Origin of the sequence: Streptacidiphilus fuscans (assembly GCF_015690355.1) — a bacterium.
Taxonomy (GTDB): Bacteria; Actinomycetota; Actinomycetes; order Streptomycetales; family Streptomycetaceae; genus Streptacidiphilus; species Streptacidiphilus fuscans.
In genome coordinates, this window is the sequence record NZ_JADPRT010000003.1 from 629,535 (window position 1) to 687,205 (window position 57,671).

The window sequence follows — 57,671 nt, forward strand, 5'->3', positions numbered from 1 at the left end:
CCGGCGGGGCGCGATGCTGTTCGACGACTACCTGGTGACCCGCCTGGTCGAGACCGTCGTCCACGCCGACGACCTCGCGGACGCGCTCGGGATCGACGCTTTCCCGCACGACCGGCACGCGCTCGCGTCCGCCTGCCGCCTGCTCGCCGACGCGCTCGCCACGCGCGCGCCGGGCGGGGCGGTGGAGCTGCGGATCCCGCCGTTCGCCGTCGTCCAGTGCGTCGAGGGGCCGCGGCACACGCGCGGCACGCCGCCCAACGTCGTCGAGACCGCGCCGCTGCCGTGGATCCGCCTGGCGACGGGCCGGACCACCTGGGCGCAGGCGCTGGACGTGGCGGAACTCACGGCCAGCGGTGAGCGCAGCGATCTGTCCTCACTACTCCCCGTGATGGGCTGAGGGCGGTCTACGCGCGTCCGGAGCCCCTTACGCTGCCCTCCGAAATCGAATGGATCTTGCGTCGTCGGCCCGGCGTGTCCACCTGCCCTAGACTCGGTGACGTGCCACGTGGTGACGGACGACTCAGCCATGACCTCCTCCCCGGCGAGAAGGGCCCGCAGGACGCCTGCGGCGTCTTCGGAGTCTGGGCCCCCGGCGAAGAGGTATCCAAGCTCACTTACTTCGCTCTCTATGCCTTGCAGCACCGCGGACAGGAGTCCGCGGGCATCGCCGTGAGCAACGGCTCGCAGATCCTGGTCTACAAGGACATGGGCCTTGTCTCCCAGGTCTTCGACGAGACCTCGCTCAACTCCCTCCAGGGCCACATGGCGGTGGGCCACTGCCGCTACTCCACCACCGGTTCCTCGGTGTGGGAGAACGCCCAGCCGACCTTCCGTGCGACCGCGCACGGCAGCCTCGCGCTCGGTCACAACGGCAACCTGGTCAACACCGCCGAGCTGGCCAAGCTGGTCGCCGAGCTGCCCGGTGAGGAGCACGTCTCGCGCTCCGGCCGCCCGGTGGTCACCAACGACACCGACCTGCTCACCGCCCTCCTCGCGGGCCAGCCGGACCTCTCCATCGAGGAGACCGCCCGTCAGGTCCTGCCGAAGGTCAAGGGCGCGTTCTCGCTGGTCTTCATGGACGAGCAGACCCTCTACGCCGCCCGCGACCCGCAGGGCATCCGCCCGCTGGTGCTGGGCCGGCTGGAGCGCGGCTGGGTCGTCGCCTCCGAGACGGCCGCGCTCGACATCGTCGGCGCGTCCTTCATCCGTGAGGTCGAGCCCGGCGAGCTGATCGCCGTCGACGAGAACGGCCTGCGCACCTCGCGCTTCGCCGAGGCCGCGCCCAAGGGCTGCGTCTTCGAGTACGTCTACCTGGCCCGCCCGGACACCACCATCTCCGGCCGCAACGTCCACCTCTCCCGCGTGGAGATGGGCCGGACGCTGGCCAAGGAGGCCCCGGTCGAGGCCGACCTGGTGATAGCGACCCCCGAGTCCGGCACCCCGGCCGCCATCGGCTACGCCGAGCAGAGCGGCATCCCGTTCGGCTCCGGGCTGGTCAAGAACGCCTATGTGGGCCGGACCTTCATCCAGCCCAACCAGACCATCCGTCAGCTCGGCATCCGGCTCAAGCTGAACCCGCTGAAGGACGTCATCCGCGGCAAGCGGCTGGTCGTCGTGGACGACTCGATCGTCCGCGGCAACACCCAGCGCGCCCTGGTCCGGATGCTCCGCGAGGCGGGCGCGGCCGAGGTCCACATCCGGATCTCCTCGCCGCCGGTCAAGTGGCCCTGCTTCTACGGCATCGACTTCGCCACCCGGGCCGAGCTGATCGCCAACGGCCTGTCCGTGGACGAGATCGCCGCCTCGCTCGGCGCGGACTCGCTGGCGTACATCTCGATCGACGGCATGATCTCCGCGACCGACCAGCCGAAGGACCGGCTCTGCCGGGCCTGCTTCGACGGCGTCTACCCGGTCGAACTGCCCGACCCCGAGCTGCTCGGCAAGCACCTGCTGGAGGCGGAGATCTCCGCCGCCAAGCAGGCCCCGCCGACGCGCGGTGGCAACCGCTCGGACGTCGACGGCGTGCAGACGCTGATCGGCGGCCCCGGCGCGGCCGACGCGCTGCGGCGCCCGTAGTCGGCGACGGTGGGACGGGCGCAGGCGCCCGTCCCACCCCCAGGTTTTCCTATACGCAAGATCTGACCCGAAAGGGCCGTCCCGTGAGTGACCAGCAGTCCAGTGGTGCGACCTACGCCGCCGCAGGCGTCTCCATCGAGGCCGGGGACCTGGCCGTCGAGCTGATGAAGGAGTGGGTCGGCAAGACCACCCGCCCCGAGGTCGTCGGCGGCCTGGGCGGCTTCGCCGGGCTCTTCGACGCCAGCGCCTTCAAGCGCTACGAGCGCCCGCTGCTGGCCACCGCGACGGACGGCGTCGGCACCAAGGTCGCGCTGGCCGCGGCGATGGACAAGCACGACACCATCGGCCACGACCTCGTCGGCATGGTCGTCGACGACCTGGTCGTGTGTGGCGCCGAGCCGCTGTTCATGACCGACTACATCTGCGTCGGCAAGGTCCACCCGGAGCGGGTCGCGCAGATCGTCAAGGGCATCGCCGAGGGCTGCGTCCTGGCGGGCTGCTCGCTGGTCGGAGGCGAGACCGCGGAGCACCCGGGCCTGCTCGGCCCCAACGAGTACGACGTGGCCGGTGCGGGCACCGGCGTGGTCGAGGCCGACGCCCTGCTCGGCGCGCACCGGGTGCGCGCGGGCGACGTGGTCATCGCGATGGCGGCCTCCGGCCTGCACAGCAACGGCTACTCGCTGGTCCGCCACGTCCTGCTGAAGGAAGCCGGCTGGCAGCTGGACCGGGAGGTCCCGGAGTTCGGCCGGACGCTCGGCGAGGAGCTGCTGGAGCCGACGCGGATCTACTCCCTGGACTGCTTGGCGCTGGCGCGGGCGACCGAGATCCACGCCTTCTCCCACGTCACGGGCGGCGGCCTGGCGGCGAACCTGGCCCGCGTCATCCCCGAGGGCCTGCACGCGCGGCTGGACCGCGGCACGTGGACGCCGATGCCGGTCTTCCAGACGGTGGCCGAGGTCGGCAAGATGCAGACGCTGGAGATCGAGAAGACGCTCAACATGGGCATCGGCATGGTGGCGGTCGTGCCGCCGGAGTCCGTGGACGCCGTCATGGCGGTCCTGGAGGACCGTGACGTCGAGTCCTGGCTCCTGGGCGACATCGTGGCCCGCGAGGGCGAGTACGCGACGGCGGAGGGCGCGTCGCTGTACGGCGAGTACGCCTGACATTTGGCAGACGGGACGTTGCACACGTCCAGGGGCGCGGGGAACTGCGCGACAGCCACCATGGGTGGTGGGTCGCCGAGCGAGCAGGGCCATCCGTACAGGGTGGTTGCTCGCGCAGTTCCTCGCGCCCCTACGTCGTGCAACTAACGGCGGCAGCACACGTACCCCGTGCAGAAACGACGAAGTGCCGGTTCGGCATGGTGCGCCGAACCGGCTCCGTCGTTTGCTGCGGGACGTCAGGCCCGTTTGCGAGGGGGACTTTCGTCCACGTCCTCGTCTTCCTCGTCGCTGTAGTACGAGGCGTACGGATCGTCGTCGTCCTCGTCGTCGTCGAACGGCTCCGGATTGACCGTCTCGTTCGTCGACGCAACGCCCAGCTCATTGGCCAGGCGCGACGCGTCGAAACCGCCGCTGTTGTACTTCAGCTGGCGGGCGACCTTTGTCTGCTTGGCCTTGGCCCGGCCGCGCCCCATGGCTCGACCCCCTCAACGACGGAGCTCACGGCTCCGAGTCTTGTCACGCGTTCATGATTGGGAACGGCTCCTCGTTGAGATGAGAGAGCCGGTCCTTAGAGCAACAACGGTACCTGCTTCCAGCGCCGTACGGTACGCCGCCTGTGCGACGTGGCGCACGCCACCCCCGGTTGTGACCATATTGATGCAGGTCAGGGCCGCAAGAAGGGGCGAAGGACCGACCGTGGACAGCGCGTCCGCAGTGACCGATCCGACACGATTATCCCCCGTACGGGCAAGGGGTATCCCCCGGACGGGGGCGTCAGGTGAGAACGCCGTTCCCGTCCGGGGGTATCCGTCGCCGTGCTGCCGCCGTGCTGCCGACGTGCTGTCGGCGTGCCGGGCTCAGCGCGAGCGCGGCAGCAGGATCGTGCGGAGGCGGCCGACCTCGGCCATCCGGCGCTCGGCGAGGCGGTCCGCGGCGACCGCCGGCGGGACGCCCTCGGACTCGGCCAGGGCGAAGATCTCGAGGGTGGTGTCGAAGATCTTGGCGGCCTTGGTCTTGGCGCGGTCGAAGGAGAAGCCCTCGATCTCGTCCGCGACCTGGATCACGCCACCGGCGTTGACCAGGTAGTCGGGCGCGTAGAGGATCCCGCGGTCGGCGAGGTCCTTCTCGACGCCCGGGTGGGCGAGCTGGTTGTTGGCCGCACCGCAGACGATCGTCGCGGTCAGCGCGGGCACGGTCTCGTCGTTGAGAGCGCCGCCCAGCGCGCACGGGGCGTAGACGTCCAGGTTGGCGCGGATCAGCGACTCGGTGTCGGCGGCGACCTCGACGCCCGGGTGCGCGGCACGGACGCGATTGACCGCGTCCTCGCGCACGTCGGTCACGACGACCTGCGCGCCGTCGTTGACCAGGTGCTCGACCAGGTAGTGGCCGACCTTGCCGATGCCGGCCACGCCGACGCGGCGGCCCTCGAGCGAGGGGGAGCCCCAGCGGTGCTGCGCGGCGGCGCGCATGCCCTGGAAGACGCCGAAGGAGGTCAGCACGGACGAGTCGCCCGCGCCGCCGTACTCGGGGGAGCGGCCGGTGACGTAGTCGCACTCGCGGGCGATGACGTCCATGTCGGCCACATAGGTGCCGACGTCGCAGGCGGTGACGTAGCGGCCGCCGAGGGACTGCACGAAGCGGCCGTAGGCGCGCAGCAGGGCCTCGGTCTTGATCTTGGTCGGGTCCCCGATGATGACGGCCTTGCCGCCGCCGAGGTCGAGCCCGGCCAGGGCGTTCTTGTAGGACATGCCCCGGGAGAGGTTGAGGGCGTCCTGGACGGCCTCCTCCTCCGTGGCGTACGCGTGGAAGCGCGTGCCGCCGAGGGCGGGGCCCAGGGCGGTGGAGTGGATCGCGATGACGGCCTTCAGGCCGGTGTCGCGGTCGTGGCACAGGACGACCTGCTCATGGCTGTCGCCGGGCGCCGAGGTGGCGTCGCTCGAGAAGATTCGGCTGAGTACGCCGGATCGCTCACTGACATCAGTCACGGTGGTGACTCCATTGTCGACTCGCGTCCGCTTGCGGTGGTGCGGACGTTCTCCCAGAAGCGTAGGACTGCCGGAGGGCGGTGCGGTACGTGGTCCACAGCTTGGACCGAACTCACGTACTGCGGACGTCGGAGGGGCCGGGTGCGGGGCCGACGCCCGGTGGCGGGGCGGGCGGGGCCGGAACGGACCCTGGTCTTCCGGGCCGCTGGGCGGGGTGGGCGTGCGACGATGCCAGGGTGCCTATGCTGCGGACCTCGGTGCATCCTCCCTACGCCGCCTACTTGCGCGTCTACGAGCCGCTGGCGGCCTTCGCGGAGCCGGAGCGCTCGTACTGGCAGGGCTATGCCGCCGGTCGACCGCATCCCTCCGCGGTGGACGAGCGGCGCGGTCGGCTGGCCGACCTGATCGCCATGCCGCCGGTCGCGATCCCCGAGCGGGAGAGCCGGGACGCCTTCGTGCACGAGGCCGACGGCGTCCTCTACCTCTGCCCGTGGCGGACCAGGCTGCGCAGCTGGCTGGCGCTGTCCGAGCTGCGCGAGGAACTGCCACTGCCGCTGCTGGACGCGGCCGTGCCGCCGGTCGTCCGGGCCCAGGCCGAGGCTGACTGGGACCGCTGGCGGACCCGGCACCCCGACGGGCGGCCGTGGATCCTCACCAGCACCTGGAACATCCCGGTGCGCTGGTTCCTGCTCTTCGGCGAGGAGGAGCGCGAGTTCGTCCCGTCCGCCCTGGAGGACGCCGCAGGTCCGGAGCGCGGCGGCTCCGGCGCGGTGGATTCGTCCGGGGCGGAGGACGGCGCTCCGACGGCGGACGGGGGCGCGCAGGCGCGGGACGCGTCGGCCGACGGGGTGTCGTCCGCAGGCGCACAGGAGGACGCGGCCGGAGCGAAGCGCCGCACCGCGCCGGTGCTGCGCTACCGCACGCCGATGGCCCAGGCCCGGCGCCGGGTCGCCCGCGGCTACCGGGTGCTGCGCGAGACGCTGGACGAGGGCCCGCTGGTGGCCGGCGTCGAGGAGGTCGGGCGCTGGCTGGAGGAGTTCCACCCGCGCTCCCTGGTCGAGCTGGACTACGGGGGGCTGGTTCACGCCATCCCCGAGGAGGGCCTGGCGGACGACCGCTCGGCGGAGGACGTCGCGGAGGGCGTGGCCGCGCTGCGCGAGGGGGACCCGGTCCGGGCGGGCCGCTGCTATCGGTCGGTCACCGAGCGCTGGCGCCGGGTCCAGGACCTGCAGTTCGCCAACTGAGCGCCCCCTGAGCGCCCGAGGCCGGCTGAGCCCCCCACGGGTGTTCTGAGGCGCTCCAGAGCTCGCCACCCCTGGGCGGGGAGCCTGGGAGCGCGTAGTGTCGGGAAACACGCCCCTGAGGCCTTCTGGCGCCCCTCAGGCGGGCCCGAAAGCCCTTTCCTGCCCCGGTTTTCACGCAATCGACACGACAACCCACAGAACCTGCTGGATCCCTGACAACATCGGTCACAAGTGGCGGGCTTCCGCCACGACCGATCACGCCACCTGGTGGCCCGGGGAGCTGTCGGACATGCGTGGCACCATCTCCTCAGACGTCACAGGGGTGCTTATCCCGTCTCCACATGGGACCTTCGTCCCGGAACGGGTCAATCCCCCATCAACGTGACGCGACTCACCGTTGACGCGAAGGCCGCGCTGAGTGTCAAAATAGGACAACCAGCCTCACCGCAGACCACCTGTGCCCACGTAAGAGTGGTTCTGCGGAGCTTGAGGTCCTTCGCGGGGGAAGCGGGGGTCTGGGTGCTGTGACAGATGGTCGCTTTGTGGTGACTGTCCGTTATGGCATGGTCCATCGTCATCCGTCGACCTTGGCCCCTGAGGGGTCAATTCCGCCGGTTTGGCTGATTGGACTGGACGGATGGTGTAGTTGTAGTGCCAAGGACAAGCCGTTCGTCCTATTACCGACTTGGTAAGCGGTGGCCATTTCGGGCATCGCATGCCAAGGTGCAGAATTTCTAGGAAAGAACCGTGTTGGTTCGGTTCTCCCGAGGAGGCCGCTCATGACCGCTCGTACCCCTGATGCCGAACCCCTGCTGACGCCGGCTGAGGTCGCCACCATGTTCCGCGTTGACCCGAAGACGGTCACTCGCTGGGCCAAGGCTGGCAAGCTCACGTCGATCCGTACGCTCGGGGGGCACCGCCGCTACCGCGAGGCGGAGGTGCGTGCCCTGCTCGCAGGCATTCCGCAGCAGCGCACTGAGGCCTGAGGGCGGGTCGAGTAGACGCGCTTTATGGCTGTACCGGACTCCGCCGGGTCCGGTACAGCCCTTTTTTATGGGCTGAAACGTCGGATGGCTGGAATTCGCTTTATCGCCTGTGCAATTGTACATATAAAATGAGTAGACCCTGTGAAGCATGGAACATGAGCAGGGATCAAGAAAACTTAAGTGACGCCGGTCACACCCGTCACTGGGGCCGCTCGCGATGCGGTGTGCCGAGTGACGCGCGTAGAGCTTAGCGGAAAACGACGGAAAACAGATCAGCCCGGATCCGAGTGGATCCGGGCTGATCTTCTGTGCGACTCCGACGGGACTTGAACCCGCGACCTCCACCTTGACAGGGTGGCGAGCTAACCAACTGCTCCACGGAGCCTTGCGCGAGACAGACTGTACTAGATCCTGGTGGTCAGGGTCGAATCCGTGCTCGCCCCGCCTGCGCACGGCCGGGCGAGCGGGGTCCGGAGGGCGGTGTCGGGGGACGTGGCAGCGGTCAGGTCGCCGCGTGGAGCAGGACGCCCGCCGCGTAGGTGACCGCCATGGCGAGGGCGCCGCCCGCCATGTTGCGGACCACTGCGGGCCCGGCCGGGGCTCCGCCCATCCTGGCGCTGATCCAGCCGGCGACCGCCAGCGCGGCGATCACCGCCGCCACCGTGATCGGGATCCGTACCGACTCCGGCGGCAGCACGATGGCCAGCAGCGGCAGCAGGGCCCCGACGGTGAAGGCGAGGAAGCTCGCTCCGGCGGCGTGCCAGGGGTTGGTCAGCTCCTCCGGGTCGATGCCCAGCTCCGTCTCGGCGTGGGCCGCGAGGGCGTCGTGCGCGGTCAGCTGGACGGCGACCTCCTGGGCCAGCTCCGGGGTCAGGCCCTTGGCCACGTAGAGGCCGGTCAGCTCCTCCAGCTCGGCCTCCGGGGTCCGTGCCAGTTCGAGGCGTTCCAGGTCGAGCATGGCCAGCTCGGTGTCCCGCTGGGTGCTCACCGAGACGTACTCGCCGGTCGCCATCGACAGCGAGCCGGCCAACAGCCCCGCGAGCCCCGCCGTCAGCAGCTCGTGGGACGTCGCGGCGGCTCCCGCGACGCCGACGACCAGTCCGGCCGTGGAGACGACGCCGTCGTTGGCGCCCAGGACTCCGGCGCGCAGCCAGTTCAGCCGACTGCCCATGCCGTTGCCGTGGTGCGGCTCGTCCGGGTGCCGTGGCGTCGGGCGCGACGGGGGAGTTGGGGGCTGGTCGGGTTGGTCGTCCCTCGGACTGTCGTGGGTCACATCCCGCAGTCTGGCGTCCGGTGCGGGCGCGCAGGCGGAAACCCGCCGAATTCGCGCCCGCTGCCAACCGGGTGACTCAGCCTGGCGTGCTTCGGCGCACCCCGGTACACGTGTGGCGTGGCACTTCTCGTGAGACCCTCCCGCGCGGCCTGGGGGACGGTGCTGACCGTCGGTTTCGGCACGCTGCTGCCCGCCGCGCTCGCACCTTTCGGCCCGCACCCGGTGGCGGCCCTGGCCGGGCCGTCGGTGAAGCCGCGGACCGGCTCCTCTTCCTGGTCCTCCTTTTCCTCCTTGCCCTCCTCGGACGGGCTGTGGGCGCATCCGCACGTCCGCGTGGCGGCGCGGTCCTGGGCGCGGTCCTCGTCGCGGTTCGGCCTTGGCGCGGCTGAGTTCGCACCGATGCGGCGCCCGGAATGGACTGTGCCGCTCTCCATGTCGCTCTCCATGCCGGTCTCGGTGCCGCTCGCCGGGGCGACCGTCGCGCCCGCGCCCGTGACCGGGTGGTTCAGCCCCGCGCCCGGGGCCGCGATCAGCCAGCCCTTCGGAGTCCCCGACCCGGAGTACGCGGCCGGGTACCACACGGGCGTGGACTTCGCGGTGTTCACCGGCACCCCGCTCTTCGCCGTCGCGGACGCCACCGTGGTGACCGCCGGATGGGGCGGCGCCTACGGCAACTGGATCGTGCTGCGACTGCCCGACGGCTTCTACGCCCTCTACGCCCACATGTCCCGGCTGGACGTGCGGACCGGCGACCACGTCGCGGGTGGGCAGCAGATCGGCCTCTCCGGGGAGAGCGGCAACGCGCGTGGGCCGCACCTGCACTTCGAGATCCGTCCGCGCAACGTCTACGGCGCGGTGATCGACCCGCTCCCGTACCTCCGGGCCCACGGCTGCCACGTCTGAGGCGCGGTCGTTCGTGGTCGCCCGGATCCCGCCGGCCGATATCGGGAACCTCCCGGCAAACTCCCAGCGTCCGTGCAGATAAGCTGATCAGCTGGGCGTGAACACGGCAGGTGCACGCCGCGCCGTACGTTCTCGCAGGGGTCGATCATGAGCCTGACCGGCACTCCGTTCTTCGTCGCCACCATCGCAGTGATGGTGGTGGCGATGGTGCTGTTGGCCTTCGTCTGGAACCGCATACCCGGGCCGCGCCCGGTCCGGTACGCCGGGCGGCTGGGCGCCACGATGTTCAGCCAGATCGCGGCCGTGGTGGTCGTGCTGGTCTATGTGAACAACTCGATGGGCCCGTTCTACGACAGTTGGCAGGACCTCTTCGGCGACGACGGCGACCAGGCGGCCACCGCGACCAACGTCTCCGGGGGACAGTCCGGTCAGGGCGGTTCGACGTCCGCGGACGCCGCGTTGAAGCTGCGGTTCACGGACTACCTGCCGGGCGTGCAGACGACGAACGCCCACGGTCCGGCCTCCGGCATCACCGGCAGCCTCTACGTCTGGCTGCCGCCGCAGTACAACGATCCCGCGTACGCCCACACCGACTTCCCCGTCGTCGAGCTGCTGCCGGGGACGCCCGGGACGCCGCAGGCGTGGTTCGGGTCGATGAAGGTCCAGGACGCCGTCGCGCCGCTGATGGCGGAGGGCAAGGTCAAGCCGATGATCCTGGTCGCGGCCAAGCTCAACGTCCTTCCCGGCGGTGTGGATCCCGGTTGCGCCGACATCCCGGGCGGGCCGCGGACGGCGACCTGGCTGGACCACGACGTGCCGCAGCTGATCGCGGCCAACTTCCGTACCGAGCGCGGCCCGCAGCACTGGGCGCTGATGGGCTACTCGGCGGGCGCCTACTGCTCCGTCAACCTGACGGTCCAGCACCCCGGCACCTTCCACTCGGCGGTCAGCCTCTCCGGCTACAACGCGCCCGAGGCGCCGCTGGTCCTCAAGGACCCGGCCCTGACCCGGGCCAACAACCCGTACTCGGTGCTGCTGCACGCCAAGCAGCAGCCGGACATCGCGCTGCTGATGGCGGGCAGCACGCAGGACCCTGGCACGGTCCCGGCGGCCAAGGCGATTCTCTCGGTCCTGCACACGACCGGTCCGAACCAGCTCCTGACGGTCACCCACGGCGGTCACACCACTGACGTGTGGCGGGCGATGCTGCCGGACGCGCTGGTGTGGCTGTCGGCGCGGGTGAGTTGAACGCCGGCGGCTGAGCCGGGCTGGGCTGGCTGAGCTGAGCTGAGCTGAGTTTCGCTGCGCTGGGCTGAAGCGGGCGGGGGCACGACGGTGCCCCCGCCCGCTTTTGCGTGTGCGCGTTGTCAGGATTCCTTGACATCGGGCATGTCTGTCAGGCTACCCTGACAGACATGGAAGCTTCGGAGGAAAGCGGTCCGGCCGCCGACCTGCTCGGCCAGGTCACCGGCAGGGATCCGGCCCAGGGGTTGGCCGCGGTCGTCGCGCTGCGGCGGCTGCTGGAGGAACTGGAGCGCCTGCACGTCGACAACGCCCGCGACAGCGGCTGGACGTGGCAGGCCATCGCAACGGCGCTGCAGGTGAGTCGGCAGTCCGTGCACGAGAAGCACGCAGGCAGGCGCAAGGCGACGGGCAAGGAGAGCTGACGTGTTCGAGTACTTCACCGACCGTGCGAAGCGGGCGATCGTCGTGTCCCAGGACGAGGCGATCGCGTGCGGCCACGACTTCATCGGCACCGGGCACATGCTGCTCGGGCTGATCGCCGTCCAGGACGCCGACGCCGGTGCGGTCCTGGCCGACCAGGGCGCCCGACTGGACCCCGCCCGGGAGGCGATGGTCCGGCTGCTGGCCGAGGCGGGCGTCCCCACCAACGGCCGCCAGGACGCGCGCGACGCGCTGGCGTCGATCGGCATCGACGTCGCGGAGATCCAGCGCCGCGCCGACGACAACTTCGGCGCGGGTGCTTTCCAGTTCCCGCGCCCCGCGTACACCCCGCACGCCAAGAAGTCCCTGGAGCAGACGCTGCGCGAGGCCAAGGCCCTGGGCCACGAGCAGTTCGGCACCGAGCACATGCTGCTCGGCCTGCTCGCCGTCGGCGCGAGCGACTCGGAGGTGGACGCGCTCGACGTGCTCACCGCGCTCGACGTCGACGTCGACAGGCTGCGGCCGGCGCTGCTGGCACGGATTGGGGCGGACGGCGGCGCGGACGCCGGGGAGGCGTAGTCGGCGGCAGTACGTGGCGTACTTCCGTCTAGTCGGTGGCTGCGTCGTCAGGCAAGTGGAAGTAGACCGTGCCGGACTGCCAGGGGCCGTGCTCGGTCATCTCCGACTCGATGACGACGTTCTGGATCTCCACCGGGCCCAGTGCCTCGATGGAGTCGGCCAGCCTCCTCAGCAGGGCTGGGACGTTGTCGCACCCCGGGCCGAAGGGGTTGGCCTGCGAGAAGTGGCGAACGGTCCAGTGCCGTGGGGAGTTGGCGTTGGTCATGGCGCGAACGTATCGAATCCTCCCCGTGGGTCGACCCCTTGGATGGCGGCCTGAGGTGCTGCCGGGGTGGGTTCGAGTACCTGGCTTCCGGCCTGGGGTGTACCTGGCACCACCCCCAACTGGGCTGTAGGGGCTACCGACTTGGCGCGGCGAACCGAGCAGGCTGATCACTGTGCCCGACAGGCGTCGGGCCGGTGGTCGCACAGCCCGAGGGGGAGCCATGAGCACGGTGACAGCGCAGTCGCAGTCGCAGTTCGGTGCGGGCGCGGCGGCGCGAAGCGCGGGCAGGCGGCGGGGGTTGTCCGTGCCGGCGGTGCTGGTGGGGATGAGCATCGCGCTGATTCCGTGGGTGGTGCTGCTGGGCACGCTGGGGGAGTGGTCCTGGGTCGGGCTGGACGTGATGGAGCTCGCGGGCCTCGCCGCCACGGGCGCGCTCCTCCGCCGCGGCGACCGCCGCTACGCGCTGACGGCGAGCGCGACGTTCGTCCTCCTGGTGACGGACGCCTGGTTCGACATCACCACCTCCCATGGCCCGTCCCTCGCCCTGGCGTGGGTGCTGGCGCTGGCGATCGAGCTGCCGATCGCGGCGTTTTGCGCCCGGTTGGCGCTGCGGGCCGACATGTGAACTCGGTCTGCGCAGCCTCATGTTCGGGGTATCCGGCGCTTCTCCAGGTCTACGGGCCTTCGGTCCAGAACCGTTGGAGGCGCTCAATAGCTTCGGATTTGGTTAGCTTCGCGATCTCGTCCTCGGTGAGCCCGACACGGTTGATCAGCAGGAAGACCAGGTCTGCGGGGAGCGCCTGGCGCGGGGGTTCGGGTGCGCCTCGGCCAGGCAGGATGCCGTCCAGGACGCAGGGCCAGAACACGTCTTCCGTCACATCCAGTTGGTCGCGGAGGATGTGTGCCCACATGCCGGGCCCGTACGTTGTGCGGTCCACGGGGTGAGAGACCCGGGTGCGCAGGATGCGCCCGTCGGCGAGTCCGAGTTCATATGTCACGTGGTGGGTGCCGGTGCGGCCACGGGCATCGCGTACGCGCTCCCAGCGCTCGACTTTGCAGAACTGCTCATGCCGTTCGCGTGTCGGCTGAGGCCAGATCACTTGGCGCTCCCGAGCAGCCAGTCGCGTAGCTGCGTGTCGTCGCTCAGCCCGATCAGTTGGACGACTCCCCAGTTGTCGCGGTGGTTTGGCGCGTTGAGGAGTCGGTCCTGCCAGTCATCCGCGTACTCGCGCAGGGCGACAACCATCTCGTCGACAGCCTCGTCGAAGGTACTGCCGTCTGCTGCGACCGGCAGGCCGGGGAAGAACATCGACCAGCCTCCGTCCTCGGCCACGACCTCGGCGGTCGAGGGGCACAGCAGGGTGAGGGCGTGGCGCAGGCGTCCCGCGTCGACGACCGCCGCGTACTCGGTGTCCCTGCGGACGGTCGCGACCCGGCCTTGCCCTGCTGCGTCCAGCAGGTCCTTCAGGTGTGCTCGGGCTTCGGTGTAGCTCTCGTAGTGGACTGCTGTCATGGCAAGCCTCCTCGTCCGAGAACCAGAGTCGCTCCAGCCAGGAAGTACGTCAAGTACTTAGCGTACTCAGCCAGGCCGAGCCGTTGTCGTAGCGGTTGCCCGGGGATACGAAAAATGCCCCTGCTCGATGATCGAGCGGGGGCATTTCTGCTGGTCAAACAAGGTGGCCAGGGCCGGGGTCGAACCGGCGACCTTCCGCTTTTCAGGCGGACGCTCGTACCAACTGAGCTACCTGGCCAGGTTCTCTCTTGCGAGAGAGCCTGCGCGACTCCGACGGGACTTGAACCCGCGACCTCCACCTTGACAGGGTGGCGAGCTAACCAACTGCTCCACGGAGCCATGTGCACAACGTACATGCACGGGCAATGCCGTGCCCCCAACGGGATTCGAACCCGTGCTACCGCCTTGAAAGGGCGGCGTCCTGGGCCACTAGACGATGAGGGCGTTTGGACCCTCCCGGCTTCCTTGCGGCCGTCGGGGACGTTCAGAAGCATATGGGATCCGAGCGGGAACGCCAAAATCGATTACGAGGTCAGGGGCTTAGGGCGTGCTGGAGATGGGACGGGAGCGGTTCGAGGAGCTGGTCGGGGAGGCGCTGGACCGGATCCCGGTGGAGCTCACCCGTTTGATGGACAACGTGGTGATCTTCGTCGAGGACGACCCCGCGCCGGGCCGGTCGGACCTGCTCGGGCTGTACGAGGGGACGCCGCTGACCGAGCGCGGGGACTGGTACGCCGGGGTGCTGCCGGACCGGATCACCGTCTACCGGAATCCGACGTTGCGGATGTGCCGCAGCGAGGACGAGGTGGTGCGGGAGGTCGGGGTGACGGTCGTGCATGAGATCGGGCATCACTTCGGGATTGACGACCAGCGGTTGCACCAGTTGGGGTACGGGTGAGCGGAGGGGCGCGAGTCGCGCGGGCGGGTTGACGCGTGCGTGTCCTTTGGCCGGTGGGCGCGTTGGAGAGGGGAAGGGGATCGGCGGGACAGGACGCGCAGTAGAGGAAGCGGGGCCGGACGCGGTGGCAAAGGTCGAAGTGCGGGCGCGCCGGGCGCTCGCGTTCGTGGTGGTGGCCGGGGCCGTGGTCGGTGCGCTGCCGACGCTGGCCGGGTGCATGGAGGTGGGTCCGGCGACGGCGCCCACGGGGGCCGGTGTGCCGACGGCCGCGCCGGCGGGTGTGGGTGGCTCGCAGGACGGTGTGGCCACGCCGACGGAGCAGCCGCGGCACCGGGGCGGTGACCGCCCCAGCGCGGGGCCGGGCGTGAGCGCCCCCGCCGGTAGTCCTACGCCGGGGGCACGCCCCAGCGGCACGCCCTCGCCTCAGCTCGGCGGCCAGCCGGTCGTGGTCACCCCGCTGCCCAGTACCAGCGGTGTCCGGCCGACGCTGACGCCGCCCTCGCAGCCAAGCCCCAGCCCTTCCCGGGTGCAGCCGTCCACGCCGCCCCCGACCACCTCGCCTCCGCCGACGCCCTCGCCGAGCCCCCCGAGCCCCTCCGCCACCGCGTCCGGAGCGGCACTCCGGGCGTGATTCGGGGCGTGATCCGGGGCGCGAATTGGGGGTGAGGGGCGTGTGACTCGGGTCTCCGGTGCCTTGTTTGCCCCGAGTGCGAGGCCTGGGCTATCTTGGTAGATCGTTGTGTTCAATTTGCCCGGCGCTGGAAGATAAGGCGCCCTTGGCGCGTTCCGGCACTCCGTGGCTGACCGCATAGAGGCGGTTTGGAAACCTGCGGACCTTGGCGCGTGCCAATATCCGGAAGGTTTTTCATGTCCATCGTTGACGACGCCCGCTTCGCCATGCCCGAAAACGTCGAGGCTGCGGAGCACGAGGCCCTCATCGAGACCCCGGCTGACGCCGCCGACACCACTGACTCCGTCGACACCACCGACGCCAACTCCACTGACTCCGACGAGAAGACGGTCACCTTCGGCGACCTGGGCCTGCCGGACGAGATCGTCCGCACGCTGGCCAAGCGCGGTGTGACCACCCCGTTCCCGATCCAGGCCGCGACCATCCCGGACGCGCTCGCCGGTAAGGACGTCCTCGGCCGTGGCCGTACCGGCTCCGGCAAGACGCTGAGCTTCGGCCTGCCGCTGCTGACCCGCCTGACCGAGGGCCGCACCCGTGCCAAGCGTCCGCGCGGCCTGATCCTGGTGCCGACCCGCGAGCTGGCCATGCAGGTCTCCGACGCGCTGGAGCCGTACGGCTCGGTCCTCGGCCTGAACCTCAAGGTCGTCTGCGGTGGCACCTCGATGCCGAAGCAGATCTGGGCCCTGGAGCGCGGCGTCGACATCCTCGTCGCCACCCCCGGTCGTCTGCGCGACCTGATCGACCGCAACGCCTGCTCGCTCGAAGAGACCGAGATCGTCGTCCTCGACGAGGCCGACCAGATGGCCGACATGGGCTTCCTGCCCGAGGTCACCGAGCTCCTCGACAAGGTCCCGGCCGGCGGCCAGCGGATGCTGTTCTCCGCGACGCTGGAGAACGAGATCGGGACCCTGGTCAAGCGCTACCTGGTCAACCCGGTCACCCACGAGGTCGACCCGTCCGCCGGTGCGGTCACCACCATGACCCACCACGTCCTGGTCGTGAAGCCCAAGGACAAGGCGCCGGTCACCAACGCGATCGCCGCCCGCAAGGGCCGCACGATCATCTTCGTCCGCACCCAGATGGGCTGCGACCGCGTCGCCGACCAGCTGCGTGACGCGGGCGTCAAGGCCGACGCGCTGCACGGCGGCATGACCCAGGGCGCGCGTACCCGCACCCTCGGCGACTTCAAGGACGGCTACGTCAACGTCCTCGTCGCCACCGACGTCGCCGCTCGCGGTATCCACGTCGACGGCATCGACCTGGTGCTCAACGTGGACCCGGCCGGTGACCACAAGGACTACCTGCACCGCTCCGGCCGCACGGCGCGTGCCGGTCGCTCCGGCACGGTCGTCACGCTGATCCTGCCGCACCAGCGCCGCAGCACCTTCCGTCTGCTGGAGGACGCCGGTGTCGAGGCGACCCGCCACATCGTCGGCGGCTCCTTCGACGCGGACCTGGTCCGCATCACCGGCGCCCGTTCGCTGACGGAGGTTCAGGCCGAGTCGGCCGCGACCCAGGCCAAGCAGGCCGAGCGCGATGTCGCCTCGCTGACCAAGGAGTTGGAGCGGGCCACCCGCCACGCCGCCAGCCTCCGCGACGAGGCCGACCGTCTGGCCAGCCGCGCCGCCAACGAGCGTGCCGAGCTGGGCCTGGAGGACGAGCCGGTCGCGGACGCGACGGACGGTGCCGAGGCGGCCGAGGGCACCGCGGTCGCGGTTGCCGAGGCCCGCGACGCTGCCGACGCCCCGGTCGAGGTCGAGGCCCGCGCGCCGCGTGCGGACCGTGGCTTCTCGTCCCGCGAGGAGCGCGGCCGCGACGACCGTGGTGACCGTGGCGGCTTCCAGCGTCGTGACGACCGTGGCGGCTTCCGCCGGGACGACCGTCGCGACGACCGTGGTGGTTTCCAGCGTCGGGATGACCGCGGTGGCGAGCGTGGTGGCTTCCAGCGTCGTGACGACCGTGAGGGCTTCCGCCGCGATGACCGTCGCGATGACCGTGGTGGTTTCCAGCGTCGGGATGACCGCGGTGGCGAGCGTGGTGGTTTCCAGCGTCGTGACGACCGTGAGGGCTTCCGCCGTGACGACCGTCGTGACGACCGCGGTGACCGCGGCGGCGACCGTGGCGGCGAGCGTGGTGGCTTCCAGCGTCGCGAGGACCGTCCGTCCTACGGCGCGGGTCGCTCCTTCGGTGGCGACCGTGACCGTCGTCCGTCCTTCGGCGCCCGTCGCGACGACCACCGTCCGGCGTCCGGCAACTTCCGTCGGGACGACCGCCGTGACGACCGTGGCGGCTTCCAGCGCCGTGACGACCGTGGCTCCTCCGGCTTCCGCGCCGGTGGCTCCGCCGACCGCAAGCCGCGCTGGAAGAACTGACCTCGGTCGGGTTCACCGACAGGCAGCTTCACCGACAGACAGCTTCACCGACAGGCCGTCCCCTTCCGGGGGCGGCCTGTCCGCGTTTCGGGGGCTTACTGCATGACCGGGGTGTGGCCGTTCATGCCGAAGCGGGGCGAGCACTTCTCGTCGGACTGGTCGCCGATCTTCCAGACGCAGATCCACATCGCGTAGCCGGTGTCCGGGAGGAAGTTGGTCTTCGCGGCGCCGTAGGAGGCCCAGAAGCCGAAGGCCATGCCGCCGGGGCTGCGGTAGAGCACGGCCTGGCAGCTGTCGCCCATCGAGGTGTTGACCACGCCCGCGAGGTTGCCCGCGCCGTCGCTGTCCAGCCAGGCGGAGCAGGCGGCGTCGTTGGCGTACCAGTCGGTGTCCGCCTCGGAGCCGCGGACCTGTGCGGTGTCGTCGCTGCCGTTGATGCCGCTGATCGACGACGCGGTGGGGCTGGGGCCGGGCGCGGGAGGAGCGCTGGACGGGCCCGGACCGGGACCGGGGTTCGAGGTCGTGCCGGGCCCGCCCGGCGGGGTGGCCGCACCGCCGCCGGTGGCACCGCCCACGCCGTTACCGCCGCCTACGCCGTTGCCGCCGGTACCGCCCGTGCCGCCGCTCGGTCCGGCCGTGACCGTCGGGACCCCCGGCGACGCGGAGCCGGACCTGGTGGGGGAGGCGGTGGAACCACTCGGGCTCGCGGAGGACGACTGCGTCGTCCGGCCCACGGGCTGGAGGGTGTACGTCGCGCCGCCGGACGTCCCTTGGGCGCCGGGCTGCGTGGACCCGGGGAAGAACGCGAACGCGGCGATCGCGGCCAGCGCGACCACAACGGCGGTCGGCAGCAGGATCAGGCGCGCGCGCCGGCTGGGTGTGCGGACGGTCGGGGCCTCGGAGTCGGGCCCGGGCTGGGGCTCCGCATCCGGTGGCGGAACGGTGTCCATCTTGCTGACCGGCGTAGCGGCGAAGTCGCGTCGTGCGGCGATGCGGGCCATGACCTCGGACGGCCAGGACGGGCACGGGTCCGGCAGGTGCCCGCGCGCGGCCTCGGCCAACTCGTGGGCGGTGCGGCGGGCTTCGGGGTCGGTGGCGAGGCACGACGCGACGAGGGCGGCGAGGTCCGCGTCCACGGCACGCAGCGGTTCGACGTCGGGGACGACGCCGGGCGTGCGGCCCGAGGCCGCGTAGAGCAGGAGCGCTCCGAGCCCGTAGACGTCCGCGGGTGCGCCCACGTTCTCGTCGCCGGACTGCTGCTCCGGTGCCGAGAAGCCCTGGGTTCCGTAGCTGCCACCGCTCTTGGTGAGCCTTGCCTGGTCGGCGGCGCGCGCGATGCCGAAGTCGATCAGCTTCACGCCGTCGCGGACCAGCATCACGTTGCCGGGCTTCACGTCCCGGTGCACGATGCCGGACGCGTGCACGGCGTGCAGTTGGGCGGCGGTCTCGGCCAGCAGCAGCCACAGCGCCTCGGCGGGCAGCGGGCCGCGCAGCCGGACGGCCTCGTCGACGGTCAGCCCCGGCACGTACTCGGCGGCGAACCAGGGCCGGTCCGCGGTGCCGTCGCTCGCCAGCATCCTCGGCCCGACCCCGACCGGCACCCGGTAGAGGATGCCGACCTCGCGCTCGAAGCGCTCGCTGGAGACCAGTCGTGCCCGGACGCGTTTGACGGCGGCGTAGCCCCGGTCCGACACGCCGAGGTAGACCTCGCCCATGCCGCCGGTGCCGAGCACACCGATGACGGTGAAGCTGCCGATCTCCTGCGGATCGTCCGGGCCGAGCGGTTCGGCGATCGTGCTGTCCATCATCGGCAGGTCCCCCGACTGCGTGCACTCAAGGTTGACAGGCTATCAACAAGTCCACGGCCAGCATGGCGTGTTGACAGGCTTGGCGTGCGGGTATGCGGGACTTCGCACATCTTGGATACCAGTGCTTCGCACACTGTGTGAGGACCGGTCCCCATCGTGCCTTCGTACACTGGCGCGAGCCGAGCCGGAGGATGTGACATGGCGTCAGGAACCTTTCCACCCCAGATGTTGCCACCCGGGAGTCCCGCCGACCGAGTGCCGACGGCGCCGCCGGGAACGATCTTCGTACTGGGTCCGGAGGGCGGGTACGCGGTGCCGCCGCGCCGGTACACGTTGCTGTTCGGACGCGACCGCGATGACGTGCACGTGCCCGTCGGCGTCGACGACCCGACGGTCAGCCGTCGGCACGGCGTCTTCACCTGCACGGGCGCGGACGGCGACTGGTGGCTGGTCAACACCGGAAACCTCCCGATCGAACTGCCCGACGGCGTGCTGATGCTCACCGGGCACAAGCGGATCCTGACGGCCGGGTACACCCCGCTGGTGATCAACTCGTCCAAGCAGCGCTCCCATCTGGTGGAGGTCCGTCTGGTGGACGAGGACGACCGGCACCCCCGTTCCACGAGCAGCGCGGAGACCGTGGACCCGGAGACGGTCTACGAACTCTCGCCGCAGGAGCGGCTGGTGCTCACCGCGCTCTCCAGGCGCTATCTGGAGGGCCACGACGCGTTCCCGCTCCCGCTGCCGTGGGAGGACACCGCGCGTCTGGTCAACGCCTCGCCGTACGTGACCAAGTCCTGGACGTACAAGTCGGTGGCGAACACCGTCGAGGACGTCCGCGAGCGCCTGCACCGCCGGGGCGTGCGGGGCCTGCTGCGGGACGAGGTCGGCGAGCCGGTCGGCGCGACGCTCAGCGTCAACCTGATCAGGGAACTGCTGAAGACCGCGACGCTGAGCGCGCAGGACCTGGAGCTGCTGGCGGAGCAGGACTGAGCGGGCGTTGGCAGGACTGAGCAGGCGTTGGGCTCCCGGACATCGACAGGGCCCCGTGGACGGCTTGGAGGGCGTACCCACCCTTCGAGCTGCCAGGGGGCCCTGTCGTCACGTCAGGGGTTGATCCCGTCGAACTGCCGGACCCAGTAGGGCGGCTGGCCCACGGTGCCGTCCCACTGGGACACGATGAGGGTCAGCGAGTTGGCACCGGCGCTGCCGGGGTGGATGTAGCCGCCGTAGAGGTTGGGCACGGTCAGCGCGGTGACCTGCGGGTTCGGGGTGCTCCATACGGCGTCCGGGCGGGACGCGGTGCGCGTGAAGATGGTGCCGAGGACCGTGTCGAAGTAGCTCATGCAGTAGGTTCCGCCGATCAGCTTCACCGAGAACTCGCCGGTGTTGTTGCCGGAGAGGATGACTGACGGCGGAGCCGCCGTGGTCCACTGCCAGGAGCCGTCGAGGTAGGCCCAGTTCTGCTGGGCCCCGAAGTTCCCGTCGTGGAAGTCGCCCGGCTGGATACGGAAGAGCTGGATCGCTCCGGCGTCGGCGGTGTTGTTGTGGGTCCCGTTCCAGCGCTTCGAGAAGATGTAGAGCCAGCCGTCGGGGTCGATGCCCGCGAACGACCACATGCCGTACAGGGACTGGTTCACCCCGCGGGTGTCACCGTCCCAGTGGTAGGGGAAGTCGGTCCAGGTCGCGCCGTAGTCGTCGGAGTAGGCGACGCCCGACATGAGCGAGCCGTCGTACCCGGCGGGCGGGGACCAGGTGGCGACGGACGTGTACTGGATGTAGGTCCGGCCGCCGAACTCGATGCAGTCGTTGGGGATGCGGCTGACCTCGAAGCCGTACCCGTTGTCCGCGTTGTGGTTGTAGTCGAACAGCTGGGCGGCCGTGCCGTTCGGCTCCGCCCAGGTGAAGGAGATCGGGGTCGCGCCGGAGGAGTCGAAGCTGGCCTGGTTCAGCATCACCGGTGAGCCGAGGTAGGGGACGCCCTGCTGCATGCCCCGCCACGAGTCGCCGAAGACATAGCCCCAACTCCCGTCGTGCTCCCTGAAGTACGGAATGCCGAGGTCGCCGGAGCCCAGGCCCACCGCGCTCGCGGAGTCGCCGGGGTTGTCGCACAGCGGGGTGCCGCTCTGCGCGGCGGCGGCCGGAGTGGCGGCGGACAGCCCGGTGGCGTAGGCACCGGCGCCGGCCAGGGCGAGGCCCATACCGGCCTTGAGCACGGATCGGCGGTTGGGCCGCAGGGGACGGGACATGGATCAGGCCTCCAAGTGGGCTGGGGTTGCTTCCGGTTCGCGTGATTTACGTGTTGCTCAGTGCTGGGTGGCGGCGATCACCCTTCGTCGCCTTCTGCTTCAGGGGCGGCTGCGGTGTTCTGCGTGACGTGCATGACGCCGTGCTCGACGGCGAAGACGGTGGCGTGCCCCTCCGCGGAGTTCTGCTGGCGGAGTTGGGGCTGGGGCTGGTCCGGTTCGTGCTTCGTGGTCGTGACGTGGTTGTTGTCGCCGACGATCGCGGTGCCGGAGACATCGCCGATGCGGACGCTCTGGCGCTCGGGCTTTGCGGACATGGTGGCCTTTCGTCGTCATCGGTGTCGGTCTCGGTCTCGGGGGCGGATCAGGAGCCGCAGTCGCTCTGGAGGCTCTGGACGGCCGAGTTGAGGGAGTTGACCTGGCTCGTGTCGTCGAACGTGCTGTTCTGCGGGCCGTTCGCGAAGGTCTGGAACTGCTGCACCAGTTGCTGATCAAGAGTCAGGATGGTGTTGAGGTCCGACTGCACGGAGCTGGACTTGGCCTGGGACTGGGCCTGCTGCACCGTGGACGCGATCGCTTGCAGGTCGTTGATCTCGTTCTGGGCGTCGGAGCTCTGCGTGCTGTTGTCGGACGCACTCTGGAAGGCGGTGAAGTCGGAGTTGTACTGGCTGACCTCCGACGACCAGGTGGAGGCCATGGCCGTGCAGGCGGGATCGACGGAGGACTGGTTGGTCGCGTAGATCGTGGCTCCCACGCCCACGACGGCCACGGCGCCGATCGTGCAGGTGAGGGCGAGCGCCGACATGCCTCCCGCCTTGCCCGTCGCGGCCACGCCGGTGGCGACTGCGGTGTGGCCGCCCGCGCTCGCGGCGGCGTGCGAAGCGTGGGCGGCGGCGTGGGCCGTGTGGTGCGCCGCGTGGTGGGTCGCGTGCGCGGCGTGGCCGGTGTGGCCACTGTGGGGCGCGTGCGACGCGTGTGCGGCATGCGAGGCGTGCGAGCTGTGCGGGGCGTGGCCGGTGTGCGATGCGTGTGGCTTGGAGAGATCGATCTTCTTGGGTACGTGCACGGCCGAGGGGTGTGTGCCGGTCGCGTGGGCGGCGGCGGGGGGCTGTTGGGTGGCCTTGGTCAGGTCGAAGACCGGCCTTGCCATGTGCACCGGCGGGGTTACATGCACGGGCGGCGGGGTGGTGGGCGGCGGCGTGAAGGTCGGTGGGTTGGCCACGACGTGTGGTGCGGGGAGAAGGTGGATCGGCGGCGGGGTCAGGGCGGCTGCGGCGGTGGAGAGGTGCGGGGCGGCAAGCGCGTGCGCGTGCAAGGTGGCGAGCTCCTTGAACAGGACCTCCGCCTCCAGCACCAGGGCCGTGGTCTGCGCGGCACGGCCGATCGCCCGGCGCCGGGTGCGCGCCTCGTGGAGGAAGAACTCCTCGGCCTTCTTGTCGCCCGCGGTCCGCGCGACGGTCCAACCGGCGCCCAGCAGGCTGCCCCAGGCGTCGAACTGCCGGGACAGGGCCAGCTTCGGTGAGGCGGCACGGGCCAGGGCGACGCCGAGTTGGGCGCTTCCGCGCGTCTCGGCGCGCAGGACCGCGAGGTCGAGGGCTTGGAAGTGTGCCGCGACGTCGTCGGGGGTGGTGGCGGTGTCCTCCACCCAGGCGGTGAGCGTTCGGCACAGTGGATCGGCCGGGAACTCCGTCTTGCGGGTGCCGAGCACGCAGGCGGCGACGTCCGGCGGGCAGCCGTAGCCGGTCTCGGAGGCGATCAGCAGGCCGTGTCGGACCAGGCCGCCCGCGAGCGTGGCGGCGTCCGTCCGGCCGAGCAGGTCGTTCAGGTGTCGTGCGGCCAACTCCGCGCCGGAGAGCGAGCCGAGCAGGTGGAGCAGGTCGCGCTCCTCCGGTGCGAGCTGCCTCACCAGTGCGGGGAGCAGTTCGGGGAGGTCGGTGATGCCTGGCAGGCCCTTGCCGGTCTGGGCCGACATGGCGATGCGCCGGAGCTTGAGCGGGTTGCCCTCCACCGCCGCGCACAGCGCCTTGACGATCCGGGTCTCGTCCTGCCGTAACTCGCGGCCCAGCAGGGTGTGCACCAGCTCCGCGGCGGCGGGGGCCGTGAGTCCGGCGAGCTGGACCGCGTGGACGCCGCTGAGCGCGGTCGGTTGCTGCGAGGTGAGGACGAAGGTGGACTGCTCGGCCATGTCCAGGAGCCGGCGCAGGTTCCTCTCGTCGAGCCCGGCGTCGTCCAGGTAGATCCGCAGCTTCAGCGTTTTGAGGTGCTCCTTGAGCACCTCCGGCGACGGCTTGTACTTCGGCGCGTCGAAGCTGATGTCGAAGATGGCCTGCGCGATGTCGTCCGCGGTGCGTCCGCCGGCCTCGATGTAGGCGACGCCCTCGGGGCCGCGTGGCAGCGTGCGCGCCAGGTGGCGCAGCAGAGCGCTCTTGCCGACCCCGGACGCGCCCCAGACCTGCACCAACTGGCGCGTCTCGACGGCCGTCCGGAGCACCTGGACGTCCCGCTCGCGGCCGATCAGCGGATCGGCCACCGGGCGCGGCAGCTGGGAGATCGGACTGCGCCTGACCGGACGGGCGGTGATCTTCACGAGGTGCACGGTGTTGTTGTCACCGACGATCACCGTGCCGCCGGTCACGTCACCGACCTGCACGTACCCGGACCTGTCCCGCGTTTCGGTGTTCGCTCGGAGCGCCACTTGCTCAGGGTTCTCTGGCATCTGCTTTCCCCGTTCTTCCACGCCCGGGTTCCGGCGCCCGGTCATGTTGGCAGCGCGACCGAGGTGCAGACCCGACGTTTATACGTGTTTGGAGAGATTCGTTTCCGGCGGGCCGCCCGGCCCGGCAGGCCCGCCGGGTCCGGCCTCGGCGGCGATGCGGGCGAGGAGGTCCAGGTCGAGGATCGTGATCCAGCGGTAGCCGGTCGCAACCGCGCCCGACTCGCGCAGCGCCCGCAGGGCCTTGTGGACCGAGGACTCGGCCGCGCCGACCAGGGTGGCCATCTCCGGTTGTGACAGCGGCAGTTGGGCATCCCTGCGGCCGGGGCGGCCGTAGGTGACGGCGAGGTGGTGCAGGATCCGCGCCAGGCGTCCGAGCACGTCGCAACCGGTGAAGTCGACGATCCGGCCGGTCGCCGTGCGGAGCTTGGCCACCACGCTGGCGTTCAGGGCAAGTCCTATGGCGGGGTGCTGCTTTGTGCACTCCATCAGTTCCGAGCGCAGGATGTAGCGGGCCAGCACCTTGCCGCAGGTGGTCACGGTGCCGACGCGGGGCTCACCGTCGATCCCGGCGAGTTCGCCGACCAGGTCCCCGGCCATCCGTACGGCCAGCAGCGCCTCGCGGCCGTCCTGGGCATGCGCGGTGACCTTCACCGTGCCGCCGAGCAGGAGCAGCGCGAAGTCCGAGGTGTCCGCCTCGCGGATGGTGACCTGGCCGGCCGGGTAGACCACGCCGTGGCCGAGCGCCAGCAGGACCTCACGGTCGCGCTCGTCGACCCGGCCGAGCAGCCCGGTGGGCGGCCAGTACGTCGCCGACCCGCGCACCCGTGTGTTGCTCATCGGCCTTACCCCTCTTCGTTGTTCGGCCGAAGCCGTACAAGCCGTATTTGTAGCCGTTCTGCCGGGGGACCCCTCCCCTACGATCCCGTCAATCATGTACTCGACACCGGAGAACCGGTGCCCACGGCAATTCGATCTTCGAATGGCCGGCCCTCGTCGTCATCGCGGAGGGATTGTGAATCCGAGGTACGAATACCGAGCGCTGCTGGCGTGCGACATCGCGGGTTCCGCGGGGCGTGGCGAGCAGCGGCTGCAGGAGATCCGCAGCGTCCTGCGCTCGGCGCTGTCCGGGGCCATGGGCGGCGCGGAACTGGACGAGCGGGACTTCGCGTACGTCGACACCGGAGACGGCTGCCAGCTGGTGGCCCCGGCCGGGTTGCCCAAGGCCAGGCTGCTGGTCCCGTTGCTGCCGGAGCTCAACTCGCGGATCCACGCGCACAATCGGCGCGCGGCCCCGGAGGTCCGGATGCGCGTGCGGGTCGCGGCGCACGCGGGGGAGATCCGGGTCGACCCGGAGGGCGGCGTCTCCGGCGCCCCGTTCGAGGCCTTGGCGCGGCTGCTCGACTCGGCCGCGCTGCGGCAGGCGGCACTGACCGGCACCAGCGGTACGCCGGTGGCCGCGATCCTGTCGCATCACTTCCACGAGGACGCGGTCGGGCACGGCCACGAGGGGCTCGACGCGGACGCCTTCAGTGAGGCCGCGGTCCAGGTCAAGGAGTACGCGGCCACGGCCTGGCTCTGGTACCCGGGCAGCCCCGTCGGGCCGCGTGTCGACGCCGGTCGGGGGACCGACGCGGGTTCGGGTTCGGGCTCCTGCACGGGTTCCGGCCAAGGCTCCGGAATGCGGGCGGCGGCGCGTGAGCCGGGGACCGTGGAGCAGCTCGTCCGAGCGGAGGGGCGCAGCACGGTCTTTGCTGTCGGCACCCACGGCGTCCAGAACATCCATGAGAGCAAGCGGAGTTGATTCGGGCCCATGAACGAGGAACTCGCCGAGCTGGCCGCGAGCGGTGCCACCGCGCTGGTCGCCGCCATGGGCACCGACCTCTGGGACGAGGCCAAGAACCTGATGAGCGGCGTCATCGCGCACGCCCGCCGCAGCCATCGCAGGGAGCTGTCCGTAGCGCTGGACCGTGCGTCGACCGCCACGAGGGGAGCGGTCGACGCCACGGTCCTGGACTACTGGACCGAGGCCCTGTCCCGGCTGCTCGACCGGAATCCGGCGCTCGCCCAGGACGTCATGGCCCTGGCCTCGTTGCGGAACCCGGAAAGGCCGGGCATCGCGCTCCAGGTCAATTCCGCCACCCATTCAGGGGAGGTATTCGCCGTGCAGCACGGTAGTCAGCACTTCGCCTCCGGACCGAAGTCCCACGACTCCGAGGAAGCGCCGTGAACGCGGACGACAGCCGGCCCGGCCTCATGGACGGCTGGCTGCGGGCGGTGGTGCTCGTGGTCGTCGTCGCCGGGTCCTTTGTCGAGGTCAGCCTGCCGCACCGGCAGTACGGACTCCTGGTGGACCTGTTTGCGCTCGCGGCTGTGGGCGTCGTCGGGGCGTCGGCCGTGCTGGGGTCCGAGGCCGCCGAGACGCTCGCGCGGCAGCGAGAGCGGCTCGAACAACAGCCCCAGCCGCAGCCTCCGTCCTCCGCGGAGGCCCCGGTCTGCCGCTTCGTCAACGGGCCCGCGGTGCAGCAGCCCCGACCTCAGCCCCCGAAGCCCAAGCCGTTCCTGCGGGAGCGGCCGACCGATCTGAGCGTTCCCCGCTTCGGCGAGGGCGCCCGCGCCCAGGGCTACCCCTGGCAGTTGCCGGAGCGCACGGTCCAGAACGGGATCGCGGCCGACGAGGCCACGGTCGGCGCCTTCACCATCCGGGCGGCCTCCGTCATCGGGCCCGGCCACCGTTGCGCCCAGCCTGCCGAGCCACGGCAGGACTCCTACCGGATCGGGCGGAGCCGGGACAGCCGGTACGCGATCGTGGCCGTGGCCGACGGCGTGTCCAGCGCGGCCTGGTCCGACGTCGGGTCCACCACGGCCTCCAGCCGGGCCGTCACCCTGCTGCGCGAGCGGATCGACGCGGTCGGCTTCGACAAGCTCGACGCCGAGGAGGTGTTCGGGCGGATCGCGGAGTCCGTCGCCGGGCAGGCTGCCGCACGCGGGGTCGACTCCTCGCAGGTGTCCACCGTACTGATCACCGCGGTGGTCGCGGAGCCGGACGCGAACGGCGTCGCGGAGGCCTGGATCGGGTGGCTGGGCGACAGCTCGGCCTGGCTGCTCGACCCGCAGCGACCGCTGTGGCTCTTCTCCTCGGGGGAGGCCAAGGACCGTGCGGCGGCGGTGGTTTCGAACGAGGTCGCCGGACGGCTTCCTGACACGGCGCACCTGGCCCGGGGTCACTACGTCCGGCTGGCTCCCGGCGCCGCGCTCGCCCTCGTGACCGACGGGATCGGCGACGCGTGGGCGGACCAGGAGGGCAACGTCAACGCGTACTTCGCGAACGCCTGGCGCGCTCCGGTCCCTGCCACGCGGTTCACCGCCGACGTCGGCTTCGACGCGCCGCAGTGCCTGGACGACCGCACCGCGGTCGTGGTGTGGAACGGGGGGCGGTCATGACCGACCCCGAGACCGAGACCGAGCCGGTGACCGCCGTGACCGATGTGACCGCCGTGACCGCCGTGACCGAGGTGACCGACAGCGACGATCCGCGGGGTTGGCCGTTGGCGCGGACCGTGAGCCTCAGCGATCTCGGACCGCTCGCCGAGGCGATCTCCGAACACAACGGCCAGGCCGTCGCGGTGAAGCCGCTGGCGGACCATCCGGGGTGGCTGGCCAAGCTCTACCGCCAGGGCCAGCACGTGGAGGACGCCCGCCGGCTCGACCAGCTCATCTCCGCTCCGGGCACGCTGTCGAGCGCGGACCGTGCGGCCCTGTACGCGGGGACCTGCTGGCCCGCCGCCCGGATCGAGGAACCCGACAACCCCGTCGCCGGCTGCGTGATCCCGATGGCGCCCGAGCACTACCGGCACGAGCTGCGGCGCGGCGCGTTCAGCGAGCGCCGCTTCGTGGAGATCGACTGGCTGGCGAAGTCCGACGAGTCGATCCAGCGGATCGGACTGCCCAGGCCCGGCTTCGAGGGCAGGCTGGCCGCCTGTCGTGGGCTGACGGAACTCGCGGCGATCCTGGAGGGGTTGGGCCTTGTCTACTCCGACTGGTCGTTCTCCAACGCCTTTTGGAGCCCGGACCGGCGTTCGGTCTACCTGATCGACGTCGACGGCTGCCAGCCGAAGAAGATGATCGACGTCCACCAGCCGAACTGGGAGGACCCGCGCACACCGCCCGGGACCGACGCGGACACGTACACCGACCGGTACCGGATCGGACTGCTGGTCGCCAAGTGCCTGACGGGGCAGCGTGACGCGCACGCCTTCCACACCGTCGCCGCGTCACCCTGGCCGAACCGGTCCGCCGCCACGGAGGTGCTGTTGGACATGCTGCTCGCGACCGACCGCGAGCGGCGGCCCTCGGCGGGCCAGCTGAACCTGGCACTGAACGGCGGGCCCTACCTCAGGACCGTGCCACGCGCCACGCGCGACGAGCTGCCGAAGCTGCCCCGGGCGGTCCCGCAGCCTCGCACCGCTCCGCAGTCCACAGCCGTCACCGTCGCCGTCGCCGCCGGGGCCGTGCGGGGGCCTGAATCGGCGTTCACCAAGAAGGTCCAGGCGTCTGCGGCACCCGAGGTGAAGAAGCCGCAGCCTGCGAACAGCGGAAGCGGCGGATGGGCGTTCCTGGTCGTCCTCGCCGTGATCCTGCTCTTCGCGCTGATCGCCTCCCACCACTAGATCCAGATCAGAGGTGCCTCATGTCCGTCTGCCTGCCCACCTACGTCGTGATCGACGCGTCCTCGTCGATGAAGCCGCACGAGGCGGTACTCAACGCCACCCTGTCCCGGCTGCACTACAACCTGGCGACGAACCCGCGCGTCTCGGAGTTCGCCCGGGTCAGCGTGATCGCCTTCTCCACCGAGGTGCACGTGGTGATCCCGATGTCCGACATGGAGCAGGTCCCGGCCCTGCCGGAGGTGATCTGCGGTGGCGGCACGGAGTACGGCAAGACCTTCGACCGGCTGCGCGAGTGCATCGAGGAGGACGTCAGGGACCTGCGGATGCAGAACCTCAGCGTGCTGCGCCCGGCGGTGTTCTTCCTGACCGACGGCGCTCCGACCGACTCGCGGTGGCAGGACTCATTCCGCAGGCTGGTCGACAAGGGCTGGGCACGCCACCCGCACGTGATCGCCTACGGCTTCGGCTCCGCCCAGCGCGAGGTGCTGGAGAAGGTGGCGACCAAGGCCCTGTTCATCGCCGACGGTTCGGACACCGAGTCGGCGCTGAGCTCGGCGATCTCCGGTCTGCTCAACTCCCTGATCGCCTCGTCGAACACCGGTGAGATGCGGATCGCCACCGAGGTCAAGGGCTTCGAGTACGTGCAGGTCGCCCAGGAATACATCGACTGATGACGGACGTCGACTCAGGACTCTCGGCGACCCGGGCCCTGCGCGCATCCGTCGGACTGACGGTGCTGGCCGCGGTGCTGCTCGCCTGCGGCGCGGCGGTGCAGGCGACGGGCAGTCTCCAGGGCCCCTCGGCGAACGGGGGCGGAAGCGTCACCCGCCCGACGACGACCGCCCGGCCGGTCCACCCGGTCCCGACCTTCCCGATCCCGACCCACCCGGCGCCGCCGCCGACCTGCGTGGCCGCCGGACCCGTCCTGACCGGCTGCGGCGGCGGAGGTCTCTGGCCGCGCCGCGACCGATAGAGCCGGCGTCGAAAGGCCGGCGAATGGCCGGCGAAGGGCACGCGAAACGCAGACGGCCCGCAGGCTTGCTCCCATCCCCGACCTAGGAACGGGGACGTGGGCACCGGAGGACGATCCGGTGGGCCTGCGGGCCGGGTGACTGCTATGGATTGCGCTTGCGCGCTGTGGAAGTGCCCGCTGCACCAGCCGCTGCGGGCGGGGCGGCGCTAGCGCGCAGCCACCTCACGCGTCCTGAATGTACTCACTACAGGATCACCTCCCTTCTGTGTGCTGCCACGGTAGGCAGGCCGCCTCGGCGATCGCAACGGTTTTTCTGTCGGCAATCGGCTGAGCGGTCGGTCGGTAATCCGGTGGGCCCGGCCCCGGGCGGCACGGCAGACTCCCCACAGAGCGAACCGGAGAGCAATCCGGAGAGCGAGCCGGGGCAGGCGGGGGAGTGGTGGGTCGTGGCCGAGGAACAGGGGCGGGTGCTGCTGGAGGGCGTGGTCGGGTCCACCGCGTACGGGCTGGCGCACGCCGGGTCGGACGTGGACCGGCTGGGCGTCTACGCGGCGCCGACGGAGCGGCTGTTCGGCCTGCACCGGCCCGGGGAGTCGGTGGTGACCACCGCGCCGGACCGGACGCTGCACGAGGCGGCCAAGTGGTGCCGCTTGGCGCTGAGCGCCAACCCGACCGCGTCGGAGCTGGTCTGGCTGCCGGAGGACGGCTACCTGACGCGGACGGCACTGGGGGAGGAGCTGATCGGCATCCGCCGCTCGTTCCTGAGCGCGCGGGCGGTGCGCAACGCGTACCTCGGCTACGCGACGCAGCAGTTCCGCAAGCTGGTCGCCAAGGAGGCGCGGGACGACGGCCCAGGCGCGGTCCCGCCCGCGCGGCTGGCCAAGCACGCCCGGCACCTGCTGCGGCTGCTGGAACAGGGAGTCCACCTGCACCGCACCGGCGAGCTGCGGGTACGCGTCGATGACCCCGCACGACTGCGGGCCGACGGGGAGCGGATCGCGGCCCGCCCGGGCGAGGCGGAGGCGCTCCTTGCGGCGGCGGAGGAGGCGTTCTCCTCTCCCGGTGTACTGCCCGCCGCGCCGGACGAGCGCCCGGCGGAGGCGTGGCTGGTCCGGGTGCGCCTTACAGTGTTGGACGGGTGGCGGTGCGCCCCGGGCGGAACGGCAGAAGAGGCATTGGCCCGCAGCCAGTAGTCCCGTTGCGGGCCACTTCGCGGGCGTTCCACCGGTGGTTAGCGGGTGCTTCGTGGACGGATTCAGAGGAATTGCAGAGCGGGGTCACAGGTGGAATCCCGCAAGGCCAAGCGGAACCCCAAGTCCGTTACCGCGAAGGAATGTTCGCCGGTGTTAGGGCCTCCGTCAGACACAGGAACTCACCGTATGCTGACATGGCATCAACAGGGGGAATTCCTCCTGCGCATGCGCGTTGAGGAAGGCGGTGGTGGAGCGTGATCAGCATCCTGATCGCTGAGGACATGCTCATGCTTCGGAAGGCCCTGGTTTCACTCCTGAGCCTGGAAGACGACCTGGAGATCGTCGGCGAGACCGCGCGGGGCGACGAGATCCTGCCCCTGGCGCTGAAACTCAGACCCGACGTCGCGGTCCTCGACATCGAACTGCCCGGCATGGACGGCATCACCGCGAGCGAGTGCCTGCACAAGCAGCTCCCCTCCTGCCGGACGATGATCCTCACCAGCCTCGGGCGTCCGGGGAACCTGCGACGCGCGCTCGCCGCGCACGCGGTCGGTTTCATGCTCAAGGACGCCGAGCCGGACGTGCTGGCGAACGCCATCCGCTCGGTCGCCGCGGGCGGCCACGCCATCGACCCCAAGCTGGCGCTGGCGGCCCTGGAGGCCGAGACCAGCCCGCTGACGCCGCGCGACATTGAGGTGCTGCGGCTGACCGCCGAGGGGGAGGACGTCGGGCAGATCGCCGCCCGGCTCTTCCTGGCCTCAGGGACGGTCCGGAACTACCTGACCAACATCGTGACCAAGCTCAACGCGCGCAACCGCCTGGACGCGGTGCGGATCGCGAAGGAGTCCGGCTGGCTCTGAGCGGTCGCTCTGCCGCCGAGCGCCGGCTGCCGGATGCCTGCCGCCTGGTGCCGGCCCGCCTGGCGTGGGTCAGCAGACCGCCAGGTCGGCCGAGGAGGGCGTCGAGTCGGAGTCCGTATCCGCGTCCGCGTCCGACGCCGGGTCGGCGGGCTCCGCGGGGAGCTGGACGACGGCCCGCAGCAGGTAGCCGTCGTCGGCCGTGCCCGCGCTCAGGGAACCGCCGAGCTCGACCAGTCGCTGGGTCAGGTTGACGATCCCGCTGCCGCCGGGCGCGCCCGAGCCGCTGTCCGAGACATGGGCGCCGCTCCCGTGCCCGTGCCCATGGCCGTGACCGTGCGGAATGACCGGCAGGGCCGACGCGCCGTCGTTCCACAGCGTCAGCGTGACCATCGGCGGGGTGAGGCGGAGCGCGATCCGGCAGTGGCCCGCCTTGCTGTGGCGGAGCATGTTGGTGACGCCCTCGCGCAGCACCGCGACCAGGGTGGCGTCGACCTCGTTCGGCAGTTGCAGGCCGTCCGGGATGTCCACCTCGGCGTCGATGCCGACGGAGCTGAGCATCGACTGCACCGCCAGCGCCTCGGGAAGCACCGTCTTGGAGCGGTAGTTGCTGGCCAGCGTCCGCACGTCGGAGAGCGCCTGCCGGGAGATCTGCAGGATCTCCTCCAGCTCGTGCTGGGCGCGGTCGGGCTGGCTGGTGACGATCCGGTGCGCGAACTCGCACTTCAGGGTGACCGTGGAGATGCTGTAGCCGAGCAGGTCGTGCAGGTCGCGGGCGAAGCGCAGCCGTTCCTGCATCACCGCGACGCGGGCCAGCTCGATGCGGGCCAGCTGCAGTTCGGAGACCAGGTCGGACATCCGGCTCAGCCCGGTGACGATGGCGGCGGTCAGCGCGACGGCCACGATGTTGTAGAGCATGTCGCCGACCGGGTAGCCGACCAGCAGCTGCACGGGAGCGGCGGCGGCGACGACCAGGCCGAAGACCGTCCAGCCCGCAGCCGCGGGCAGCACCAGCAGCGCCGAGGACGCGAGGAACCCCGGCATGCCGAGCCAGGCGTCCCCGTAGAAGAAGAACGGCACATAGGTCAGCACCCCCTGCAGCGCCAGGCTCTCGCGGCGGTACGGCGCCAGGCGCGGGGCGATCGCCGGGAAGGAGTGGATCGTCTGCAGGGCCAGCAGCACGCTCAGGATCGCGACGAATCCCAGCAGCCCGATGGCCGAAAGCCGGTTGCTCACCGCGTAGCTGAGGGCGATCAGGAAAAATCCGACGATCACGACGCCGGTGATCACCTGCGCCGTTCGTGGGGCGAAGTTCGCAAGTCCCATCGCCGGTTTACCGGATCCGGGCGTAACGGAACCGCTCTTGTGGAACTCCCCCACGACTACCCCCCACCAACTCAGGCCAGCGGTGTGCGCGACGAGGTCATCCTAGGAGAAACAACGTCGTAAGTGTGTTGCCGAAGTATGTGCTTTCAGCCCTTTCTGTTACCGGATCACTGTTGCTGGAACCAATGGCATATGGGGAGTTGACTGCGGTGGAGCAGCGCATGGTCAGAGGAAGAACGGGATGGGGTTGAGGTCCTCGTAGCGGGTCGGGGCCTTCAGCCAGCCGAGCCGGACCGGTACGTCGTAGAGCCGACCGGCGGCGAACCGGGCCCAGAACGGGCGCAGTCCGGGGACGATCACCTTGGCCACCGGGATGCCGAGGTCGGGCCGGGTCTGGTCGAGGACCAGCAGTTCCAGGCCGTGGCCGCGGAGCAGCTCTACCACGTCCAGCACGTCGTCGCGCAGGTCGGCCCGGGGCCGGTAGGGGAAGTCGGCGGGTGCGCGGGTGGGCGCGGCCGGGTCGGGCAGCAGGTAGGGCTGGTTCTCCGTGGTGGCGTTGCGGAACCAGTCGAGGGTGACCGGGTCGTCGCAGCCGTAGCCGCTGCCGTCCTTCGCGTCCAGGACGGCCGGGAGCATCTGGTTGCTCTCGGACAGCGCGCGGCGCAGCGCGACCCGGGAGTCGAAGTGGGCGCCGAAGCCCATCACGATGTCCTGCGGGGAGGCAGCCTGAGGCGACGCGGCCTGTGCGGAGTCCCCGGTGCGGTCGGCACGGGCCGAGAAGGCGGCGAAGACGGGGATGCCGAGGTCGGCGGTGAGGTCGAGCACCCAGACGGTGCGACCCATGTCCCGATGGACCGTCAGGTGCTCGGCGATCCACGGATCGGTGTAGGCGGCGAGGTCCACGGCCGGTCGGCGCAGCCGGTTGTACCACCACAGGGCGACGCTGTCCCGCTCGACCAGCTCCAGGAAGCCCTGGAGGATCGCGTCCTCCAGGCTGCTGCCGGCGGCGGTGCCGTTGGACGTGGCCTGGCAGACGACGCGGCCGGGCGGCTGGGGCGCGCGGTAGTAGAGGAGGGCGGTGGGCAGCAGCCGGCGACGCTGCTCGGTCAGCGACCAGACCGGCGTCCAGTCGAGCTGCTCCTCCTCGTCCACGGGGTCGCAGAGTTGGTTGAAGACGCCGCGGGCCGCCGCGCCGGGTCTGTTCCGCTCGGCGTACCACTCGACGACCTGGCGCGGGTGGAACAACTGGACCACGTCCGGGTGGAGGGCGTCGGGGCCGAGTTCGCGCAGGGAGGCGCGGACGACGGGCTCGTCGCCCTGGTAGTGGCCGCTGTGCCGCTCCAGCGCCTCGCAGAGCGCGCTGACCTTGGCGTGCAGGGGCGTGGCGCCCTTGCCCGAGCTCCAGGTGCGCAGCCCGGCGCGGACGGCGGCGTGGTCGCGGGCGACGGACGCCGGATTATCGCCCGCGCGGTAGCAGTTGAGGAAGGCGGGTCCGCGGCTGTCGCGGCGCAGTTCGCGGACCGCGCCGGTGACCGGGCTGACCAGGTGCCCGTACGCGTCCAACACCTGCTGGGGCGAGGCGGAGCGGTGGTCGCCCCCGTCGAGCGTGACCTTGGGCCGGGAGAGCGGGACCACCGGGGCGGTGACCCGGTCGGCGACCAGCGTCGGGTTGCCGCAGCAGGGGCACTGCGGGCGGCGGACGACGGTGTGGCGGCGGCTCTCCAGGGTCGTCGTGTCCAGGGTGACCAGGTCGGCCTGGTGCGGGGTGCGGACGCCGCCGAGCCACTTGGCCGCCTCCAGGGCGGCGAGGTGGACGGCCGCCGCCGCTCCGGCGGGGTGGGCGCTCGGCGGGTGCGGCACCGGGCCGCTGCGGCCGAGGAGTTGCTGGAGCCGGGTCTCCGGCTGGCGGTTGAGCCGCAGCCGGTGGGCCATGCAGTGCCAGCAGGCGTTCTGCTGCGGGACCAGGACGGGCCCGATCCAGCAGGACGGGCCGCTGGGCTTGAAGAGCAGCCAGGGGCGACCGGCGGCGCGCTGTTCGGCGTCGATCCGGGCGAGTCCGGCGTCGAGGTAGTCGTCGCAGGCGACGACGGTGAGTTCGGCAGCGGCAGCGGCGGCGGCACCGGCGGCGGCCGCCGTGCCGGACTGCTCTCCGCTCGCGTCCTCCGCGAGCACGGTCAGGCCGGCCGCGAGGAGGGCGGTGAGGACCTCGTCCCGACGGGTCGAGCCGAGGCAGAGCAGGCGGACCGAGGCGGCGGCCACCGTGCGGGCGGCCTTGGGTCCGTCGAGCCCGGCCAGCTCCCAGTAGGCCAACTCCGCGGCGTCGCAGGTGCTGGAGGTGCTGGAGAGGGGGCGACGGGGAGGAGCGGTGTCGGTGAGGAGACCGGCGCGGGAGAGCCGGGTGAGGACCTCGTCGGTCCGTTCCGGATCCAGTGCCGGACGCAGCGCGGCGGCGTCGGCCAGCAGCCGTTCCCGGTCCCGGGAGCCGTCGAGCAGCGGGGCGAGGGTCGCGATCAGCGTTCCGCGCAGCACGGTCACGCCGTGGGCGGAGATCAGGTAGACCCCCTCGCCGGGGACGGTCTCGACGCGGAGGTGCGGCTTGAAGCCGACTCCGGCGGCGGCCGAAGGGAGGGAGAGCGTCCGGTGCTCCAGTCTCCTCACCGGTGTGTCACTCGGTCTCGGAGCCGGCGTTGAAGCAGAAGCACATGCCCAGGGGGGTGACCTCAGCGGGGATGTACTGCAGGTTCTCGATGACGAGGTCCGTGGTCTCGGTGCACAGCAGCGTCTCGTTCAGCATGGCGAACTCCTTGTGTCTGCCTGTGTGTCTCTGGGGGCGGGGAAGGACTTCTGGGTGCCCGTGCGGTTCTGGGTGTGCACGTGCGGCGGGGAACGGGGTGCGGCCTGGCGCCTGGCTGCACCGGAGGAACCCGAGAGCGCTTCTCGTACTGCTGCTCAAAGCTCGTACTGCTGTGTGGCGAGACCACTGTGCCGCTCGGCGCGGATCCGGGGCCAGTGCCCGGGTCACCGGTCCCATGTGACGAACTCACGGATCCGACAATTGCGGTGACCTCGTGCGTACGGTCCGTCACCTTTAGGGCGGCTCTGGGCTGTCCGCCCTGGTCCGGACAGTGCCGAGGCCGGAGTCGAGGACGGCACGAGCGGCGGCGGCGATGCTCGCGGGCCCCACGGGCGGTACGCGAGGAGGCGCCCGTCTGCTTACGGGAAGGGCCTGGCATGACTGTGATCGACGAAGGCCGTACGGCACTGGCGGCTGAGCGTCCGGTCGGACTGCACGTCGCACCGGATCCGGTCGAGTCCGATCCGCACCACGGCGCACGGGAGACTCGCGAACAACAGGAGAGGCAGGGGCTGCACGAGCAGCAGAAACAGCAGGAGACGCGGGAAGACTGGGAGCAGCCGTCCGCGCGGCCGAACTCCGCCGCGCTGGCCGCCGAGTTGGCTGCGCGCAAGGTGCAGTTGGAGGCGGGGCCGAGCGAGCAGGCCACCGCGGCCCAGCACGCCAAGGGCAAGCTGACCGCCCGTGAGCGGATCGACCTGCTGCTGGACCCGGACACCTTCGTGGAGGTGGAGGGCCTGCGGCGGCACCGCGCCACCGGCTTCGGGTTGGAGCACAAGCGCCCCTACACGGACGGTGTGGTGGCGGGCTGGGGCCTGGTCGACGGACGCCAGGTCTTCGTCTTCGCCCACGACTTCCGGATCTTCGGCGGCGCGCTGGGCGAGGCCCACGCGCAGAAGATCCAGAAGGTGATGGACATGGCCGCCACGACCGGCTCCCCGCTGGTCGGCCTCTGCGACGGGGCGGGCGCGCGGATCCAGGAGGGCGTCACCGCGCTCACCGGCTATGGCGAGATCTTCCGGCGCAACGTCCGCAACTCCGGGGTGATCCCGCAGATCAGCGTGATGTTGGGCCCGTGCGCGGGCGGCGCTGCGTACTCACCGGCGCTCACCGACTTCGTCTTCATGGTCCGCGACATCGCGCAGATGTTCATCACTGGACCGGACGTGGTCCGGGCCGTGACCGGTGAGGAGATCAGCCAGAACGGGCTGGGCGGCGCGGACGTGCACGCCGGCACCACCGGGGTCGCCCACGCCGTCTTCGACGACGAGGAGACCTGCCTGCTTGAGGTCCGCTACCTGCTCTCGCTGCTGCCCGCCAACAACCGTGAACTGCCGCCCGCCGAGCCGGTCGCGGACCCGGTCGACCGGTCCTGCCCGGCGCTGCTGGACCTGGTGCCCGCCGATCCGGTGCGCTCCTACGACATGCGCGCGGTGATCCGGGAGATCGCCGACGACGGCGAGTTCTACGAGGTGCACCAGCAGTGGGCGGGCAACGTGCTCTGCGTGCTGACCCGGCTCGGCGGCCAGGTGGTGGGCATCGTCGCCAACCAACCGATGGTGCTGGCGGGTGTGTTGGACATCAGCGCCAGCGAGAAGGCGGCGCGGTTCGTGCAGTTCTGCGACTCGTTCAACATCCCGCTGGTGACCCTGGTGGACGTGCCCGGTTTCCTGCCCGGCGTGGTGCAGGAGCACGGCGGGGTGATCCGGCACGGGGCCAAGCTGCTGTACGCGTACTGCAACGCGACAGTCCCGCGGATCTCGCTGATCCTGCGCAAGGCCTACGGCGGCGCGTACATCGTGATGGACTCCCGCTCGATCGGGACCGACCTTGCGCTGGCCTGGCCGACCAACGAGATCGCGGTGATGGGCGCGGAGGGCGCGGCCAACGTGGTCTTCCGCCGCGAGATCGCCGCCTCCAAGGACCCGGACGCGACGCGCGCGGAGCTGATCGCGCAGTACCGCGAGGACCTGATGCACCCCTACTACGCGGCCGAGCGCGGGCTGGTGGACGACGTGATCGACCCGGCCGAGACCCGCAGCCGCCTGATCAGCGCCCTGGCCATGCTGCGGACCAAGGACACCGTCCTGCCGGCCCGCAAGCACGGGAACCAGCCGCAGTGAGCGCCGAGGCCGGTCCCGTGGAGAGCCTGCGGATCGAGCGCGGGCGGCCCTCGCCGGAGGAAGTCGCGGTGCTGGCGGCTGTACTGACGCGACGTCAAACACCGTGCGACGCGGACGTGGACGCCGAGCGTCCGGGTCGCGTCCGGGCCGGGTGGAAGCCCTCGGGCATGCGTCAGCCCGGCGGGTGGGGCGCGCCGTGACCCGTAGCTACGCGCGTGGCATGCGTCACACCACCCTGTGGTCATCGGCGGGAACAACGGTGGACGAATGGTGAAAACCGCAGGTCAGAGGCTCGAAAGTGCCTCAAGTTGCCGTCGAGAAGCCCGCCTTAGCGTCGAGCACGCCGCCAGTGGCCTGGTGTTCGACCGGGCCCGACACGGGTCGTGCGCGCAAGGACAGGCCCCGGGACGGCCGGTGGCGCCGACCGAACAGTCCGTATCCACCTTGAGTCGAATGAGGTGACTCCCTTGAGAATCTCCGCTCTCAGTGAGGTACTTCCGGGCGAGCCGGTCAGCAACGCCGACATGGCCGAGCGCTTCGGTCTGCACGAGCGCTGGCTCGACCGGATGACCGGAAACCGCGCGCGCTACTTCTGTGATCCCGAAAGCCCCGACGGTGTGCCCAAGAACACCGGCGACCTCGCCGCCGCCGCGGGCGAGCAGGCGCTGCAGTCCGCAGGCGTCGACCCGGGCTCGGTCGACTTCCTGATCCTGTCCACCGGTTCGCCGGACTTCCTGATGCCGGCCACGGTGAACACCGTCGCCGACCGGCTCGGGCTGAACGACCTGCCGACGCTCCAGCTCTCCGCCGGGTGCGCGGGCGCGGTGCAGGGGCTCTACACCGCCCAGGCGCTGCTGACCGCGGGCGCCAGGCGCGGGCTGGTCATCGGCGCGGACAGCGTCGTCAAGCTGTGGCCCGCCGACCGGCAGTTGGGCAAGATCAGCCCGGCCGAGCTGGCCAACTTCGCGCTCTTCGGCGACGGCGCCGGCGCGGCCGTGGTCGAGGCCGAGGAGGACGGTCCCGGGCTGCGCGTCGAGCGGATCGTGCTGCGCTCGGTCGGCAAGGGCCGCGCCCCGGCGCAGACCGTGCGCTGGTACGGCGCGGACGGTGCGCCGTTCGTCACCGGCCCGGACGGCAAGGAGCGCCGCGAGGCGATGGGCCAGGAGGACTACAAGGCGATCGAGCGCCACGTCCCCGAGCTGGCCGACGGCCTGCTGCGCGAGCTCTCCGCCTCGGTCGGCTGGCCGGTCGAGGAGGTCGAGCACGTGCTGACCCCGCAGCTCAACGGCGTGATGGCGGAGAAGATCCGCGAGCACCTCGGCGTCCGTCCGGAGCAGGCGGTGCACTGCGTGGAGCTGACCGGCAACAGCGGCAACGCGCTGCCGCTGATCCAGCTTTACCGGGCCTTCCGCCGCGCGGAGGAGAACGGCGTGGACGGCGCACGGATGCTGGCGACCGCGATCGAGTCGTCCAAGTGGATCGTCTCCGGTCTGGCCATGCGCTACCAGGCGGAGGGAAAGAAATGAGCGTCACGACCGAGGCCGGAACGGGCCAGGCCCGGCGGAGCGCGCTGCGTGAGCTACGCGCGATGAAGAAGGCCGGACTCGGCGGCGCGGGCGACGCGGTCGTCGCGCTGCTCGACGAGTTGGAGGCGCAGGGCGACCCGCTCGTGCTGGAGTCCGCGGGGGCGCTGCTCGACGCGGGCCAGCGTGCGGCGCTGCACCAGGAGAACCGTTTCTCCGACTACCGGATCGCGCTGCTCGGCTCGTCCACCCTCGACTCGCTGCCGCACCTGCTCACCGCCGAGCTGGTGCGCCGACGTGTCCTGCCGGAGATCCGCTCCGCCGGGTTCAACCAGTGGCGGCTGGAGATCCTCTCCGGCGCGCCCGCGCTGGCCTCGCTTCAGCCGCAGCTGGTCGCGCTGCTGCTGGACGACGCCGCCGTCTTCGAGTCCGTCGCCGACCCGCTCGACCTCGACGAGGTCGAGCGTCGCTGCGCGGCCTTCCCGCAGGAGTTGGCCGACTGGGCCGAGCAGTGCCGCGGCACACTGGGCGGACTGCTGGTGCTGGCCACCGTCCCGCTGACCGCGCTGCGTTCGGACCGGCTGGTCGACTACCGCTCCAAGGCCCGGCTGGCCGCCGCCTGGCAGCGGATGAACGCCGAGATCCTGGGCCTGGCCACCACGTCGGAGCGCACGGTGGTGCTGGCCTGGGAGACCCTGGCGCAGCACGCGGGCGGCGCCGCCGGCGGCTTCGCGGCCGGTGACCGGATGCGGCACGCGGCCGGGCACGCCTTCTCGCCCGAGTTCCTGCACGCCTACGCCGCCGAGCTGGCCCGGGTGGTCCGCGCGGACCAGGGCAAGGCCCGCAAGTGCCTGGTGCTGGACCTGGACCACACGCTGTGGGGCGGCGTCGTCGGCGACGACGGCGTGGCCGCGCTGCGGATCGGTGGGGCGTTCCCCGGCTCGGCCCACCTGGAGCTCCAGGCGCTGGCCGCCGACCTCAAGGCGCAGGGCGTGATGCTCGCGGTCTGCTCCAAGAACGAGGACGCGGTGGCCCGCGAGGCCATGGCCACCCACCCGGAGATGCTGCTGCGCCCGGACAGCTTCGTGGCCATCGCCGCCTCCTGGGACCCCAAGCCCCAGGCCGTGGCCGGGCTGGCCCGGACGCTCAACATCGGCTCCGACGCGATGGTCTTCGTCGACGACAACCCCGTCGAGCGCGGCCTGATGCGCGAACTGCGGCCCGAGGTGGCCACGGTGGAGCTGCCGGGCGACCCGGCCCGCTACGCGGCCACCGTCGCCGCACGCGGCGACTTCAACCTCCTCACCCTCACTGAGGAGGACCGGGTCCGCACCCAGCTCTACCGGGCCGAGGCGGACCGCGCCGAGCTGCAGCGCAGCACCGGCAGCCTGGACGAGTACCTGGCCGGTCTCGGCTCCGAGCTGACGGTCGAGCCGATGAACGAGCTCAGCCGTGCCCGGATCGTCCAACTCTTCGGCAAGACCAACCAGTTCAACCTGACCGGCCGCCGCTACGCCGACGACGAGGTCGTCTCGCGCTCGGACGCGGGCGAGGCGGTCTTCCTCAGCGCGCGGCTGCGCGACCGGTTCGGCGACAACGGCCTGATCGCCGCGCTCGCCGTCGGCCGGGACGCGCAGGGCGTCTGGGAGGTCGAGAACTTCGTGCTCAGCTGCCGGGTCTTCTCCCGGTACGTCGAGCAGGCGGTGGTCGGACTGGTGCTGCGCGCGGCGCTCGCCGCCGGCGCGCCCGAGGTCCGCGCCTCCTACGCGCGCACCGCCAAGAACGGCGCCTTCGCCGAGTTCTGGACCGGACTCGGCTTCGCGGTCGACGCGGCCGCGTCCACCCCCGAGCGGCAGGTCTACATCCGTGACCTGCGCGAACTCTCCGACCCCGACGCACTTCCCGACCTGCCGAGCTCGATCTCGGTCGTCTCCACGAAGGAGCCCCTCGATGTCTTCTGATGCCGCAACCGATGCCGCCGAGGCTCTGGTGATCGAGGTCGTGGCCCAGGTGCTGGACCTGGACGAGGACGAGGTCGCCGTCGACGCGAACTTCGCCGACCTGCCCGGCTGGGACTCCGTCAACGCCATGCGCGTGCTCGTCCTGCTGGAGCGCGAGTTGGGCGAGCCGGTCGACTACGACTCCTTCGCCTCCGCGCACACCGTCGCCGACATGGTCGAGGCGGTCGCCGAGGTCTCGGGGGTGAGCGGCGGATGACCACTCTCCAGCCGCTGCCGGTCGGACGACGCGGCACCTGGACCTTCCTCCACGACGCCCGCAGCACCTGCCACGTCTACCTGGACACCGAGGTCGACGCGACCCGGATGCGCGAGGTGCGCACGGCCGCCGACGGCAAGGTCGGCTATGTCAGCCTGCTGGTGAAGGCGGCGGCCGAGGTCGTCGCCGAGGTGCCCGAGGCCCGTTCGGTGCTGCGCGCCGGATGGCTGCGGCCCAAGATCGCCGAGGCGCAGCAGATCCACGCCAAGGTCCTCTTCGACCGGACCGTGGCCGGGACGCGCTGTGTGCTGTCCGGCGTGGTCGAGTCGGTGCCGGAGCTCTCCGCGCTCCAGGTGCAGGAGGCCGTCGACGCGTTCAAGGACGCCGACCCCGAGGACCCGCAGGGCCCGTTCGCGGCGCAGAAGAAGATGCGCGGGCTGCCGCTGCCGCTGGCCCGGCTGATCTACCGGGCCGCGATGCGCGATCCCGGTCGCCGCGCGGCACTTCAGGGCGTGTTCTCGGTGACCTCGGTCGGCCAGGAGCAGGTCCGCGTGATCTACCCGATGATCTCGGGCACGCTCGGCTTCGGCATCGGCCGGATCCGGGACGTCCCGGTGGCGGTGGACGGCCAGGTCCGGATCGGACCGGTCTGCACCGTCTCCCTCGCCTTCGACCACCGCGTGGTCGACGGAGCCGTGGCCTCGGACGTCCTGGCCCGGACCAAGAACCGTCTCGAGACCCTGGAGATGCCATGAGTGACAGCACTGACCGGGGCGAGCGCGAGCTCACCACGGACGTCCTGATCGTCGGCGGCGGTCCGGCGGGAGCGCTGCTGGGCTGCCTGCTGGCCCGGCGCGGCATCGACGTCGTCGTCGCCGAGAAGCAGGAGACGCTGGACCGCGAGTTCCGCGGCGAGACCATCGCCGCGCCGTCCGTGGTCACCCTGGAGCGCCTCGGCTTCGGACCGGCGCTGCGCGAGCACGGCTACCTGTCCACCAGCGGCGTCAAGATGCGGATGGAGGGCCACGACGTCTTCCAGGTCGACTACAACCGCTTCGACGTCGGCGTGCTGCCCATCGACATCCCGCAGCCCTCGCTGATCGGGATCTTCCACGAGGCCGCGGCGGCGCTGCCCAACCACAGCTACCTGCCGGGGACTTCGTTCACCTCGCTCATTGAGGAGGACGGCGTGGTGCGCGGCGCCATGCTGCGTCACCGCGACGGTTCGCGCACCCGCGTCCAGGCACGCCTGGTCGTCGGCGCCGACGGCCGGTTCTCCAAGGTGCGCAAGGCGGCCGGGATCGACGCCGACGTCACCCCGATGGAGCGCGACTTCCTCTGGATCCGGCTGCCCCGCCCGGCCGGCTGGGGCGACGACGCGGACCTGGTCGTGCGCGGCGACCGGCAGTTGGTGATCCTGCCGACCTTCCCGGACCTGCTGCGCATCGGCCACAACCTGCCCAAGCGCGGCCTCGGCGACCTGCGCAGCGAGGGCATCGCCGCGTTCCGCGACAGCATCGCGGAGATCGACCCGCGCCTGCGCCCGCTGCTGGACGAGCACCTGACCGACTGGGAGAACACCGGCTTCCTGGAGATCTTCACCGCCGAGGTGGAGCAGTGGGCCAAGGACGGCCTGGTGCTGATCGGCGACGCCTCCCACACCTGCACCCCGATCCTGGGCCAGGGCGTCAACCTGGCCATCCAGGACGCGGTCTGCCTGGTCCCGGTCGTGGCCCGGGCGCTGACGAAGGACCAGCAGTCCCGTCAGCCGGTCCCCGCCGCCGCCTTCGACGAGTTCGCCGCGTCCCGCAAGAAGCACAAGTCGTTCGTCACGCGCTACCAGCGGATGCAGGAGGGCGCGCTCGCCCAGTCCAAGCCGCTGGCGGTGCTGCTGCGCCGGACCCGGTTCCGGCTGCTCAACGCCCTGCCGATCAAGTACAAGATCTTCGGCAAGGTCATCAACGCCCCGCACCCGATCGACGCGGAGGACCTGCGCCTGGCGCGGATCGACTCCTCGACCGCTCCCGTCCAGCCGCCCACCACCGCGGCCTGAAGCCAGGCCAGGCCGAGCCAGACCGAGCAAGGCTGAGCCAGGCCGAGCCCGCTCCCCGCTACCCGTACTCCCGCCCTTCGTGACGTGAGGTCATCCACCATGTCCAAGAACACCCAGTCCCTTGACCGTTCGGGTGCGGCCGACGACCCGGACCAGCTGATCGCCATCGTCGGCATGGCCGCCCGGCTTCCCGGCGCGCCCGACGCCGACTCGTTCTGGCAGCTGCTCACCGAGCGCGGCGACGCCGTGCGTCCGATTCCCGGCGACCGCTGGGACACCTCCGCGCAGCTCGACCCGGAGCGTGAGATCCAGTCCGTCGGCGGCTTCCTCGACGGCGTGGACCTCTTCGACGCGACCTTCTTCGGCATCTCGCCGCGCGAGGCCGAGAGCATGGACCCGCAGCAGCGGCTGATGATGGAGTCCGCCTGGCGCACCCTGGAGGACGCCGGCCGCTCCGCCGCCGAGCTGCGCGGCAGCCGTACCGGGGTCTACGTCGGCGTCTCCTGGCACGACTACGAGATCCGCCGCAAGGAGAACGGTCTCGGCGCCACCCAGCACAGCGCCGTCGGCAACGCGCTGGACGTCGTCGCCGCCCGCGTCTCCTACTACCTCGGCCTGACCGGCCCCAGCCTGGCCGTCGAGACCGGCTGCTCCTCCTCGCTGGTCGCGATGCACCTGGCCGTCCAGGCGCTGCGCGGCGGCGACATCGACGGCGCGCTGGTCGGCGGCGTCAACCTGATCACCGCGCCGGACGTGTCGATCGGCCTGACCCACTTCGGCGGACTGTCGCCGACCGGCCGCTGCCAGGCCTTCTCCGCCCAGGCGGACGGCTTCGTCCGCGGCGAGGGCGTGGTGACGGTCTACCTGAAGACGCTGCGCAAGGCCATCGAGGACGGCGACCACGTCCGCGGCGTCATCGTCCGCACCGCCGTCAACAACGATGGCGGCGGCGAGAGCCTGGTCACGCCCAACCCGGACGGCCAGGAGGACCTGCTGCGCCAGGTCTACGGCGACGGCGCGATCCCGCTGGACCGCGTCGGCTACATCGAGGCGCACGGCACCGGCACCTACCGTGGCGACCCGATCGAGGCGCGCGGCATCGGCCGGGTCCTCGGCCAGCGCCGCGACCGGGCGCTCGGTCCCCTCGGCATCGGCTCGGTCAAGACCAACATCGGCCACCTGGAGGCCGCCGCCGGTATGGGCGGCATGGCCAAGGCGCTGCTCTCGCTGGAGCACGGTGTGGTCCCGCCGAGCCTGCACAGCGCCGAGCTCAACCCGGAGATCCCCTTCGACGAGCTCAACCTGAAGGTGGTCCGCGAGCCGCTGGAGCTGCCCAAGGACGGGCCGCTCTACGTCGGCGTCAACTCCTTCGGCTGGGGCGGCACCAACGCCCACGTGGTGATCGGCCGCGCGCCGGAGACCGCCGCGTCCCACCCGGTCGCCGACTCCGGCCTGCCGGTGCTGCTGCCGCTCTCCGCGCAGGGCGACGAGGCGTTGCGCGCCCGCGCCACCGAGCTGGCCGACGCGCTGACCGCCGACGGCGCCGACGCGGACGCGGAGACGCTGCGCGCGATCGCTGGCACCCTCGGCCACCAGCGCGACCAGTTCCCGGCCCGGCTCGCCGTGGTCGGCGCCGACGCCGCCGAACTCGCCGAGGGGCTGCGGGCCTTCGCCGCCGACCCGGAGACCGAGGCGGCCGGTGTGGTCACCGGCCGCGCCCGGACCACCGGCCGCACCGCGTTCGTCTTCCCCGGCCAGGGCTCCCAGTGGAGCGAGATGGGCAAGGAGCTCTATTCGAGCAGCCCCGTCTTCGCCGCCGTCATCGACCGCTGCGCCAAGGCCCTCTCCCCGTACGTGGACTGGAACGTCGCCGACGTCGTCTCCGGCGCGGCGGGCGAGGAGTGGCTGGAGCGGATCGACATGCTCCAGCCCGCGCTGTGGGCCATGTCGCTCGGCCTGGCCGAGGTCTGGCGCGCGGCGGGCGTCGAGCCCGACGTCGTGATCGGCCACAGCCAGGGCGAGATCACCGCCGCCACCCTCGCCGGGATCCTCTCCTACGAGGACGGCGCGATGGTGATGGCCCGCCGCAGCGCCATCGCCCGCCGCACCTCGGGCCGCGGCCTGATGCTCGCCGTCGACCTCAGCGTCGAGCAGGCCCGCGCCGCGCTGGAGGGCTTCGAGGACCAGGTCGCCCTGGCCGTCAACAACGGCCCCTCCTCCTGCGTGCTGTCCGGCTACAGCGACGCCGTGCTGATGCTGCGCGAGATCCTGGAGGCCGACGGCGTCTACTGCCGCCTGGTCAAGGTGGACTACGCCTCGCACAGCCCGCAGATGGACGAGCTGCGCGACGACCTGATGGTCGCCCTCGCCGACGTCGCTCCCAAGCACGGCGAGATCGCGCTGATGTCGACCGTGCGCACCGCCCTGCTCGACGGCCCCGAGATGGACTGCGCGTACTGGGTCGAGAACCTGCGCAGCCCGGTCCTCTTCGCCGACACCCTGGGCAAGCTGCTGGACGACGGCGTCACCCACGTCGTCGAGATCAGCCCGCACCCGGTGCTGGCCCCGGCGATCGAGCAGCTCGCCGAGGAGCGCGAGGAGCCCGCCAAGGTGCTCTCCACGCTGCGTCGCGGCCACGGCACCCCCGTCGACCTGACGCTGGCGCTGGCCCGCGGCTACGTCGCCGGTCTCGAGCCCTTCGGCCTGCTGCCGCGCGCCGCCCACGCCGCCGTCCCCGGCTACCCGTGGAACCGCACCAGCCACTGGACCACCCAGGGCCGCCGTCGCCAGTCGGCGGGCGGGACGCTGGAGTTCGAGCTGGCCCCGCGTCCGGGCGAGGAGGACGCCTGGCAGGGCGAGCTGGAGCTCGACCTGGCCGAGTACCCGTGGCTGCGGGACCACCAGGTCCACGAGGCCGTGGTGCTGCCCGGCGCGGGGATGCTGTCCCTGGCGCTGACGGCCGCCCGCTCCCGGACCGGCGAACTGCCGCGCACGGTCGACAACTTCGTCTTCCGCGACAACCTGACGCTGGGTGCGGACCCGGTCCGGCTCTCCGCGCTGTGGCGCGACGACGTCACCGAGGGCGGCAGCTTCACGCTGCTCTCGCTGGCCACCGGCACCACCGGCTGGACCCGGCACGCCACCGGCCGGCTCACCCGCCGCGCCCAGCAGCGCGAACTCCCGGTGTTCCCCGAGGCGCTGCTTGCGACCGAGGCCGAGCAGCCCGCTGACTTCTACGCCGCCTGCACCGCACGCGGCCTCAACTACGGTGCGGCCTTCCAGGGCGTCACCGCCCTGCACGCCGAGGGCGGCCAGGCGCTGGGCGCGCTGGAGCTCCCGGCCCGCTGCCGCGCCGGAGCCCGCCCGTCCGCGCTGCACCCCGCGCTGCTGGACGCGGCGCTCCAGGTCTCGCTGGCGATGGTCGGCGGCGACGAGACGGTCGTTCCGGTCGCGGTGGAGCGGGTGCTGCTCCACAGCGAGCTGGCCGAGCCGGTCGTCGCCGGCTGGTCGCACGCGGTCCGCACCGGGGCCACCACCTTCGACGTGGTGCTCTTCGGCGCCGAGCGCGAACCGCTGGTGACGCTTACGGGCCTGACCCTCCAGGTGCTGGCCGCCGAGGAGATCGACGAGTCCGACACCGAGCTGCTGCACCGGCTCCGCTTCCGCGCCGTCTCCCGCCCGGAGGCTGCGGACGCTCCGGCGGGCGCGCAGGACACGGCCACCGGCACGTGGGCCGTCGTCCACGCCGCCGCTGACGCCGACCGGGCTGAGGCGCTGGTCGCCGCGCTGGCCGAGGCCGGATCCACCGCCACCGCGCTGGCCGTCGACGCCGCGCCGGACGAGACCGCGCTGGCCGCCTCTCTGCGCGCGTTGGAGGGCCTCACCGGTCTGGTCCACCTGGTCCCGGCCGCCGAGGGGGGCGAGCCGGCCCAGCGTGCCGCGCTGCACACCCTGGCCTGCGTCGTCCGCGCCACGCTGACGCTGCCCGAGTCGCCCCGGCTGACCGTGCTCACCGTGGACGCCCAGGCCGCCGACGACGAGGACCGGCCGGACCCCGGTGCGGCCCTGTTCTGGGGCTTCACCCGGGTGCTGCGCCGCGAACACCCCGAGCTGCGCCCGCAGTTGCTCGACGTCGCGACCGACTGGACCGACTGGTCCGCGGAGGCCGCCGCCGAGCTGCTCTCCGGCGACGAGGAGGACCAGCTCGCGCTGCGTCCCACCGGCCGCCTGGTGGCCCGCCTCACCCGCGGTGCCGCGCCCGGCGAGGAGCACGCCTACCCCTGGCACAGCCGCCTTCAGCCGTTCCGGCTCGCCGCCGCCAAGCCCGGCTTCTGGGACAGCCTGGAGTTCCGCCCGCTCAGCCGCCGGACCCCCGGTCCGGGCGAGGTGGAGGTCGCGGTCACCGCGTCCGCGCTCAACTTCATCGACGTGATGAAGGCGATGGGCACCTACCCCGACGGTACCGCCGGCGCCGACCTGCTCGGCGGCGAGTGCGCCGGACGCGTCGTCGCGGTCGGCGAGGGCGTCACCGGCGTCAAGGTCGACGACCGGGTGGTGGCCTGCGTCTTCGGCTCGCTCGCCTCGCACGTCACGGTCCGCGCCGACCACACCCGGCCGATCCCGGAGGGCCTGGCCGACCAGGACGCCGCCGGTCTGCCGCTGGTGCTCGCCACCGCCTGGCACGGCCTGGTCGACCTGGGCCGGCTGACCGAGGGCGAGACCGTGCTGGTCCACTCGGCCGCCGGCGGTCTCGGCCTCGCCGCGATCGCGGTCGCCAAGTCCCTCGGCGCGCACGTCATCGCGACGGCGGGCAGCGAGAGCAAGCGCGCGTACCTGCGCTCGCTCGGCGTCGAGCACGTCTTCAACTCCCGCGAGCTGACCTGGGCCGACGAGGTGCTCGCCGTCACCGGTGGGCACGGCGTCGACGTGGTGCTCAACTCGCTGACCGGCGCGGCGATCCCGCTGGGCCTGATGGTGCTGGCCGAGGACGGCCGGTTCATCGAGGTCGGCAAGAAGGACATCTACGCGGACCGCGGCATCGGCCTCGGCGACTTCCGCAAGAGCCTGACCTTCGCCTCGGTCGACCTGGCCGGTCTGATGGACCGTCGCCCCGAGCGCTTCGCCCGCCTCTTCGCGGACGTCTGGGCGCGGGTGCTGACCGGCGAGATCAAGCCGCTGCCGGTCCTGGTGCACACCTTCGCGGAGGCCGCCGAGGCACTGCGTGAGATGTCGCACGGCAGCCACACCGGCAAGTTCGTCCTGGTCGGCCCCGGCCAGGTGACCGGGATCCGGCCCGAGCCGCTGCCCGGCGGACGGTTCCGCGCCGACGGCAGCTACCTGATCACCGGTGGTCTCGGCGCGCTCGGCCTCTCCCTGGCCGAGCACCTGGCCGCCAACGGCGCGGGCGGGCTCGCCCTGCTCGGCCGCCGCACCCCGGACGCCGAGGCCGCGCAGCGGATCGAGGCGCTGCGGGCGGAGGGCGTCAAGGTCGAGAGCTACTCGGTGGACGTGGCCGACCGTGCCGGGCTGGCCGCGGTGCTGGACCGGGTCCGGGCCGAACTCCCGCCGCTGCGCGGGGTGTTCCACGCGGCCGGTCTGCTCGACGACGCCACCGTGCTCAACGTCAAGGCGGAGCAGATCGAGCGGGTCATCTCGCCGAAGATCGACGGCGCCCGGAACCTCAACGAGCTGACCGGGGACGACGACCTCGACCTGTTCGTGCTCTTCTCCTCGGCGGCTGCCCTCTTCGGCAACGCCGGTCAGGCCGCGTACGCGGCGGGCAACGCCTACCTGGACTCGCTGGCCGACGCCCGGCGTCGGCGCGGCGTCCCCGGACTGAGCGTCCAGTGGGGCCCGTTCGAGGACATCGGTCTGGCCGCCTCCGACGCCAACCGTGGTGCGCGCCTCGAGGAGCGCGGCATGGGCGGCTTCGTCGCGGAGGACGCCTGGCGGGCGCTGGGCCAGTTCCTGGAGGAGGACGAGCGGGTGCTCGGCTTCGTCCCGCTGAACCTGCGTCAGTGGTTCGACGCCTACCCGGACACGGCCGCGCTGCGCAGCTGGCAGGTGCTGCGCCAGGCCGCCGAGCAGGGTGGCGGGCAGAGCGCCGGCAGCGAGTTCCTGGCCGGGCTGCTGGCCGCGCCGGTGGGCAGCTGGCCGGAGTCGGTCGAGTCGAAGGTGCGGGAGCTGGCCGGGCGCGTGCTGCGGCTGGAGACCACCGCCATCGACCGGGAGACCCCGTTCAAGGCGCTCGGCCTGGACTCGCTGATGAGCCTGGAGCTGCGCAACCGCCTGGAGGCCGCGTTCGGCCTCAAGCTCTCGCCGACGCTGCTGTGGACGTACGGCAACACCAAGGCCCTGTCCGGAGTGCTCTGCGAACGGCTCGCCGAGTCGGCCACCGCCGACAGCTGAGCTGAGCCGGCCCGGCACCCTTTCCGGCCCTGAGGCAGGCCGGTGGGGTGCCGGGCACCCCCGCGCCCGGGAGACCCGAACCCTTCCTGTGAGGACGTGCAGACCCATGCAACCGAGCCACGACACCGCTGCTCCTTCTTCCGCCGCACCGGCGACGACGCCGCTGACCCGGGCGATGGACACGATCCGCCGCCTCCGGGCCCAACTCGACGCCGCGAGCGGCCCGCAGCCACTCGCCGTGGTCGGCATCGGGCTGAGGTTGCCCGGCGGCATCGACGATCTCGACGGCTTCTGGCAGGCCCTCTCCGGCGGCGCGGACCTGGTCCGCCAGATGCCGCGCTCGCGGATGGGCCGCTTCGCCCCGGAGTGGGAGACGCTGCCGCACCGCGGCGGATTCCTGGACGAGGTCCTGGAGTTCGACGCCGACTACTTCGGCATCAGCCCCCGCGAGGCCCGCGGCCTGGACCCGCAGCACCGGCTGCTGCTGGAGGTCGCCGCCGAGGCGCTGGACGACGCCGCGATCACCCCCGAGAGCCTGGCCGACGCGCGTACCGGCCTCTACGTCGGCATCACCGGCCAGGACTACCGCGACTGGATGCAGGGCGAGCCGGACGCCTACTGGGCCACCGGCAACGGCCACTGCTTCGCGGCCGGCCGCCTCTCCTACACCCTGGGTCTGACCGGCCCCGCGATGGCCGTCGACACCGCCTGCTCCTCCTCGCTGGTCGCCGTCCACCTGGCCCGGCAGGCGCTGCGCCGCGGCGAGTGCGACACCGCGCTGGTCGGCGGCGTCAACCTGGTGCTGTCGCCGCGCTCGACACGGCTGGTCGAGCAGACCCGCTCGCTCGCGCCGGACGGGCTGTGCAAGCCGTTCGACGCGCGGGCCAACGGCTTCACGCGCGGCGAGGGCGCGGGCGTGCTCGTCCTCAAGCGCCTGGACGACGCCGTCCGCGACGGGGACCGCATCCACGCGGTGATCCAGGGCTCGGCCGTCAACCAGGACGGTCGCTCCAGCGGCTTCACCGCGCCCAACGTCCTCGCCCAGACGGCGCTCATCGGCGAGGCGCTCAAGGACGCAGGGCTGGAGCCCGCCGACATCGGCCTGGTCGAGGCCCACGGCACCGGCACCTCGCTCGGCGACCCGATCGAGATGGAGGGCCTGGCGGGCGCGCTCGGCCGCCGCAACAGCGGTGCGCCGGTGCACGTCGGCTCGGTCAAGGCCAACGTCGGCCACCTGGAGGCGGCGGCGGGCATCGCGGGTCTGATCAAGGCCGTGCTCTGCCTCAAGGAGAAGGCTGTTCCGCCGCTGGTCCACTTCCGCACGCTCAACCCGCGGATCGAGCTGGACGGCACCGGCATCACTTTCGCGCAGGAGCTGACGGAGTGGAACCCGAAGGGTTCCGGCGGTCGCTACGCGGGCGTCAGCTCGTTCGGCATGAGCGGCACCAACGCGCACATCGTGCTGGGGGCCGCTCCGGAGGCCGCTGCCGTTGATGCACAGGCTGTGGACAACATCGACGGCATGGACAACGCCGAGCCGACCGGCTTCGAGCTCTCCGCCGCGACGCCCGGCGCGCTGCGTCAGCTCGCCCGCCGTCACGAGGAGGCGCTGCGGGCGGCGACGGACGCCGACTACGCGGCCTACGCCTACACCGTGACGCTGGGCCGCTCCCGCCAGGCGGTCCGCGCCCGGGTCGCCGCGAGCGACCGGGCCGCCGCGCTGAAGGCCCTCGCCGCCCTGGCGGCCGGGACTCCGGACGCCTCGGTCACCCTGGTCGACGACGCCACGCCCGAGGCGCTGACGTCGCTGCCGCGCCAGGTCCTCACGCTGCCCGCCTACCCGTGGCAGCGCCAGCGCCACGCGCCGGAGGAGTCGGCGGTCGAGACGGCGGTCGAGACGCCCGTCGCCGACACGGCCTCGCTGGCCCGTCAGGCCCTCGCCTGGCGGCCCTGGAGCGCACCGGTCGAGGGCAGTGCAACTGACCAGCTGGTGCTGGCCGGTGACGATGCGGCGATGCTCTCCCTGCTCGCGTCCCGTGCCGCTGCCGGGACGGTGCTCGCCCCGGCCGGTGTCGCGGACCTCGCGCTGGCGGGCGGCTGGGACCGCGCCGAACTCCCGCGCACCCGCGCGGAGTGGGAGCAGTTCTGGGCCGCACGTCCGGCCGGGCCCGCCACGCTGGCGCTCGCGTTCCGCGCGACTGCGCTGCCCGACGCCGCCGGTGACGCCGACCCCGCCGCCGCCGGAGCCGCGCTCTGCGCGGCGACCACGGACGCCGTGCTCGCCCTCGGTGCCGCCGACGGCCGCGCCTTCGCGCTCACCCTGGGCAGCCGCCCGGTGCGCGACGGGGACGCGATCAGCGCCACCGACCACGGTCTGCTGCACGGCCTCGCGCCGGTGCTGGGCTTGGAGTCGCCGCGCAGCTGGGGCGGCGTGGTCGACCTCCCGGCCGAGCCGACCGAGGCGGACGCCGACGCGCTGCTGCGCCTGCTGGCCGCCCCGAACGGCGAGGACCTGGCGGCCGTCCGCGACGGCGAGGTCCTGGTCGCCCGAGTGACCACCTCCGAGTCGTCGAACGTCGAGCCGCTGACGATCCGTCCGGACGCCACCTACCTGCTGACCGGCGGCCTCGGCGGCGTCGGCCGCGCCCTGATCGCCGACTTCGTCCGACGCGGCGCGCGTCATCTGCTGCTGCTCGGCCGCCGCTCGGAGGCCGAACTCGCCGAGCCCGCACGGGAGCTGCTCGCCTCGCTGCGCGCCGACGGCGTCCAGGCGCGCTACGCCGCCGCCGACGTCGCCGACCCGGTCGCGCTGGCGGAGGCCCTCGCCTCGGCCACAGCCGAGGCACCGGGGCTGCCGGAGATCCGCGGCGTCGTCCACGCCGCCGGCACCCTCCCGCGCGGCGCGCTGGCCGACGCCGACACGGACGCCTACCTCGCCGCCCTGCGCGGCAAGTTCGACGGCGCGTGGTGGCTGCACCTGCAGAGCGTCAGCGGTCAGTGGCCGCTCGACTTCTTCGTCCAGACCTCGTCGGTCTCCGCGCTGTGGGGCACCGACGGATACGGCGCCTACGCGGCGGCCAACGGCGGCCTGGACGCGATCGGCGCGATCCGCGCGGCCGCCGGACTGCCCTCCAGCGTCGTCGCCTTCGGCCCCTGGGCCCTGGACGGCATGGCCGACGCGGACAGCCGCGCCGACCTGGCCCGGATGGGCGTCGTCTCGCTCACCCCGGAGACCGGCGCGGCGGCGCTGGCGCTGCCCGCCTCGGGCAACGACCCGCTGCTGCTGGCGTGCGAGGTGGACTGGCCGCGCTTCGTCCCGGTGATGTCCTCGCGCCGGGCCCGCCCACTCTTCGACGAGGTGGCGCCGAAGTCCGCTGCCACCGCTGCGGCTTCGGGCACCCCGACGGCCCAGCCGACCGCCGTCGGCACGGGCGCGGCGGAGGTGCTTGCGCTGCCGGAGGCGGTCCGCGCGGCGGGCCTGCGCACGCGCGTCGGCCGCGCGGTCGCCGCGATCCTCGGCCACGCCGAGGGCCGGACGATCGAGGAGGACCGGGGCTTCCTGGACCTCGGCCTCGACTCGATCATGGCCTCCGACCTGGCCACCGGCCTCGCCGACGAGTACGCCGTGCCGCTCTCGGTCACGGACGTCTTCGACCACCCGACGGTCGCCGAACTGACGGACCGGCTGCTGGAGTTGATCGTTCCGGTGACGCCGGTTGCTCCCGTGGCGGCAGCTCCCGTGACTGCACCCGCACCCGCGCCCGTTGCGGCACCGGCCCCGGTCGTTGCTCCCGTTACGCCCGCCGCGACCGTGCCTGTTCCCGTCGAGCGAGTGACGGTGCTCGAACCCGCGACACCCGCAACTCCCGCCGCCCACGAGCCCATCGCCATCGTCGGCATGGCCGGTCGCTTCCCCGGCGCGGACTCCACCGAGGAGCTCTGGACGCTGCTGCGCGAGGGCCGGGACGGCGTCGGCGCGGTCACCACGGACCTGTGGGACCGCGAGCGGCTGACCGACCCCGACCCGGTCAAGGCCGGGCGGATCACCACCGACCAGGGCGGGTTCCTCACCGACCGGGCCCGGTTCGACGCCGGGTTCTTCGGGATCCCCGCCCGTGAGGCGCGCAGCCTCGACCCGCAGCACCGGCTGCTGCTGGAGGTCGCCTGGCACGCCCTGGAGGACAGCGGCACCGACCCGCACGGCCTCAAGGGCAGCCGCACCGGCGTCTGGCTCGGCATCTCCAACTCCGACTACGCCCGCCTGCTGGAGCGCGACGGGCTGGACCAGCTCGACGCGTACTACTCCACCGGCACCGCGCTCAACGCCGCCGCCGGTCGCCTCGCCTTCCTGCTGGGCCTCAACGGTCCCGCGCTGGCGATCGACACCGCCTGCTCCTCGTCCCTCGTCGCGCTGCACCTGGCGATGCGCTCGCTGCGCTCCGGCGAGACGGACACCGCGCTGACGGCCGGCGTGAACGTGATCGCCTCGCCCGAGTGCTCGGTCGCGGTCAGCCGGGCGCACATGCTGTCGCCCGAGGGCCGCTGCAAGACCTTCTCCGCCGAGGCCGACGGCTTCGTCCGCGCGGAGGGCTGCGGCGTGCTGGTGCTGAAGCGGCTCAGCGACGCCGAGCGCGACGGTGACCGGGTGCTGGCCGTGCTGCACGGCAGCGCGGTCAACCAGGACGGCGCGTCCTCCGGGCTCACCGCGCCGAGCGGCAAGGCCCAGCAGGCCGTCATCGCCGCCGCGTTGGCCGACGCGAACGTCACCGGCGCGGACATCGACTACCTGGAGGCGCACGGCACCGGGACCGCCCTCGGCGACCCGATCGAGCTGAACGCCGCCTGGTCCGCCTTCGGCGGCGGTCGCGAGCCGGGTCGGCCGCTGCTGATCGGCTCGGTCAAGAGCAACATCGGCCACTGCGAGTCCGCCTCCGGCGTCGCCGCCGTCATCAAGACGGTGCTGGCGCTGCGTCACGGCGTGCTGCCGGCCAACCTGCACGCGGACTCCCGCAACCCGCGGGTGCCGTGGCGGGAGATGAACCTGCGGGTCGTCGACGAGGCGATCCCGTGGCGGGCCGGTGCGAACGGCGGAAAGCCGCGCCTGGCGGGCGTCTCCGGCTTCGGCTTCTCCGGCACCAACGCCCATGTGATCGTGGGCGAGGCCGCGCCGCGTCCGGCCACCCACGCAGGCTCCGGCGAGGAGCAGGCCGAGGGACCGTTCCTGCTGCCGCTCTCCGCGCCCGACGCGGAGGGACTGACGCGGGTCGCCGCCACCTGGCGGGACCGTCTCGCGCAGGCCACGGACGCGCAGGTGGCCGGGCTGGCCGTGACCGCCGGTCGGGGCAGGGCGCACCTGGGCGTGCGACGCGCCGTCGTCGGCCGCAGCCGTGACGAGCTGGTCTCCGCGCTGGACAAGCAGGAGGCGCACGGCCCGGCGGAGCGGGCGCCCAAGGTGGCGTTCCTCTTCTCCGGCCAGGGCAGCCAGTACTTCGGCATGGGCCGCAGGCTCTACGAGAGCGAGCCGGTCTTCCGCGAGACCTTCGACGCCTGCGACCGGATCGCGGCCCCGGCGCTGGGCATCTCGCTGCACCAACTCCTCTTCCACGGTGTGGAGAAGGACCTGGTCAACCAGACCCGCTACACCCAGCCCGCGCTGGTCTCGCTGGAGTTGGCGCTGGCCGAGCTGTGGCGCTCGTGGGGCGTGACCGCGTCCGCCGTGATCGGGCACAGCGTCGGTGAGGTCGCCGCGGCGATCCACGCCGGGGTGCTGAGCCTGGAGGCGGGCCTCGCGCTGATCACCGAGCGGGCCCGGCTGATGCAGGGCACCGAGCACGGCGGCATGCTGGCCGTCGCGGCGACGCTGGAGCAGGTCACCGAGTGGGTGGCCGAAAGCGGTCTCGGTATCGACATCGCCGCCGTCAACGGCCCGTCGGCCGTGGTCGTCGCCGGTGCGCCCGAGCTGCTGGCCGAGTTCGCCGCGCGGATGAAGGAGCGGAAGGTCCAGGCGCGCAACCTGGTCGTCTCGCACGCCTTCCACTCGCGGCTGATGGAGCCGATCCTGCCGCAGCTGGAGGCGGTGATGGCGCCGTTCTCCTTCGCCGCGCCGCGCATCCCGATCGTCAGCAACGTCACGGGCAAGCTCGCCCGGCCGGACGAGTACGACCCGGCCTACTGGGGCCGTCACGTCCGCCGTCCCGTCATGTTCCACCAGGGAGCCTCGCAGCTGGCCGAGTTGGACATCGACTTCTGCCTGGAGATCGGCCCGGACCGCACGCTCGGCAACCTGGTCGCAGCCGCCGGTCTCGCTCCGGCGGGCGGGGTGGCGCCGTCGCTGCGACGCGGCGGTGACGAGCGGACGACCATGCTGGCCGCCGCCCAGGCCCTCTACCAGCAGGGCACGGAGCTGAACTGGGGAGCCGTCCAGGCGGCGACCGGCGCGGACCGCGCCGAGGCCCCGCGCTACCCGTTCGCGGCGACCCGCTACTGGACCACCACGTCCGCGACCGCTGACGAAGGGTCGAGCGCCGCTGCGGAGGCCGCTCCGCGCAGCACCCGGCACTGGGGGAGCGAGCTTCACTCGCCCGCCCTGTCCGGTCGCGCCTTCTCGTTCGAGCGCCGCTCGGACTTCCCCGCCTACCTGACCGACCACCGCCTCTACGGCACCGTGGTCACCCCGGCCGCCTCGCACCTGGCCACCGTGCTCTCCGCACTCGCGGGCGACGGACGGCCGTTCGCGGTCGAGGACCTGGTCTGCCCGCGCGCGCTGGTCATCAAGGACGGCGAGCGGTACGAGACGCAGATCCTGGTCGACTCGCGTGAGCTGAGCGTCCACTCGCTGCTCGACCCGGAGCGAGGCGTCTGGCAGCGCCACATCAGCGGTCGCGTCGGCGAACCCCGCCCGGCCCTGCACTCGACGCCGGACCGCGCGGCCTTCCAGGCCTCGGCGGAGAGGCACATCAGCGGTGCGGAGTTCTACCAGTACTTCCGGGAGCTGGGCTACACGCTCGGCCCGTCCTTCCGCTGGATCGCCGACGTGTGGATCCGCGGCACCGAGGCGCTGGTCCGCTACGCGCAGCCCGAACTGCCGGACCCGG

45 protein-coding genes and 4 tRNA genes (2 of these 49 cut by a window edge) are annotated in these 57,671 nt (G+C 71.9%); 31 read left to right on the forward strand and 18 right to left on the reverse strand.

Annotated elements, in window-relative coordinates; translation table 11 throughout:
- The 3 genes from I2501_RS10035 to purM all read left to right on the forward strand — a co-directional run.
- Window positions 1-397: the end of a maleylpyruvate isomerase family mycothiol-dependent enzyme gene (locus I2501_RS10035; RefSeq protein ID WP_196193514.1), read on the forward strand. It extends 413 nt beyond the left edge of the window; the window shows 397 of its 810 coding nt (coding positions 414-810); the start codon falls outside the window, past its left edge; its stop codon occupies window positions 395-397.
- A 101-nt stretch (window positions 398-498) separates the two neighbouring features.
- Window positions 499-2,076, forward strand: coding sequence for an amidophosphoribosyltransferase (gene purF / locus I2501_RS10040; protein ID WP_196193515.1), 1,578 nt, complete (start codon window positions 499-501; stop codon window positions 2,074-2,076).
- An 83-nt stretch (window positions 2,077-2,159) separates the two neighbouring features.
- The gene (purM, locus tag I2501_RS10045) at window positions 2,160-3,239 is read left to right on the forward strand and encodes a phosphoribosylformylglycinamidine cyclo-ligase (RefSeq protein WP_196193516.1); all 1,080 of its coding nucleotides are present in this window, start codon (window positions 2,160-2,162) and stop codon (window positions 3,237-3,239) included.
- A gap of 236 nt (window positions 3,240-3,475) precedes the next feature.
- Here the strand turns inward: purM and I2501_RS10050 are convergent, their stop codons facing one another.
- Both I2501_RS10050 and I2501_RS10055 read right to left on the reverse strand, forming a co-directional pair.
- Complete coding sequence (locus tag I2501_RS10050) at window positions 3,476-3,712, reverse strand: DUF3073 domain-containing protein (RefSeq protein WP_196193517.1); 237 nt, start codon at window positions 3,710-3,712, stop codon at window positions 3,476-3,478.
- 384 nt (window positions 3,713-4,096) lie between these two features.
- A complete protein-coding gene (locus I2501_RS10055; protein ID WP_196193518.1) occupies window positions 4,097-5,224 on the reverse strand; it encodes a Glu/Leu/Phe/Val dehydrogenase dimerization domain-containing protein in 1,128 nt (375 codons plus the stop codon).
- Between the two features lie 242 nt (window positions 5,225-5,466).
- Here I2501_RS10055 and I2501_RS10060 point away from each other — a divergent pair, with 242 nt between their 5' ends.
- Both I2501_RS10060 and bldC read left to right on the forward strand, forming a co-directional pair.
- Window positions 5,467-6,468: a hypothetical protein gene (locus tag I2501_RS10060; RefSeq protein ID WP_196193656.1), complete on the forward strand. Its 1,002-nt coding sequence runs from the start codon at window positions 5,467-5,469 to the stop codon at window positions 6,466-6,468.
- A gap of 779 nt (window positions 6,469-7,247) precedes the next feature.
- Window positions 7,248-7,454, forward strand: a complete 207-nt coding sequence (gene bldC, locus I2501_RS10065) for a developmental transcriptional regulator BldC (RefSeq protein ID WP_033321412.1) — start codon at window positions 7,248-7,250, stop codon at window positions 7,452-7,454.
- 311 nt (window positions 7,455-7,765) lie between these two features.
- On the opposite strand, the gene I2501_RS10070 is transcribed toward bldC, so the two are convergent.
- Together I2501_RS10070 and I2501_RS10075 are read right to left on the reverse strand one after the other, a co-directional pair.
- Window positions 7,766-7,839, reverse strand: a tRNA-Asp gene (locus I2501_RS10070).
- 117 nt (window positions 7,840-7,956) lie between these two features.
- Window positions 7,957-8,625, reverse strand: coding sequence for a VIT1/CCC1 transporter family protein (locus I2501_RS10075; RefSeq protein ID WP_196193657.1), 669 nt, complete (start codon window positions 8,623-8,625; stop codon window positions 7,957-7,959).
- A 219-nt stretch (window positions 8,626-8,844) separates the two neighbouring features.
- On the opposite strand from I2501_RS10075, the gene I2501_RS10080 reads away from it, so the two are divergent.
- The 4 genes from I2501_RS10080 to I2501_RS40560 all read left to right on the forward strand — a co-directional run bounded on the left by I2501_RS10080 (window position 8,845) and on the right by I2501_RS40560 (window position 11,874).
- Complete coding sequence (locus I2501_RS10080) at window positions 8,845-9,630, forward strand: M23 family metallopeptidase (protein ID WP_328806295.1); 786 nt, start codon at window positions 8,845-8,847, stop codon at window positions 9,628-9,630.
- 147 nt (window positions 9,631-9,777) lie between these two features.
- Window positions 9,778-10,878, forward strand: a complete 1,101-nt coding sequence (locus I2501_RS10085) for an alpha/beta hydrolase (RefSeq protein ID WP_196193519.1) — start codon at window positions 9,778-9,780, stop codon at window positions 10,876-10,878.
- Between the two features lie 167 nt (window positions 10,879-11,045).
- Window positions 11,046-11,297: a hypothetical protein gene (locus tag I2501_RS10090; protein ID WP_196193520.1), complete on the forward strand. Its 252-nt coding sequence runs from the start codon at window positions 11,046-11,048 to the stop codon at window positions 11,295-11,297.
- Window position 11,298: 1 nt separating this feature from the next.
- A complete protein-coding gene (locus I2501_RS40560) occupies window positions 11,299-11,874 on the forward strand; it encodes a Clp protease N-terminal domain-containing protein (protein ID WP_196193521.1) in 576 nt (191 codons plus the stop codon).
- 28 nt (window positions 11,875-11,902) lie between these two features.
- Here the strand turns inward: I2501_RS40560 and I2501_RS10100 are convergent, their stop codons facing one another.
- Entirely contained in the window at window positions 11,903-12,139 is a 237-nt protein-coding gene (locus I2501_RS10100) for a hypothetical protein (protein WP_196193522.1), read from the reverse strand.
- Window positions 12,140-12,359: 220 nt separating this feature from the next.
- Between I2501_RS10100 and I2501_RS10105 the strand changes: the two genes are divergently transcribed.
- Window positions 12,360-12,764: a hypothetical protein gene (locus I2501_RS10105; protein WP_196193523.1), complete on the forward strand. Its 405-nt coding sequence runs from the start codon at window positions 12,360-12,362 to the stop codon at window positions 12,762-12,764.
- Between the two features lie 49 nt (window positions 12,765-12,813).
- Here the strand turns inward: I2501_RS10105 and I2501_RS10110 are convergent, their stop codons facing one another.
- The 5 genes from I2501_RS10110 to I2501_RS10130 form a co-directional block, all read right to left on the reverse strand.
- Window positions 12,814-13,239, reverse strand: coding sequence for a cytotoxic translational repressor of toxin-antitoxin stability system (locus tag I2501_RS10110; protein WP_196193524.1), 426 nt, complete (start codon window positions 13,237-13,239; stop codon window positions 12,814-12,816).
- Window positions 13,236-13,652, reverse strand: a complete 417-nt coding sequence (locus tag I2501_RS10115) for a prevent-host-death protein (RefSeq protein WP_196193525.1) — start codon at window positions 13,650-13,652, stop codon at window positions 13,236-13,238. The genes I2501_RS10110 and I2501_RS10115 overlap by 4 nt, the downstream gene beginning before the upstream one ends.
- A 164-nt stretch (window positions 13,653-13,816) precedes the next feature.
- Window positions 13,817-13,890 (reverse strand) — tRNA-Phe (locus tag I2501_RS10120).
- A 27-nt stretch (window positions 13,891-13,917) separates the two neighbouring features.
- Window positions 13,918-13,991: transfer RNA gene (locus tag I2501_RS10125), tRNA-Asp, on the reverse strand.
- Window positions 13,992-14,023: 32 nt separating this feature from the next.
- A tRNA-Glu gene (locus I2501_RS10130) sits at window positions 14,024-14,096 on the reverse strand.
- Window positions 14,097-14,199: 103 nt separating this feature from the next.
- On the opposite strand from I2501_RS10130, the gene I2501_RS10135 reads away from it, so the two are divergent.
- The 3 genes from I2501_RS10135 to I2501_RS10145 all read left to right on the forward strand — a co-directional run bounded on the left by I2501_RS10135 (window position 14,200) and on the right by I2501_RS10145 (window position 17,613).
- Window positions 14,200-14,550: a metallopeptidase family protein gene (locus I2501_RS10135; protein WP_196193526.1), complete on the forward strand. Its 351-nt coding sequence runs from the start codon at window positions 14,200-14,202 to the stop codon at window positions 14,548-14,550.
- Window positions 14,551-14,674: 124 nt separating this feature from the next.
- The gene (locus I2501_RS10140; RefSeq protein WP_196193527.1) at window positions 14,675-15,181 is read left to right on the forward strand and encodes a hypothetical protein; all 507 of its coding nucleotides are present in this window, start codon (window positions 14,675-14,677) and stop codon (window positions 15,179-15,181) included.
- A gap of 236 nt (window positions 15,182-15,417) precedes the next feature.
- On the forward strand, window positions 15,418-17,613 hold the full coding sequence (locus I2501_RS10145; RefSeq protein WP_196193528.1) for a DEAD/DEAH box helicase: 2,196 nt from the start codon (window positions 15,418-15,420) through the stop codon (window positions 17,611-17,613).
- A 95-nt stretch (window positions 17,614-17,708) separates the two neighbouring features.
- On the opposite strand, the gene I2501_RS10150 is transcribed toward I2501_RS10145, so the two are convergent.
- The gene (locus I2501_RS10150; RefSeq protein ID WP_196193529.1) at window positions 17,709-19,421 is read right to left on the reverse strand and encodes a serine/threonine-protein kinase; all 1,713 of its coding nucleotides are present in this window, start codon (window positions 19,419-19,421) and stop codon (window positions 17,709-17,711) included.
- 255 nt (window positions 19,422-19,676) lie between these two features.
- Between I2501_RS10150 and I2501_RS10155 the strand changes: the two genes are divergently transcribed.
- On the forward strand, window positions 19,677-20,414 hold the full coding sequence (locus tag I2501_RS10155; RefSeq protein WP_328806296.1) for an FHA domain-containing protein: 738 nt from the start codon (window positions 19,677-19,679) through the stop codon (window positions 20,412-20,414).
- A 113-nt stretch (window positions 20,415-20,527) separates the two neighbouring features.
- Here the strand turns inward: I2501_RS10155 and I2501_RS10160 are convergent, their stop codons facing one another.
- The 4 genes from I2501_RS10160 to I2501_RS10175 form a co-directional block, all read right to left on the reverse strand.
- Window positions 20,528-21,670 carry a DUF4185 domain-containing protein gene (locus I2501_RS10160; RefSeq protein ID WP_196193531.1) on the reverse strand — a complete coding sequence of 381 codons (1,143 nt, stop codon included), beginning with the start codon at window positions 21,668-21,670 and terminating at the stop codon, window positions 20,528-20,530.
- A gap of 77 nt (window positions 21,671-21,747) precedes the next feature.
- Window positions 21,748-21,984, reverse strand: a complete 237-nt coding sequence (locus I2501_RS10165; RefSeq protein ID WP_196193532.1) for a hypothetical protein — start codon at window positions 21,982-21,984, stop codon at window positions 21,748-21,750.
- Between the two features lie 47 nt (window positions 21,985-22,031).
- Window positions 22,032-24,317 carry an AAA family ATPase gene (locus I2501_RS10170; RefSeq protein WP_196193533.1) on the reverse strand — a complete coding sequence of 762 codons (2,286 nt, stop codon included), beginning with the start codon at window positions 24,315-24,317 and terminating at the stop codon, window positions 22,032-22,034.
- A 144-nt stretch (window positions 24,318-24,461) separates the two neighbouring features.
- Complete coding sequence (locus I2501_RS10175; RefSeq protein WP_196193534.1) at window positions 24,462-25,220, reverse strand: Crp/Fnr family transcriptional regulator; 759 nt, start codon at window positions 25,218-25,220, stop codon at window positions 24,462-24,464.
- 175 nt (window positions 25,221-25,395) lie between these two features.
- Here I2501_RS10175 and I2501_RS10180 point away from each other — a divergent pair, with 175 nt between their 5' ends.
- From I2501_RS10180 to I2501_RS10215, 8 genes are all read left to right on the forward strand, one after another.
- On the forward strand, window positions 25,396-26,184 hold the full coding sequence (locus I2501_RS10180) for a hypothetical protein (protein WP_196193535.1): 789 nt from the start codon (window positions 25,396-25,398) through the stop codon (window positions 26,182-26,184).
- Window positions 26,185-26,193: 9 nt separating this feature from the next.
- Window positions 26,194-26,610, forward strand: a complete 417-nt coding sequence (locus I2501_RS10185) for a hypothetical protein (RefSeq protein WP_196193536.1) — start codon at window positions 26,194-26,196, stop codon at window positions 26,608-26,610.
- Window positions 26,607-27,824 carry a protein phosphatase 2C domain-containing protein gene (locus tag I2501_RS10190; protein WP_196193537.1) on the forward strand — a complete coding sequence of 406 codons (1,218 nt, stop codon included), beginning with the start codon at window positions 26,607-26,609 and terminating at the stop codon, window positions 27,822-27,824. Before I2501_RS10185 ends, I2501_RS10190 begins: the two co-directional genes overlap by 4 nt.
- On the forward strand, window positions 27,821-29,050 hold the full coding sequence (locus tag I2501_RS10195) for a hypothetical protein (RefSeq protein WP_196193538.1): 1,230 nt from the start codon (window positions 27,821-27,823) through the stop codon (window positions 29,048-29,050). Before I2501_RS10190 ends, I2501_RS10195 begins: the two co-directional genes overlap by 4 nt.
- 20 nt (window positions 29,051-29,070) lie before the next feature.
- Entirely contained in the window at window positions 29,071-29,721 is a 651-nt protein-coding gene (locus I2501_RS10200) for a vWA domain-containing protein (protein ID WP_196193539.1), read from the forward strand.
- A complete protein-coding gene (locus I2501_RS10205; protein ID WP_196193540.1) occupies window positions 29,721-30,023 on the forward strand; it encodes a hypothetical protein in 303 nt (100 codons plus the stop codon). The genes I2501_RS10200 and I2501_RS10205 overlap by 1 nt, the downstream gene beginning before the upstream one ends.
- Window positions 30,024-30,469: 446 nt before the next feature.
- Window positions 30,470-31,216, forward strand: coding sequence for a nucleotidyltransferase domain-containing protein (locus I2501_RS10210; RefSeq protein ID WP_196193541.1), 747 nt, complete (start codon window positions 30,470-30,472; stop codon window positions 31,214-31,216).
- 254 nt (window positions 31,217-31,470) lie between these two features.
- Window positions 31,471-32,076 (forward strand): response regulator transcription factor, encoded by a 606-nt coding sequence (locus tag I2501_RS10215; RefSeq protein WP_196193542.1) that lies wholly within the window; start codon window positions 31,471-31,473, stop codon window positions 32,074-32,076.
- Window positions 32,077-32,145: 69 nt separating this feature from the next.
- Here I2501_RS10215 and I2501_RS10220 read toward each other — a convergent pair whose 3' ends face one another.
- The 3 genes from I2501_RS10220 to I2501_RS40205 all read right to left on the reverse strand — a co-directional run bounded on the left by I2501_RS10220 (window position 32,146) and on the right by I2501_RS40205 (window position 36,193).
- On the reverse strand, window positions 32,146-33,399 hold the full coding sequence (locus I2501_RS10220; RefSeq protein WP_196193543.1) for a sensor histidine kinase: 1,254 nt from the start codon (window positions 33,397-33,399) through the stop codon (window positions 32,146-32,148).
- A 225-nt stretch (window positions 33,400-33,624) separates the two neighbouring features.
- Complete coding sequence (locus tag I2501_RS10225; RefSeq protein WP_328806297.1) at window positions 33,625-36,057, reverse strand: TOMM precursor leader peptide-binding protein; 2,433 nt, start codon at window positions 36,055-36,057, stop codon at window positions 33,625-33,627.
- Window positions 36,058-36,064: 7 nt separating this feature from the next.
- Window positions 36,065-36,193, reverse strand: coding sequence for a hypothetical protein (locus I2501_RS40205; RefSeq protein ID WP_268926889.1), 129 nt, complete (start codon window positions 36,191-36,193; stop codon window positions 36,065-36,067).
- Between the two features lie 437 nt (window positions 36,194-36,630).
- On the opposite strand from I2501_RS40205, the gene I2501_RS10230 reads away from it, so the two are divergent.
- The 9 genes from I2501_RS10230 to I2501_RS10270 all read left to right on the forward strand — a co-directional run.
- Complete coding sequence (locus I2501_RS10230) at window positions 36,631-38,376, forward strand: acyl-CoA carboxylase subunit beta (protein ID WP_236046037.1); 1,746 nt, start codon at window positions 36,631-36,633, stop codon at window positions 38,374-38,376.
- Window positions 38,373-38,576, forward strand: coding sequence for an acyl-CoA carboxylase epsilon subunit (locus I2501_RS39175; RefSeq protein WP_196193544.1), 204 nt, complete (start codon window positions 38,373-38,375; stop codon window positions 38,574-38,576). The genes I2501_RS10230 and I2501_RS39175 overlap by 4 nt, the downstream gene beginning before the upstream one ends.
- Before the next feature lie 267 nt (window positions 38,577-38,843).
- Window positions 38,844-39,902 carry a 3-oxoacyl-ACP synthase III family protein gene (locus I2501_RS10240; RefSeq protein WP_196193545.1) on the forward strand — a complete coding sequence of 353 codons (1,059 nt, stop codon included), beginning with the start codon at window positions 38,844-38,846 and terminating at the stop codon, window positions 39,900-39,902.
- Entirely contained in the window at window positions 39,899-41,860 is a 1,962-nt protein-coding gene (locus I2501_RS10245; protein ID WP_196193546.1) for an HAD-IIIC family phosphatase, read from the forward strand. The genes I2501_RS10240 and I2501_RS10245 overlap by 4 nt, the downstream gene beginning before the upstream one ends.
- Window positions 41,850-42,116 (forward strand): acyl carrier protein, encoded by a 267-nt coding sequence (locus I2501_RS10250; RefSeq protein WP_196193547.1) that lies wholly within the window; start codon window positions 41,850-41,852, stop codon window positions 42,114-42,116. Before I2501_RS10245 ends, I2501_RS10250 begins: the two co-directional genes overlap by 11 nt.
- Window positions 42,113-42,871: a 2-oxo acid dehydrogenase subunit E2 gene (locus I2501_RS10255; protein WP_196193548.1), complete on the forward strand. Its 759-nt coding sequence runs from the start codon at window positions 42,113-42,115 to the stop codon at window positions 42,869-42,871. Before I2501_RS10250 ends, I2501_RS10255 begins: the two co-directional genes overlap by 4 nt.
- The gene (locus I2501_RS10260) at window positions 42,868-44,169 is read left to right on the forward strand and encodes an FAD-dependent monooxygenase (protein ID WP_196193549.1); all 1,302 of its coding nucleotides are present in this window, start codon (window positions 42,868-42,870) and stop codon (window positions 44,167-44,169) included. The genes I2501_RS10255 and I2501_RS10260 overlap by 4 nt, the downstream gene beginning before the upstream one ends.
- A 99-nt stretch (window positions 44,170-44,268) precedes the next feature.
- Complete coding sequence (locus I2501_RS10265; RefSeq protein ID WP_196193550.1) at window positions 44,269-50,577, forward strand: type I polyketide synthase; 6,309 nt, start codon at window positions 44,269-44,271, stop codon at window positions 50,575-50,577.
- A 106-nt stretch (window positions 50,578-50,683) separates the two neighbouring features.
- On the forward strand, window positions 50,684-57,671 hold the 5' portion of the coding sequence (locus I2501_RS10270) for a type I polyketide synthase (RefSeq protein WP_196193551.1). 2,156 nt of this gene lie beyond the right edge of the window; only the first 6,988 of its 9,144 coding nucleotides appear in the window; the start codon lies at window positions 50,684-50,686; the stop codon falls past the right edge of the window.

Bases quoted from the DNA above. Each gene is read 5' to 3' on its own strand.
- I2501_RS10050 (WP_196193517.1), bottom strand. From the start codon at position 3,712: ATGGGGCGCGGCCGGGCCAAGGCCAAGCAGACAAAGGTCGCCCGCCAG.
- I2501_RS10060 (WP_196193656.1), top strand. From the start codon at position 5,467: ATGCTGCGGACCTCGGTGCATCCTCCCTACGCCGCCTACTTGCGCGTC.
- bldC (WP_033321412.1), top strand. From the start codon at position 7,248: ATGACCGCTCGTACCCCTGATGCCGAACCCCTGCTGACGCCGGCTGAG.
- I2501_RS10075 (WP_196193657.1), bottom strand. From the start codon at position 8,625: ATGGGCAGTCGGCTGAACTGGCTGCGCGCCGGAGTCCTGGGCGCCAAC.
- I2501_RS10085 (WP_196193519.1), top strand. From the start codon at position 9,778: ATGAGCCTGACCGGCACTCCGTTCTTCGTCGCCACCATCGCAGTGATG.
- I2501_RS10090 (WP_196193520.1), top strand. From the start codon at position 11,046: ATGGAAGCTTCGGAGGAAAGCGGTCCGGCCGCCGACCTGCTCGGCCAG.
- I2501_RS10100 (WP_196193522.1), bottom strand. From the start codon at position 12,139: ATGACCAACGCCAACTCCCCACGGCACTGGACCGTTCGCCACTTCTCG.
- I2501_RS10105 (WP_196193523.1), top strand. From the start codon at position 12,360: ATGAGCACGGTGACAGCGCAGTCGCAGTCGCAGTTCGGTGCGGGCGCG.
- I2501_RS10115 (WP_196193525.1), bottom strand. From the start codon at position 13,652: ATGACAGCAGTCCACTACGAGAGCTACACCGAAGCCCGAGCACACCTG.
- I2501_RS10145 (WP_196193528.1), top strand. From the start codon at position 15,418: ATGTCCATCGTTGACGACGCCCGCTTCGCCATGCCCGAAAACGTCGAG.
- I2501_RS10150 (WP_196193529.1), bottom strand. From the start codon at position 19,421: ATGATGGACAGCACGATCGCCGAACCGCTCGGCCCGGACGATCCGCAG.
- I2501_RS10160 (WP_196193531.1), bottom strand. From the start codon at position 21,670: ATGTCCCGTCCCCTGCGGCCCAACCGCCGATCCGTGCTCAAGGCCGGT.
- I2501_RS10165 (WP_196193532.1), bottom strand. From the start codon at position 21,984: ATGTCCGCAAAGCCCGAGCGCCAGAGCGTCCGCATCGGCGATGTCTCC.
- I2501_RS10175 (WP_196193534.1), bottom strand. From the start codon at position 25,220: ATGAGCAACACACGGGTGCGCGGGTCGGCGACGTACTGGCCGCCCACC.
- I2501_RS10185 (WP_196193536.1), top strand. From the start codon at position 26,194: ATGAACGAGGAACTCGCCGAGCTGGCCGCGAGCGGTGCCACCGCGCTG.
- I2501_RS10195 (WP_196193538.1), top strand. From the start codon at position 27,821: ATGACCGACCCCGAGACCGAGACCGAGCCGGTGACCGCCGTGACCGAT.
- I2501_RS10200 (WP_196193539.1), top strand. From the start codon at position 29,071: ATGTCCGTCTGCCTGCCCACCTACGTCGTGATCGACGCGTCCTCGTCG.
- I2501_RS10205 (WP_196193540.1), top strand. From the start codon at position 29,721: ATGACGGACGTCGACTCAGGACTCTCGGCGACCCGGGCCCTGCGCGCA.
- I2501_RS10220 (WP_196193543.1), bottom strand. From the start codon at position 33,399: ATGGGACTTGCGAACTTCGCCCCACGAACGGCGCAGGTGATCACCGGC.
- I2501_RS40205 (WP_268926889.1), bottom strand. From the start codon at position 36,193: ATGCTGAACGAGACGCTGCTGTGCACCGAGACCACGGACCTCGTCATC.
- I2501_RS10230 (WP_236046037.1), top strand. From the start codon at position 36,631: ATGACTGTGATCGACGAAGGCCGTACGGCACTGGCGGCTGAGCGTCCG.
- I2501_RS10245 (WP_196193546.1), top strand. From the start codon at position 39,899: ATGAGCGTCACGACCGAGGCCGGAACGGGCCAGGCCCGGCGGAGCGCG.
- I2501_RS10250 (WP_196193547.1), top strand. From the start codon at position 41,850: ATGTCTTCTGATGCCGCAACCGATGCCGCCGAGGCTCTGGTGATCGAG.
- I2501_RS10255 (WP_196193548.1), top strand. From the start codon at position 42,113: ATGACCACTCTCCAGCCGCTGCCGGTCGGACGACGCGGCACCTGGACC.
- I2501_RS10260 (WP_196193549.1), top strand. From the start codon at position 42,868: ATGAGTGACAGCACTGACCGGGGCGAGCGCGAGCTCACCACGGACGTC.
- I2501_RS10265 (WP_196193550.1), top strand. From the start codon at position 44,269: ATGTCCAAGAACACCCAGTCCCTTGACCGTTCGGGTGCGGCCGACGAC.